The following is a 57,671-nucleotide window of genomic DNA, read 5'->3' on the forward strand; positions in this document are numbered from 1 at the left end:
AGGGCAGAGTATTTATGCCAGTATTTATGATGGGCGGAATCACAGTCGTCATTGGCAAGGTTATGACTTGGCAACAAAAGTATTTGGCAAAGCATTTAATATTCCCATGTTTGTGAGCTTTGAACAAAAACAGCGAGACGATAGTGATTTAGCTTTAGGTGGGTTTAGCTCTAACTTGATTAATCAGCAACAAAGTAGCGAGTTTGTACTTGCTGCTGAACTGCCTTATTACAGTGCAACTGCAGAGCGTTACCAAGGTTATGGTGGTGGCATCAGCTTTAAAGAAGGCATGCCTTGGCTTTATTACAAGCAACATCAATTAGACAGTAGCGTTTATGCACAAAGTTATGGCTTAAAATACCAAGGTGATTTTAGCTTTGGGATGGGGCCTGCAGGCGTAAACGACCTAACTTTTAATGCTGGGCTGTCGCGTGTTGAAGGCGACAGTTTTGAAGATGAAATGCGCGCGTGGTTAAGCTTTTATTATTCGCTTTAAAAGCTTATTTAGCTAAGTTACTTTCTTGTTTTCATAGATAGTAACTTAGCTTGATATACATTTAATTTTTGCGTGTCTTTTTCTAGCTCCATTGCTTTTTTAAGCAGTGCTTTAGTTTGTTGATAGTGCCCTTGCTGATGGCGAATCTTAGCTAGCTCTAGGTATAACTCAGCAATATAAGGTGCTTTTGTTATAGCTTGAACGATATGCCTTTTAGCTTTGTAAAGTCGACCTGTTTGTAAGTCGTTTTTAGCCAGTGTTAATAGCTCATATGGGTCTTTTTCTTTAAAAAAAAGCTTTGCATCTAATTGCTCTTCTAGCTTTTTATCTCCCATCTTTTTTGCTAAAAATTGATAATTAGTTAGTAAATTAATACTTATCAGCTGCTGATTTATCGCGGCCTTGTATATCTTTTTAGCACTTTGAGAGTCGCCAGTACGCCTATGTAATACTGCAGCTAAGTTAAAAAGCTCAGGATCTGTAGGTGTGTATTTATTGGCTTGTAATATATTTGAATATGCTAAATCATAATCTTTTACAGCTAATGCATCTGCAGCTAAGTTACTATAAAACTTAGAAATTAAATCATTGATGTCAGCACTGCCTGAATACATACTTCCTCGGGTTGGGAAATAGTCAATTAATGAACCTGGCTTGATAAATAAAATTTTATTTGGATCTTTTTTAGTGTCATTTTCTTCTGGGGCATACACTTTAGTTCTAAAGTGTTTTGCTACATAAACTAGGTTGTCTTCTTTTGCGAAAACAGGCTGACTAGTTACTTCTTGAAAGCTTGTTTCTAAATCTAAAAGTGCAGCATAACTTTGTGTTAATACGGCTAAGCTTATACAGTTGCCATGCCCATGATCTAGCGCCTGCATCGAAGTTAATGTATCGCCATGATAACTAAAATCAGAGAGTTTATTTTCTAGGTAGTTATAAACAATGATATCCATGCGCATTTTGGATGCTTGCTGCTTTGCAACGAAAGCTAAAAACTTTGATTTTTCAGCTTCAGGAAGCTTAAAAAGCTCATCCTTAGAGACAGTCTCTTGTGTTTTAAATAAGCTATGGTTTAGCAAAGAGGTAAGTTTTAGTTGAGGCTGCTCTTGAGGTGCTCTTGTGCTTGAGCATCCTGCTACTGATAAAAAACCTATGACTATCAAGATTGTTTTTATTTTCATAAACCACTCCATTGTTTGAATTAACATTATACTGAAGTGGTTTGTTTATCAAGCATTCGCGTTTCGTCGTTGAGTTAAGCGATTTTTTTGTGAGTGCTTTTTACGTTTGCGGCGGGTAAACCACAAATACAAGCCTGTACCAGCCAGCCATACAGGACTAAGGCCAACAATACACCATAGTATTTTACTGATAAGCCCAGCAAAATAACCAAAGTGTAGTTTTCTGAAGCTATCTATTACTTGCCAACCCGCACCAGCCTCTCGAATATCCCAATTAGCCATGTGTTCACCTGTTTGCTTATTGTAGGTTATGGTATTGGCGTATTCACTGGTAAGTAGGTTACTGGTATTTACTTCGCCGTAAAGAGTAATATTTTCATCAGGCTCTCGCGGGAAAACTAAAAAAGTTGTATTAAAACTGGGTATTTGCAGCTTGCTATCATTAAGAATGCGCTCAAAAGAGATGTCGTCACTATATAATTTATTTGTAATAGTGTAGTGCTCTTCTTCTGCGTGTTCTATTACTTCGTGATACCACACAGCGCCATTAAAATAGCCACCGGTAATCGCTAAAACGATAAGGATAGGTGAGCCTAATACCCCAGTCATTTTATGGATATCGCTAAGTACTATTTGTAAAGTTGCGCGCCAGCGTACGCTAAATAGTCGCTGCCAAAACTTACGGTAAATAATTAAGCCAGTAATACCTAAGGTTAATAAAAATAGAGCAAAAAAGAAGCCTAATACGGTACCTGTTTGCCCAGGTAAGCTTTTTAAGTCGTTAAGTAAAAAGGTGTAATGGAGTTCTAAAAACCAGTCGGTAAAATAATGAGTTGTGCTAACTGGTTCTGATAAAACCTCTCCGGTGTATTGGTCTAAATGCAACTTAAACCAATCGTCAGTTCCACGCTTAACCAAATAAAGTCGGTCAGCGGTGCTGTTATTAAAAAGCTCCCAGCTTCCTAATACATATTTAGGAAAGGCTGCTTCGGCTTTATCAATTAATGAATCCATAGGTAAACGTGCGGCTTGCTGCTGTACCACAAAGTGTTTATCGGGCATCAGTAAGCCATCAATTTCACTTTTAAACACTAAAACACTGCCGGTAATACTAATAACAATTAACGGAATAATGGCAATTAGCGCCAACCAACTATGAACTTTAAATAGTGTTTTTCTCATTACTTAAACTTGTACGTTAACTTACTGATATACGCATGATAACAGTTATCATTTGCATTGCAATTAAAGAATAATGAAGCTGTGAAGTTAAGGCAACGGTTTTTGTATACTCAAGTTGCCATCAAGGAAAACTAAAGTAAACGCGAGACTTGTTTAAAACCTAGCCAGCACTACAATGCGCGCTTAAAAATAAAACCTTTAAAAACAAATGTTTAAAAAATGTTTTATTTCTTCCTTTTATTAACAGTTATGTAACGAGCGAGGTCTACTTTGGCGTATTATTTGCCTATTTTGTCAGTGTTTATTTTGGTTTTTAGTTTTTTACCGTTACTTAATAAAATTATAAAAAACCGCAGTGTATCAGGTGTGTCACTGTTAATGATGACATTTGGTTTAGCGCAAAGTGTGTACTTTATAAGCTACAATCTTTACTTTTCTCGTTTTTACATTGCCTTGCCGTTTTTTGCGACAGGCTTTTTAAGCGGACTGATTTTATACTTTTTTGCTCGCTATAATGCAGTTAAGCGTCAAAAGCTGCAGCTACTTGGTATGCTTAGCTTTTCGTTATTACCCTTTTTGTTGCTGTTAAACTCCAACTTAGATACTGCCTCGGTGCTTAACGGATTAACCTATGTGGGTTTAATTATGAGTTCAGTACGGGTTATGCCACAAACTTTTAAAACACTGCGAACAGGGAATATTAGTAACCTTAGTGCGCGCTATTTTAGTTTGCAATTTATAGCAGGTATCTGTGGTTTGTTTGCTGAACTTGCTATGCCAGTGCAAAGTACTTCGCATATATTAATGTTTGTTATGATATTACTGACCAATGCCGTGCAGTTTGCATGTATGCAGTATTATCGAATGAGGCCTGTGTTGGCGTAAAATTAGAGTGACCGTTAGTTTCATTTGTGGCACTTTGAGTGACCAATAAATAAAAAGTGCCCACTATGAAATTAACTATCCATCAAATCGATGCGTTCAGCAGTGAACTGTTTAAAGGCAACTATGCCGCTGTGATCCCACTGGAGTCTTGGCTTAGTGATGATCTTATGCTGAATATCGCTGCGGAAAACAACGTGTCTGAAACAGCTTTTACCTGTCAGCTGGCAGATGGAAGCTTTGCAATACGTTGGTTTTCGCCATTAATGGAAATTGATTTTTGCGGCCACGCCACTTTAGCAGCGGCCTATGTGCTTTGTGAGCAACATAACATAGCGCAGGTTTGCTTTAGCGCAGAGGCGGTGGGCAAACTGATTGTTAATAAGAAAAACGATGGCAGCTTTGCTATGACCTTTCCAAAACAACCCCCTGAAGGGGCTGAGCACATCCCCGATGCTTTATTAGCAGGCCTGTCTATACAACCTGTTAAAGTGCTTAAAAACCGCCAAGCTTATTTTGCTATTTATGAATCTGCTAAGCAAGTAGAGAGCTTAATTACCGACTCTGCACAACTAAAAAAATTAGCCCCATTAGATGTGGTTGCAACAGCAGCAAGTGTTGAGTATGACTTTATTTCTCGTTATTTTTGGCCTGCCAGTGGTGGTGATGAAGACTTTGTGACCGGCTCAATTCATACCGGGCTTGCCCCTTATTGGGCAGAACAATTTGGCAAAAACTCTTTAAGTGCTTATCAGGCCTCACAACGAGGCGGGAAGCTTTACTGTGAAGTGGGTGATACAACAGTAACATTGACGGGTCATGCCGTAAGGTACCTAAAAGGTACTATTTACCTTTGAATTAGTGTAAAAAAGGCCACGTAAAACGTGGCCTTGGTTTACTCAGTGTTATTTACGCTTCTAGCGCTTTGCTAATTAAGCGATCGATATACTTTTTATGTGCTTTGGTTGCGGTGTCTGCACCCCATGCAACATCTTGATCGGCTATTTGAGTTAGCTGATATAGCGCAGCTGTTTTTGCTAAGTTATCGTATTTACTTGCTTTTTCTAGGCCTGCAATCGCAATTAACTGATTAACATATTCAATCTGTAAATTATGACTGATTGAATTAGCGGTTTTACCATCAACAAAGATACTTGCAGTTAAATCCTCCATAAATTGCGTAAGGCTGTATTCATTACCATATAAAGCAGTATCTGAAATACGTAGTAACACAGCAGGGTGTAGCAGTTGCGCTAGTACACTCTTTTGCATGCCTAAAATCATTTTATGCGGTTTAGGGTCTTCGTTTTTACCGTAATGATTAAACCCACGACGCTGTTGCTGCATAAAGTTATACAAAGGCTGCATACTTTGCAGTACATTTGGAGCAAACACATACTCAGCTAAAATAGCCATTGCTTGGGTTTGGCGCTCAAGTGGTACCGGTGTAAAAGGCTTTGCTGCATTTTCATCGCCCACTACGGCACGCTCTACATAAACCCCTCCAATTTGACGAGATACCACACCTGCCTGCGCACGGTATTGGCCAAATAGGCTGTTAGCAGAAGTAACAAGCTGTTGGTAAGACTCGCCTTTTACTGTAGCTTTGTCTTTAAGTTCAGAAAATAGTGTATTGATCAGTGCCATTCTATCTGCACCATAAGCTGCAGGGTTAGACGATAAATCGCCAATCATCACGCGAGGGTCTATATGGCGACCTGGTGCACGCATATCGTCGGCATCGTTACCAAAGGCCAGTGCATGTTCGCTTGAGCGAGCGAGTATTTTATCAAGACGAGCTTGTTCTGCTGCTTCATCTTTAAGAGCTGCGCTGTAGCCGTAGTTTATTGCCCAATCATCGTATGGACCGGGTTTAGTTTGGAAGATATCGCCTTGAGTTACACCCGTTGGCGCTATATTTGCTGGCGCATAGTCCATTACTGAGCCGGTCACTATACCTTGAGTTTTACTTTTGTCGTGAACTTCTTTCTCATCCCACAAAATAGAAGATTTCATGTTGTGATTAAGACCTAAAGTATGCCCTACTTCATGTAAAACCAACTGAGTTAAGCCTTGGCGTAACATTTCAGTATCTTCAATATCAGCACCATTTGCTAAGCCTTTTGCAAGTATTAGGTTTTGTTGTAACTCATGACCTAAAGAACAATTAAGCTCAGTGTTGCTTCCTGGTTGTGTATGGCTCATCGTGCCTTGAGTATAAAGCGTATCGTATATCCAGCGGTTTTTCATAAATACAAACTCAAGCATAATGTCTGAGCCTAAAATTTCACCGGTTAGTGGGTTAGCTAATGCTGGTCCATATCCACCAAAAGGTGGCTTAGGCGATGAAGTCCAACGCAGTACATTATAGTTAATGTCACCGGCATCCCAATCGGCATCATCAGGCTGTATTTTCACTTCAAGTGCGTTTTTAAAGCCTGCTTTTTCAAATGAGCTATTCCAAGCAAGTACAGCGTCACGTACAGTATCTCGCCACTCAATAGGCGTGGTATTTTCTATCCACCAGGTAATTGGCTTTACTGGTTCTGAAAGTGCTGCGCTTGGATCTTTCTTTTGTAGATCCCAACGCTTAATTACATCTTGGTATGGTGCCCAGTCAGTTGATGTCATTTTATCAAACTGATTGGTGAAATAACCAATGCGTGCATCATCAAAGCGAGGTTGGTAGCTATTATCAGGTAAAGCTACAAATGAGTGCTGTACTTTTACTGACACACTTCGTGGATCGCTTATCGCACCTGACCCTCGAACGGTTGGGCTGCTATTGGTAAAAACATAATCAACAACCACATCTAGGTTATTAGGGTAAGGACGCTGTTTGATGATGCGTGATTTTTTATCATCTAACTTACCTACTTTAAATCGCTTTTTAGCATTTTTATCATTCGGGTTAGGTGTTGGTGATACTTTATGCAGCGCTTCACTTAAAAATAGCTTGTTAACATTAAAGGCTATTTTATCCTCTTCTTGTTTTTCTATTTTTATACTTGCAAGTACCGCTTCGCTAATGTTTGCCTCACTGGCTTTAGCTAGCGCGCTATTTTCATTAAATAAATAGCGTGGGGTTTTGCTAATAATATCGATGCGATCAAAGTATTTTCTAAATTCAATTAACTTGGTTTCACGGTACGCGCCACGAAAATGACCCGCATCAGTCGCGCCGTCAATGGTATGTGCGAAGTAAACAAAAGGGGTATCGAGCTGCGACTCGTTAATGACCATTAGGTGGTCGCCGGTTTCTTCATCTTGGTAAAGATTAAAAATGCCGGCAAATTCGGTTTGACCTTTAATCATTTCACTTAATGTTTGTGGCTTTTTTTCTTCTTTTTTTCTGCAGCAACAGCATAGCTGCTGCCAAGCGCTATACTAAGCGCCAAAGTAAGTGTGGTTAATTTCATAGTTTGTCTTTTGTAGTTGTTAATGTAATTTTACTGTACGTAATATCATGCTGTTTCGCACAGTATCGTTACTAAATACTAACAAAAAGTGATTAGCTTTATGATTTATAATGGTAAAAATTTGTAACAAACCATTTTACTACACTTAACGAGCTTTAATTTAAGCATTTAATAGAAGCTGAAGAAGCATAAAAAATGCTTTTTTTGTAACAGTTGCTTACAAATGTCACGTTAATGTTTCAACAAGCTTTGGTATTATGATGCTAATAGAAATTTGGGAGTAATAAATAAATGCAAGGTAATGTACTTAGATGGGTTTTTCCATTCGTAGCTCTGGCATTAGGTGTAGTTGGTTTTTTTGCAATTAATGCGATTGCAAAAGAGTCAGACAAAAAAGAAGTCATAGACACTCGTCCAACTGTACAGGTTGAAGCTGTTGCTGCTAACGATCATCAAGTCATCATTAATAGCTATGGTGAAATGCAGCCGCTAGAAAACACTCAGCTCTCAGCACAAGTGTCAGGTGAAGTAATTAGCTGGCATCCAAATTTTGTAGCAGGTGGGGTCGTGGGTCGCGGCGAAATCCTTTTTACAATTGAAAAAGATAACTACGAAGCAGCAGTGCTGCAAGCCGAGGCCGAATTAGCCCGCGCTCAAGCTACGCTTATAGAAGAGCAGGCTCAGGCTCAAGTAGCTGAAGATGAAGCAAAACGTTTTCCTAATAAAGCACGCACTGACTTATTTTTACGCAAACCACAAGTATTGAGTGCACAGGCTTCGGTTAAGTCAGCACAAGCTGCATTAAAACGAGCGCAGCGTGACTTAGATAATTGTGAAGTGAGCGCGCCTTATGATGCATTAGTGGTGAGTCGCAACGTAGGTGTAGGTCAGTTTGTCAGCATGGGCGCTCAAGTGGCTGAGCTTAATAATATTGAAACAGGTGAAGTGATTATTCCTATTGCTGGTTTTGACAGTGTGTTTTTACCTGATCGCGTTAAAGGGGTAACCGCAACGGTTATTAAAACAGGGTTAAATGGGTTTACTCGCCAAGCCGTGATAGACCGCGATTTAGGGATTGTAGATAACGCCACTCGTATGAGCAGCCTAGTGGTTAGAATTGAAGACCCTTATGGACTTGTAAATCAGCAGCCTGCAATTAAGTTTGGTACTTATGTACAAGTAAATTTTGCCGGTACTATGCTCAATAATATCTATCGTTTACCGCAAGAGCTCGTAAATAACCAAACCGTGTGGATAGTTAATGATGAGCAGCAGTTAGAACCACGTAAGGTAAAAGTAATTCGCGAAGAAGGTGAGTACTTCTATATTAGTGATGGTTTAGAGGCAGACGATCAGCTTGTTGTTACTTTACCTGAATACCCACAAAAAGGGATGGCGGTAAAAATAGCAGGGCTTACTGAATCAGAAGATGCTGCAGAGCGCACATCAACAGAAAAACTATAAAGGTAGCATGAGTTATGAATAGCACAGAACTACCCAATACAACCAAACAAACAGGGTTAATTGCCTATTTTGCTAACAACTCTGTAGCTGCTAATTTGATGATGTTTTTTATCATTGTAATGGGGGTTATTAGCTACTTTACGATTCAGCGACAAATGTTCCCCAATATAGAAGTTAACTATATTACGGTGAATGCAAACTACCCAGGGGCATCGCCTCAAGAAATTGAAGAAAGTATCTTAATAAAAGTTGAAGAGTCGTTAAAAGATATTACCGAAATTAAAAAAGGGGTGTATCGCGCATTTCGTAATGGCGGTTCTGCCACCCTTGAAATTAATACCGACGCAGAACTTACCGATGTCCTCGATAAGGTTAAACTGCGTGTTGATGGTATTGCCACCTTTCCAGCGGGAATGGAACCGGTCACCATTAGCCAAATAGAGTTTCGTCAAGATGTAATTGGTATGACGCTCGTTGCCGATTTACCACTGACTGAACTTAAGCCAATAGCTAATCAAATTGAAGATGAGCTATTACAGTTATCGAATGTGTCCTTAGTGGTTAACGATGTGCCACTGGATGAAATTGCCATAGAAATAGAACCTGACACGCTGCGCCAATATAACTTAACACTCTCTGATGTAGCGAATGCAGTACGCCGCTATTCGGCTAACTTTTCAGCTGGGCAATTAAAAACTGATGCTGGCGTTATTTCAGTGCGAGTAGAAAATCAGTTTTATTCTGGTGAAGAGTTTAGGCAAATTCCGGTAAAAATTGGCGCCAATGGTGCCAAGGTGTTGCTACAAGATATTGCGATTATTAAAGATCAGTTTGTTGAAGGTGAGCGCTACTTTAAATTTAACGGCGAAAATGCGGTTTATTTATCGGTTAAAGCCACCGAAGAGCAAAATATTATTCCGGTGGCCGATTCTGTTAAAGCCTACATGGACCAAAAAAATAAAGAGCTACCATTGGGTGTGCGTTTAGAGCCATTAATGGACATGACATACTACCTTAATGCACGCTTAGATATGATGAAAGCTAACTTGTTTCAAGGGGCTATTTTAGTTGCCATTATGCTTTCATTATTTTTACGTTTTAAGCTGGCACTGTGGGTAATGATTGGTTTACCGGTATGTTTTTTAGGGGCGATGATGTTGATGCCATTATTTGGCATCACGATTAATATTGTGTCTTTGTTTGCCTTTATTATGGTACTGGGAATTGTGGTGGACGACGCCATAGTCATAGGTGAAAGTGCCTACACCGAAATAGAGAAAAAAGGCGGCGGTGTTGTTAATGTAGTGAATGGCGCAAAACGAGTTGCCACCCCGGCGACCTTCGGAGTACTCACAACCATTGCGGTATTTGCGCCATTTACACTTTCAAGTGGACCTGAAAGTGCCTTCTTTTATGGTATTTCAGTGGTAGTTATTTTATGTTTAATATTTAGCTTAATAGAATCTAAGCTAATACTACCAGCGCATATTGCGCATACTCACTTTTCACCTATAAACCCTAATGGCTGGCGAGCACGTTTTAATAAGCGCTTTTTTGGCTTTGTAAATGGGCCTTATAGGCAGTTTATTATTAATTGTATCAAATGGCGCTGGACGGTGTTATTTAGCTTTATTGCGCTGTTAATTTTTACTTTTGCGTTAATCTCGTCTAATCAGGTAAGAATGATCCCGTCACCTAAAGTGCCGCATGACTTCCCGCAAATTAATGTTGAAATGAATGATAATGTATCAGACATCCAAACCATTAACGCGATACGCCAAATAGAAGCTATGGTACTTGAGGTTGATAAACAAACAGCGCGTGAAGATGGCCATAAAATGGTGCGTGATGTATTGGTATTTAACCAAGGTCGAACCGAAGCGCAAATTTTAGCGCCATTGGTTGACGAAGATTTACGTCCATATAATGCCTTTGAGCTGTCGCGCCGCTGGCGTGAAGCGATGCCTAATATCGCGGGGGTTAAGTCGTTAACTATACAAGATGATGTTGGCGGTGGAGGTGGCGGCGGTAACGGCGAATTTGGTTACCTATTGTTTGGTTCTGATATAGATACCCTCAATGAAGCCGGGCGTCGCTTTATTCAACTATTGCAGCAGCAAGAAGGCTTATTTGATATCAGTTCAACGATTGATCCTGCTAGCAAAGAAGTACAAATGAGCTTAAAGCCAGTTGCCTATGACCTAGGATTAGACTTGGCATCAATTGCTAACCAGGTGGGGGCAAGCTTTTACGGTGGCGAAGCACAGCGCGTTATTCGCCGCGGTGAAGAAGTGCGAGTGATGGTGCGTTATCCTAAGCTTACGCGTGAAGCGTTCTCGTCACTTAAACATGCAGTTGTTACTACGCCACAAGGTCGAGAAGTGTTGTTGGGCGATGTGGTTGAACTAACAGAAACACCGGGTATCAGTTATATTCGTCGTGAAGGTGGTTATCGTACTGTGTATGTTTACGGCAATATAGATGAAGAAGTAATTGAGCCGGGTGAAGTGGTTAAGCAAGTAAAAGAAAACCTATTGCCACAACTACAAGATGAATACCCCAGTGTTAAGTCAGAACTAGGTGGTGCCATTGAGGAGCAGCAAGCGCAAGCTAATGAGCAATTGCTATTTTTTGCTGGCGGGATGATTTTGGTTTACATTTTGTTGGCAGTGCCACTAAAAAGTTACTCGCAGCCTTTAATTGTAATGTCGGTTATTCCATTTAGTTTAACGGGTGCAATATGGGGGCATTTTTGGTTTGGCTTAGATATTAGCTTAATGTCGGGCTTTGGTTTAATTGCTGCTGCAGGGGTTGTTATTAATGACTCATTAGTAATGACTGATTTTATTAATCAGGCGCGTCGCGCGGGTATTAGTATAAAAGATGCCGTTATTGAGGCTGGCTGCGCCCGCTTTAGACCCATACTACTTACCTCAATAACTACCTTTGCTGGCGTATTACCGATTATGTTTGAAACCAGTTTACAAGCTAAATTTGTAATACCGATGGCGGTAGCACTTGGTTTTGCGGTTATGTTTGCAACACTGATCACCCTTATTTTGGTGCCGTGCCTGTACATTATTTTAACTGACATAGGGGCGCTGTTTAAACGCCCATTTACAAGTAAAAAGGTGAGTGTGAGTTAGCATTATATATCACCCTGTCCCGTCCTAAATGTGTAAACACATGTCAGGACAAGGCATCCAGCTGAATAAAAAAGCCAACCGTTAAAGCGGTTGGCTTTTTTGTGTTATTTTTATGAATATAAACTTAAGTGCTGCTTTTAAATTCCGGTTACATTCTTTTGTTTGATTATTGCAACATTGCGAATTACAATCAGTCGGTATTGGTATTACACAATGGTTTTTAACCTAATACTTTAGTTAATGCATATTAGCCTTCGAGCTAGTTTGCCTGTTGTAAGCCATATGATATGGGCGACGTTTGACTCTTTAAGGTGTTGCAGTGTTTATACATTCATCATTAACGTGTGGAGAATGGTTAACTATTGGTTGTCTTGGGCTCGATCAGTATAGCCAGCTATTTGTTGGTGATACGGTTAGTGTGAGCTTTTACGATGAGCATGGTGAATTATCTCAGCTAGCGTTTGAATATGAAATACTCTCCCCAGAGCAGGGTGAACCCCATGCTTGGAGCTTGCTGGTGGTTGAGCATATTAATATGCATATTCCGCTGGTGTGCGCTGGCAGAATGACAGAGCAAGGATTAGTAGTCGCTTATAGGCATAATAAAATATTTGCGCTTGAAAGTAGTGGTATTTGTAGCGCGGTGGTTCATTTTAATCGCGCTGAAAAAAATAAAAAATTAATTGCTGTAAATAGCCTTGGATACGATGCAATTTATCCTCAAAATGGCGATATGTATAGTGCGGGCACCAAAGTACTACAGCCTAAAACGGGGCATATATACCAGTGTAAGGCATGGCCATTTAGCGAGTTTTGCCGTGTAGATGAGCATAACACTATGTTTGAGCCTGGAGTTGGCGAAAGCTGGACTATGGCTTGGCAGCAAATACAGTAAATCAACTTCCCTTAGGTATAACGACAACAATAAAATTCACGTAGTTTTTAGTTATCGAATTTATACCGCTTTAGCCCACTCAACTATGAGTGGGCTTTTTTATTTTTATGATAAACTGGCCGCCATTGTTATTTTTTAAGCGGTTTTTTTGTGTCTTCTTCTGATTATTCTTTAAGCTTATTGCCTAATTTTCCTATTGCTAAAAAGCAACCTCATGCGCTTACTACTCACGCAAAAACACGCAGTGATGATTATTATTGGATGCGTGATGATGAACGACAAAATGCCGAAATACTCGCGCATTTAGCACAAGAAAACGGCTATTGTGATGAGCAATTAGCCGCCATTAAGCCATTACAAAATACACTATTTGAGGAGCTTAAGGGTCGTATTGTAAAAGACGACAACACCGTACCGGTCAAAGATGGCCAGTATTGGTATCACTCAGAGGTTCGCGGAGATGATGAATATGCACGCCATTATCGCAGTAGCAGTATGGCAATGGCTAATAAAGCGTTACTACTTGATGTGAATGAACTTGCCAACGGCTATGAGTTTTATGAGCTAGGGGAAGTGGCGCTGAGTCCCAATGAGCAATTAATGGCATATTCTGAAGATACTGACGGCAGACGTATTTACACAGTTCGATTTAAAGATTTAAACAGTAATAAAATGCTCGACGATATACTTGAAAATACCGAGGGGCAAGTTGTTTGGGCGAACGACAATAAAACCGTATTTTATGTAAAAAAGGATTTAAAAACCTTATTAGGTTATCAAGTTTTTAGACATGAGCTAGGGAGTGAGCAACACCAAGATGTGTTGGTATACGAAGAGCAAGATAGTAGCTTTTTTATGGGGTTGGGTAAAAGTCGTGATGAAAGCCTTATTATTATTGATTTAGCTAGCACAGAAACTAACGACATGTGGATACTGGATGCCAATCAGCCTCAAGGCGAGTTTACTGCTTTAATGCCGCGTGAAGAGGGGCATGAATTTGATATCGATAAGCTTGGTGATACTTTTTATATAGTGACTAACTGGCAGGCTAAAAACTTCCGACTAATGATTGCGACAAGCGATACCATAGCGGATAAAAGCCAGTGGCAAACACATACCCCTCACCGTGAAAATGTATTATTAGAAGGCGTTGAACTATTTAACGACTTTTTAGTGCTTAGCGAGCGCGAACAAGGGCAAGCCCGCTTTGTTGTGGTTAATAAAAACGCTGAGCGAATGAACCTTGAGTTTGATGATCCTTGCTATTACGCTGCTATTGCCATGAACCCAGAACCAAATGTAGCTCATGCGCGCATTTACTATTCAAGCTTAACAACGCCAGGTTCGCTCTATAATGTTGATTTAACCACAGGCGAAAAAACCTTACTTAAACAACAAAAAGTACTCGGTGATTTTAACGCGGAAGACTACCAGTCAGAGCGACTTATGGTCAGCGCTCGAGATGGGGTAAAAGTGCCGGTGTCGTTGGTATATCGTAAAGATAGCTTTAAAAAAGATGGCTCAAATCCGTTGTTTCAATATGGTTATGGCGCGTATGGTATCACCATAGATCCAAGCTTTTCGAGTACGTCACTTAGCTTACTCGACCGTGGTTTTGTTTATGCAATTGCGCATGTGCGTGGTAGCGAAATGCTAGGGCGTTCATGGTACGAACACGGTAAAAAGCAGCATAAACAAAATAGCTTTAATGACTTTATAGATATAACCAAATCACTTACCGAACAAGGTTATGCAGATAAAAATAAAGTATTTGCATCGGGAGGCAGCGCGGGTGGTTTATTAATGGGAGCCGTAGCAAACCAAGCACCCGAACTCTACTGCGGTATGGGTTGCCATGTGCCATTTTTAGATGTGCTCACCACTATGTTGGATGAAAGCATACCGCTTACAACAAATGAGTATGACGAATGGGGTAATCCAAATGACCCTGATTTTTACGATATTATTAAAGCGTACTCACCGTATGACAATATTAGTGCACAACACTACCCCAATATATTGGTAACAACCGGCTTGCATGACTCGCAAGTACAATATTGGGAGCCAATGAAGTGGGTGGCTAAAATGCGTGAATATAAAACCGATGATAATATTTTAGTGTTTAAAACCGATATGGATGCAGGGCATGGTGGTGCATCTGGGCGCTTCAAAAGCTTAGAAGAAAAAGCACTAGAAATGGCCTTTTTTATCGCATTGTCATAGTAATCGTACAGTGACAAAAAAGCCTCAGTAATGACTGAGGCTTTCTATTTTTAAAATAACTTAATCTAGGTAGGCTTTTAGCATCCACACTAGCTTTTCTTGTTCTTTAATATAATCACTCATTAATGACGCGGTACCTTCATCATCCGCTTCAGCGGCTTGTGCAAGAATATCGCGCTGCATTTTGATTAAGCTGCTGTATCCGGCAAGTAAGTTTTCAACAGCGGTAACGCCATCGCTGATCCCTTTTGCTTCTTTAATTTTACTTACTTTTAAGTAATCTGAAAACGCATGCAGCGGTGCACCATCAAGCGTTAGAATACGTTCTGCGATTTCATCGACTTTTAACAGTAGTAAGTTATAAATTTCTTCAAACTTTAAATGTAATTCAAAAAAGTTTCGGCCTTTAATGTTCCAGTGAAAACCACGCGCGTTCATATATTGAATTTGATAGCTGCTTAAAAGCGTATTCAGTGACTTAATAATATCTTCACTTTTTGTACTGTTTAAACCAATTGCATTTACTTGCGACATACTTTGCTCCTTAAATAACCGTTTTATGAATCTTTCACACATTGTTCAATGAAATAAGTATTGCTCATTATCGTCTATGAATAAAATCGTTTATACATATTGATGCCATAGCTAAAAGCTATCAGCGTATCTGTGATTTTTTAATAAATTAACTAACTCCATTTCATAGATATGGGTTGTGTTTATAAAAATACTACCTTGAGCAGCGAAATTGTTTATTTTGTGAGTACAAAATATGATCTAAAACAAGCTTTTGACAGGCGTAGCAGAGAGTTATTTTATTTATTGATGTAGGTCAAAAAACGCGCATAAGTAAAGCGCATAATCAATATAACCCAACTTGATGGAGAGCACTTTATTAAGTTAAGGGGCTACTTGATTAGATGCGGAGAGAAATAATGGAAGCTAAAACACGTAAAGAGAATAAAGCTGAACTCATCGTTATTGGTATTGCTTTGGTAGGGTTTGTATTAGGGCTAGTGGCACACTTAGCGGGTGCGAGCTTTGCAAACTCTGACGCCTTTGGTTATATCGCTGCACCAATGCCTTTGGTGCTAGGTATTATATTTTTGATTAGCTACAAAGTGGCCGCTGCTGCCGAGGATTAAATGTCTTCGTTCAAGCGCTCAAGAATATAATTAACGACTTGGCGAGAGTAAATCATACTGGTATGGCTTAAATGAAACACCTTGTGTTCAGCCATACCTTTAAGTTTGGTTTCATCCAGTAGTACGGTGCCATCAGAGCGGCTACCTTTAACAATGAGTGGCATTAAACCAATCGGTAAGTCGCCGGCAATACTGTATAGCTTGGCTTTAAAAGGCCAATCACCATTTTTAGACAGTAAAAACTCAACGCTATTTTTTAATAATAGCTCGAACCCTTTTTGCTGCATTTTTTCAGCAATATGGCTACCAGTGTGTGGCGTACCTAAGGTGATCACCTTTTCAACATGATGACTTGGTGCTGAGTTTGCTTCTAAGTAGGCGCGAGCAACTAAGCCTCCCATAGAGTGGCAGACTAAAGCGGATGGTTCACCACCAATAAACTCATCTATTTGCGCAAAAATAGCATCTCGATTAGGGTCACGGGTGTTGTAGGTTAGATTTAAAACCTTAACCCCAGACTCTTCCAAGCGTGAGCACAGCGGGCGCATTACCAAGCCAGACATATACAAGCCATGTAAAACAATCACGTGTTTAACTTTCATACGCCCCCAAATACCAATTTTATTAAAAACATGATCATTCTAGCGAATTAAATAATCCGCTACCTGCGTTAAAAATTATTTATATAGAGCAACTATATGTCATCATTTTCGCCTTGTTATCGACTTATTTCTTTGTCGCTATAATGGATAACTAATTTAATGCAATTGGTATAACCTATTCTAATTACATTAATTGTTGAGGTTTTATTTCAATATTGGTGGTGTCGGTATTAACCCAAACTTCACCATCTTGAATGGTAATAGCCAATTTAATATTACGATCAACCAATGCAGCTAATAGCTGAGTAGCTGCATAATCAAGACTAAAAATACTTAAGTTTTTAAACTCGTACAATTTAGGCTGATGCTTTTGCCACCAAATAGCTTGGTTATTCTCGCCATAGGTATATAAGATTACTTTTTTCGCTTTGTTACAGGCTTTTTTAAGACGCTTTTCATCAGGCAGCCCCAGTTCAATCCACAGCTCTATTTCTTCGCTGTAATTAATATGCCAAAGCTCCGGCTCATCATCAGCACATAAACCTTTAGTAAACTCTAATCCATCACAGCTATTAAGTGCAAACGCCAGTAAGCGGATCATCAAACGCTGCTCAGTTTCTGATGGGTGTTGTGCCAAGGTTAAATTAAAATCTTGGTATACGTGACGGTCCATATCGCTAAGCGATAGTTGCGCTTTAATAATGGTAGATTTGAGAGCCATAATATCTAATCTGAAAAAATTTGCGCCAGTATAGCGCAATTAAATGAATTGCCAGTTAAAATAGCTACAAATTATATGTTAGGAGTTAAAAATGGCTATCCAGTGGTTCCCTGGGCACATGAATAAAGCCCGAAATGAAATTAAAGAAATAATGCCACAAATGGATGTGATCATTGAAGTGCTAGATGCGCGCATTCCTTACAGTAGCGAAAACCCGATGGTGGCTACCTTACGCGAAGGTAAGCCGGTCATCAAAATTCTAAATAAAGCCGATTTAGCTGATCCTAAAATGACGCAAACGTGGAAAGACTATTTTGAGCAAGAAAATGGTGTAAAAGCCATTGCATTTGGTAACGATAAAGCCGCAGAAGTGCATCGTATTAATGAGCTATGTAAAAAGTTAGTGCCGCATAAAGTTGGTGCCGATAAGCAAATTAAAGCCATGATCATGGGGATTCCTAACGTAGGTAAATCTACACTCATTAATGTGCTTGCTGGGCGTATAGTGGCTAAAACCGGTAACGAGCCAGCTGTGACTAAGGCGCAGCAACGAATTAAACTTGATGATGGCATTATGCTTTATGATACGCCTGGGATGCTGTGGCCAAAAGTAGAGAACGAAAATTCAGGTTATCGTTTAGGCGCAACCGGTGCGATACGTGATACCGCTATTGAGTACGAAGAAGTGGCAAGTTATACCGCAGAGTATTTATTGCATGCCTATCCTGAGCTTTTAAAAGCGCGCTATAAATTAGATGAATTGCCAGAAAGCGATTGGGAATTTGTTGAAATGGCGGGTAAAAAACGAGGCTGTATTCGCGGTGGCAACCAAATCGATACGTATAAAATGTCAGAAATTCTAATTAATGAATTACGAGATGGCATTATTGGTCGTATTACCATGGAAACACCTGCCATGCGTGAAGAAGAAGAAATAATGGTAGCTGGATTGCGCGCGGCAGCAGAGGCGAAAAAGCAAGCCAAAGAAGAAGAGAAAAAACAACGCCGAGCACGTGCACGAAAAAACCGCCGTTAATTTTTAAAAGCGCAGGTTAAAGCCTTAAGCACTAAATTACAGACATAAAAAAAGCCCGTAAGGGCTTTTTTAGTTTCATATCTACCGTCACCGATATGAGCAATGTAGCAAGTAAATGAGTAGGGCGGAAACAGGTCATAAACAGCAAGGGGCGTTGTGGTTTATAACAGGTTTCCATAGCTGTTAACGTGCGCCACACGTTTGTTTCAGGGTCGAGAAACAAATGAACTTTTCCGTCACAAGAAGTATGCTTCGTCTTGTTGATAGTGATTATCAGTTAGATTTAAAGAACTGTCAACACCTAAATGCAAATAGTTCTCATTTTATCTTTTTGTTCATTTATAGCACTAAAGTAAGGGCTGATTTTCGCTACAATTCCCCTTATGCTAAGTTAAGTATTATAAAAATAATAACAAGAACAAAAATATGTTTTCTATTTGGTTTATTAGCCTTATTGCTGTGGTGTATCTAGGGATATTATTTGCAGTTGCAGGGTGGGCCGATAGGCGTAAGGTGTTGCCATTTAAGGGCATGATTTATGGCCTATCATTGGGAGTATATTGCACCTCATGGGCTTTTTATGGCACTACCGCGCAAGCCGCAAGTAATGGTTGGTGGTTAGCGCCAACCTATGCGGGCACTATTATATTATTTATTTTTGGTTGGCAATTATATTGCCGTATCGCACATATTTGTCGACAACAAAAACTCACGTCATTGGCTGATTTTATTGCTACGCGATATGGGCAGTCGTCAAGTCTGTCAGGGCTGATCTCACTTATTTCAGTGATAGCAATTGTACCGTATATTTCTCTTCAGCTAAGTGCGACTGCGCAGAGTATTAATTTACTCACCGACAGAGCCCCCACTCAAAGTAACCAAGTGTGGGCTGATAGTACGTTTTACATCACTTTATTGCTGGCTTTATTTGCGATTTTATTTGGTGCCAGAAGGCTTAAACCCAGCGAGCATAATCCTGGGCTAATCGCCAGTATTGCCTTTGAATCAATAGTAAAGTTACTGGCTTTTATTGGGGTTGGTTTATATGTCTGTTTTGCTTTATTTGATAGCCCAGTAGCACTTTACGAGCAAGCAGTAGCGCTAAATATACCCAATCAAGTTGCGGCAACTCAAAGCCCTGCATATGTATATGTTGCCCATACTTTTTTAGGGGTACTGGCAACGCTATGCTTGCCGCGCCAGTTCCATATGAGCTTTATTGAAAATAACAATAATAATGAGCTGGTTACCGCTCGTTGGTTATTTCCGCTTTATTTATTAGCCATTAACATATTTATATTACCCATTGCTTATGCGGGGTTGGTTTACTTTAACGACAATAGTGTAGGTCAAGATACCTTTGTATTAGCGTTGCCAATGGCGGCAGATAATGGCGGGGTTACCTTGCTTGCCTTTTTAGGTGGCTTTTCGGCGGCTACCAGTATGGTGATTGTTTCGTCAATTGTATTGTCAGTGATGATCACTAATGATTTTATTAATCAGTTTATTTTGCGTCGCTCACAGTTAACGTCTAGTAGTCGAGGACTAGATAAAAACCACTTGCTGCATGCGCGTAAAATAGTGATTGTGCTGATATTATTACTAAGCTATTTCACTCATAGAGTGCTTGCAGAAACCACCACGCTAGCCAGTGTTGGGTTAATGTCGTTTACCTTGGTGGCACAATTTGCCCCTGCGATGATTATTGGTTTGTGGTGGCGACACGCATCATGTCGCGGTGCTCAGCTTGGGATTTTAAGCGGCTTTGTTATTTGGGGGTACACTTTGTTACTGCCGAACTTGGCCAGTGGCTTAGGTAGCCAAAGCAGTTGGTTAGTTGAAGGGCCGTGGCACATTACGTGGTTAGCTCCCACCGATTTGTTTTCATTGGGTTTAGAAAGTATTAGCCAATCATTACTATTGTCTTTAGGAGTCAATACGTTAGTGTATTTGCTTGTGCCACTATTTAGCCAAGCCACCTTGGCTGAGCGGCTACAAAGTAATAAGTTTATATCTCAATTAAACGACTCGCGATTAAACACCACATTGCAGCCACTCAATTATGAAGACCTAGGGGCATTATTACAGCGTTTTGCAGAAAAAGACGCGAGCCAGTCTTTAGTGCAGCAGTATTTCCCGCATGACAAAAGCCTATGGAAACGTGTCGCTAATGCTGATCTTGAGCTATTAGTTGAGCGTGAAATGTCGGCGGTTATTGGTGGTGCATCAGCACGGTTAATTTTAGATGTAGCGAAAAGTGAGCAGCGTCAGCCTCTAGAGCAAGTTGCCGAGTTTGTTGATGAAGCTAGCCAAGTGCTCAAATTTAACCGCGACTTACTACAATCTACAATCGAAAATATTCAGCAAGGTATTAGCGTTGTTGATAGTGAACTGCGTTTAGTGGCTTGGAATCAGGGCTACAAGCACATGTTTAATTACCCTGATAGTGCTTTATATATAGGTCGACCCGTTGCCGATATTATTCGCTTTAACGCTGAACGTGGCTTATTTCGTGGTGAAAATATTAATACTGAGGTTGATAAGCGTTTAGCTTATTTAAAGCAAGGCAGTGCTTATAAATATCAGCGTGCTCATAACGATGGGCGGGTTTTTGAAATGCAAGGTAACCCCTTGCCTGGTGGCGGGTTTGTAACAACTTACACAGATATTAGTGAGTTTGTTAAACAACAAAAAGCACTCACCGAAGCGAATGTTAGCCTTGAAGAAAAAGTGGCAACACGCACTGCTGCACTAACCCAAGCAAACCATGCGCTTTCTAAGGCAAAGCAGCAAGCTGAGCAAGCCACGGTAAGTAAAACACGTTTTTTTGCTGCGGCGAGTCATGATTTATTACAACCGTTTAATGCAGCAAGTTTGTTTTGCTCACTAATGAACGAAAAAGCCCAAGATACAGAGCTTAAAGAGCTAGCCATGAATATTAAAAATTCATTAGGCAGTGCAGAAGAGTTACTTTCAAGTATTTTGGAGCTAACCAAACTCGACTCAGGCTCGTTTAAAGTGCAGCTAACGGAGTTTAATGTGAGTAGTTTAATAGAGCCATTGCGTAATGATTACTTAGCGCTTGCTCAAGAAAAAGGTCTCAGCTTTGTTGTTGAATCGTGTGAAGCGCGAATTCACACTGACAAAGCCTTGCTTAAACGTGTACTACGAAATTTATTAAGTAATGCGATTCGCTACACCGAGTACGGTGAAGTGCGCTTAAAAGTGCTGCTTGAAGATCAACAACAGCTATCGTTTATTATTGAAGATACGGGCATTGGTATTGCCACCAAGGATCAACACAGTATTTATCAGGAATTTAAGCAATTAGGTGAGAAACCCAATGCTGAAGGGCTTGGTTTAGGGTTGTCGATCACCAAACGAATTTGTGACCTACTCGAGATCCCGTTAGTAATGGGGTCGCAACTAAATAAAGGCACGCAATTTACATTGACCATGCCATGTACTCCTAGTTTAAAAACTCAGCCCGAGCCAAACCGAACTGCTAATCTTGAAACAGAGCTGGGCCTGTTAACTATTTGGCTTGTAGATAACGATCGCAATGTACTTGAAGCACTTAAACAATTGCTTGAAAACTGGGGCTGTGAAATTGCTACCGCCACTAACTTGATAGAGCTTGAGCAACTAAAAGCAGCGCATGAGCTGCCACAATTACTGATTGTTGATTATCAGTTGGATGATGGTGTAACGGGACTGGAGGTTATTGAACAAGCAGGACTAATGACATTGCCCGCCATTGTTAATACTGCAAACCATGATGAGCAAATTCGTGAACGTGTACTTGATGCTGGCTATCCGTTACTTTATAAACCGCTTAAAGCGCCTGCGTTAAAGCGAATGATAAAGCGGCTTACTTAATTCAAAGCTGATTAAAAACTTTTTTAACTGGTTTCTAACTTGCCCACTTGTGATAACTGGTTAAATAAAATGCCTGCTTGGGTGCGGTTATACACATTGAGTTTACGCAAAATGGCTGATACATGTTGTTTTATGGTGGTTTCTTGAATCGACATTTCAAATGCAATTTGTTTATTCAAAAGCCCGTCGGCTATCATCGCGAGTACACGGTATTGCTGTGGTGTGAGTTTTTCAAGGTTGCGGGCAAAGCTACTTTGCTCGTCGTTAACGATTACATCAGTTAAATCAACATCTGGTGGCAACCAAGAGTCGCCATTAAGTACATGTTCAATGGCTTCACTGATCACATCAAGGGATGATGACTTTGGAATATACCCAGCAGCACCTAAGCTCATGGCTTGCTTTATAATCGTGGGGGTTTCATTAGCCGATACCATAATAATTAATATATCAGGGTATTGATTTCTTAGTTGCGAGAGCGCTTGTAAACCATTGGCGCCTGGGATGGTTAAATCTAAAAATATCAGCTCTATCTCAGGGTGCGATTTTAATAAGCTAAATAACCCGTCGATATCACTGGTTTCTTTTATATATTGTTCTGGTACAGAAGTCGCTGCCGCTTGACGTAGCGCACTTCTGAATAAAGGATGGTCATCAGCAATTATGGTATTCACAGCACAAGCCATTTCAAATAGTCTCCAATGCATTAAGTTATATGTGATTTTGTGATGTGAAACAAGGTTTGTCTGTGGGGATAAACAGACAAACCCTAGGGTCTGTTCACCTTTCAAGGTTGAATTTGCAGCAGTCTGTTTGATATTTAGGCAAGGTAGAGCCTATGTCATGTGGTTACTCCACATAAATAGGCGATAACGCAGCATCAATGCCAAACAGGCGCTGCCCTTCGGGTTCTTCCGAGGGGCGATTTACTCTTTGTTGCTCGGTTTTTACTTAGCCCACTAGGTTACAAACCTCGCGCCGCGATTAAAACAGCCCCTAGTTTGAACAAATTTCAATTCGCAAAGGTCAACAGGCCCTAGTGATATTAAATTTTAAAAACGATAGCCCACAGTGAGTGATATTGTGCGAGGGTCGCCGTAATAACCAATTAAGGTATTATCGCCACCAAGGCCTGGCGTGTATTTGCTGATGTTAGTTGGATCTGAAGGATCAGGAGCTACGAACTGGTAACCGCCAATCATGTATTCTTCATCGGTTAGGTTTTTACCATAAATACCTGCGGTCCAATGGCCATCAATGCTGTACCACGTTACGCCCATATTGAGAATACCGTAGGCATCTTGAGTCAGTAAGCTGTCTTCTTCGAACAGTGCGTAATCACCACGGTGATAGTAATTACCGTTCATAACGAAGTCGCCCATTTCTGTGTATAAACGATAAGTAGCGCCCAAGTTGAAAGTTAGATCTGGGGTGTTTGAAACACTAAAACGGTCTGATTTATCAAATATTTCACCGGTATCTGGATTGGTATCAATCACGTTTTCAAAACTACTGTCGATGTAACCAATTGACGCGTCAAAGGTTAGGGCATCGCTTGCAACATAGCTAAGTTCTAATTCAACGCCATCAGACTTAGATTCGCCAATATTGCCTAAACGCTGGTTTAAATCGGCAGCACTGTCACCGGGTAATACCGAAATATACTGGCGGTCTTTATGAGCAAGTGTGAATACGGTTAAGTTTGCGCGTAAATTATCATTCCATTCGCTTTTCATACCTAACTCGAATGAGTCAACAATTTCAGGATTTGCAGCTTTTTCTGGACCACTTGCGCGCGGGTTAAATGTGCCCGATTTAAAGCCTTGTGAGTAACTAGCAAAAAACATAATGTCGTTATTGTATTGGTATTCCACACCCGCACGAGGCGTAAAACGTGACCAGTCTTCACTGTCATCAAGTACAGTAGGCACTAATTGTCCCTCAGGGCGAACATAGCCCCGAACCCAGCCTGATTCAGGGTAAACAATGTCAAAAATAAGACCATTATTTACAATCGCTTCTTTGCTGTCTTTGGTATAGCGCGCGCCAAGGGTCATTGACCATTTATCATCAAAGTCATAGCTTCCTTGTATGTATGCTGCTTTACTAGTTGAGTTACTACAGCCACTCACTTCACGGGTAAGGCCTGGCGCCCCTAAGCTTTGACCAAGCACACCCAGTACAGCTTCAAACTGGCCACACGATTCACCATCATAGTAATATAAGCCCGATACTAATTTGTAGTCATCGCCACTGTGATTTAGCTGCAACTCATGCGTGGTTTGTTCATCGTCATAAATGGCTGGAACATCAAAAATAGGTAAAGAGGTATTATCAAAGTCGATATTGGTTGGTGAATAGCTTTCTCTTGTTGCTGCAACGTATTTAATACTGGTGTTTGCACTCATATCCCAGCGAGCAGTTAAGCTCATACCTTCAAGCTCTACTTTGTTCCATGTAGGTAAACTAGTATAAGAGTCATACACGCTATCTGGCACAGGTGCATTCGTTAATATGCTTGGAAGTAAGCGATACCCGCCTTTGGCGTTAGAGTCATCATCGGTTTTATCCCACGCGAAGCGAAAGAATAAGTCATCGGTTGGGGTGTACTCTAACGTAACCCGTGCAGCGGTAACATCTTTGTTGTAGTTTTCGCGGTCTTGATTATCAAGCGCTGACGTTAAAAATTCACCATAGCCATCTCTATTGAGTGTGGCAAAACCAAAACCCACATAGAGTTTTTCATCAATAAGCGGCAGTTGACCCGTGACTTTTAAATCTTTTTGACTGTAGCTGCCTACGGTGCCTTGAATATTTAGCGTTGCATCACCGCTCATTTCTTTGGTGACATATTTTACTGCACCACCAATGGTGTTTTTGCCATACAGCGTACCTTGCGGACCGCGTAACACTTCAATTTGTTGTACATCTAATAAGTCGAGTACGGCACCTTGCGGGCGGGCGATATATACGTCATCAATGTAAATACCTACACCGGGTTCATAACCCCAAAGCGGGTCTTGTTGACCTACACCGCGAATAAACGCAGTGATGGTAGAGTTAGTACCTCGGCTTGATTGTAGCGTGGTGTTGGGCGAAAACTGCTGTACCTCGGTCATCACGCTAATGCCGTTTTCTGCTAATTCTTGTGCACCGATTGAAGTCACGGCAACCGGAACTTCTTGTAAGTTTTCAACGGTTTTACGAGCGGTTACCTCAATGCGTTCTAATTCACCTTTTTTTGCGACTACGGCTTGTTCAGCACTGATGCTGTTGGCGCTAAATAAGGCGAGCGAAACGGCTAATGTGACCGGTGTAATACTTTGTTTGAGCTTTATCATGGTGTGTTCCTGTTGTTATTAGTTAATTATGTTTTTGCTCATGTCACCTGTATTCACTGTAGAAGATAGTGTTAAAAAATGAATTAGTACCATAGTGCTATATGTTTTTAACACCTTGACTTATATTGGTTTTAAGCCAAATTTAAAGCGTGTAGTACCTTAGTGTTATGTCTTTATTTAATATTAACCGTAACACTTAAAGGTACTTACTGCGATGTCACCTCATCTGGGTAATAACAATAATTATAGGAATGTCTATGCTGAGCATGATAGGGCTGTTAGGCGGTTTAATACTGCTGATAATTTTAACTTTGCGTGGGGTCAATTTATTTATTGCCGCGCCAATCTGTGCGCTGTTGGTCGCGTTAACTAGCGGGATGGCTATATTCCCAGTGACTGCCGACAGTAACTTTATTAACGCGTATATGGATGGCTTTGCTGGGTTTTTAAGTGCATGGTTTTTTATGTTTTTACTGGGCTCGTTGTTCGGTAAATTTATGGAAGATACAGGCGCAGCAGACAGCGTAGCCAGTTACATTGTTGGCAAACTAGGCATGAAACATGCGGTACTGGCTGTGGTGATTGCTTGTGCCGTGCTGACTTATGGCGGAGTCAGTGTATTTATTGTGGCGTTTTCGGTTTACCCGATGGCGCTCAGTTTATTTAAAGACGCCGATTTGCCGCGGCGCTTTATACCCGCAACATTAGCGTTTGGCTCAGTGACATTCACTATGACCTCTGCGGGTTCGCCTGAAATTCAAAATTGGATCCCGGTAAAGCATTTAGGTACCTCACCTTATGCTGCATGGGAGGTAAGCTTAGTGGTGGCCATTTTTATGGCGACAGTCGGCTACTTTTGGCTAAATAAAATGATTAAAAAGGCGGTTGCCAAAGGTGAACGCTTTGATGCCAGAGACGATGATCCGGTTATTTTAGAGCGTGAACGCCCCCACCCAATCACCGGCGTAATTCCTTTGCTGGTGGTGCTGCTCTTATCATTTATGTTGCATGATGTTTTACAGCAAACCGCGCTAATTGTGGCGTTGCTTGGCGGTGTTTTAAGTATTGTGGTCATTAATTATAAGTATTTTCATAACATGGCAAATGCTATCAATATGGGTACGACCGGTGCCTTAGTGGCAATAGGTAACACTGCTGCTGTAGTCGGGTTTGGCGCAGTAGCTAAAGTATCACCGGCGTTTATTGCTGCTGTTGACGCTATGACTCATATGCCAGGTAATGAGCTGGTGGGGGCTGCTGTTGCCGTGAGCGTCATTGCTGGATTAACGGGGTCTGCATCCGGCGGGCAAGCGATTGCATTACCCCTTGTGGCTCCTGGATATTTGGACATGGGGGTTAATCCAGAGCAATTACATCGAGTGGTTGCTATTAGTTCTGGTGCATTAGATAGCCTGCCACATAATGGCTATGTAGTTACAACCATACGTGCCATTTGTAAAGAAACACATCAACGCGCTTATTGGCCATTAGCTGCACTGACCGTGATTATTCCATTGGTTGGGGTCGCACTTGCACTAAGCTTATTTATCACTTTTTAAGGAATCGCAATGAAAACAATATTAATAATAGGATTGCTGGTTTTATTTAGTAGTACAGTATTTGGTGCTGATAAAGCAGAGCCGTTACTAGTAGAAAAGCAACATTTCACCACAGAAAACTTTACCACCGTCTCGGGTACAACGTTGCAGCAGGTTGATATTGGTTGGGAAAGCTATGGTGAGCTTAATAAGGCCAAAGATAATGTAATTCTGATCACTCATTACTTTTCAGGAACCTCTCATGCAGCAGGTAAATATGCAGCTGATGACGCGGTAGCAGGGTATTGGGATGCATTAATTGGCCCAGGAAAAGCCATAGATACTAACAAGTATTTTGTGATCAGTTCAGACACCTTAGTAAACGCAAATTGGCATGATCCAAACGTAATTACAACGGGTCCAGCATCAATTAACCCAGCAACAGGTAAGCCATACGGTTTGGATTTTCCAGTAGTCACGATTACCGATTTTGTTAACGTACAAAAGCGCCTAATAGAGAGCTTAGGTATTACTAAATTACATGCCGTGATGGGCGCATCTATGGGGTCTTTTCAGGCGCTAGAGTGGGCGACGCGCTATCCAGAGCAGGTTGAGCGCCTCATTCATGTTATTGGTGCCGCGACTATGGATGCATGGACTGTGGCTGCGCTAGAAAAATGGGCACTACCTATTCGTTTAGATAAAAATTGGCAGCAAGGTAATTACTACGGCAAGGAGCGCCCATTAGATGGACTCGCTGCTACCATGCTTAATATTACCCAAGATGCTATGCACCCTATTATTTACAACGCCAGTTTTGCTGATTTTAATGTGCATGATGATGGTGCACTTAAAGATATTCGCACTTTGCCTAAGCTTAGCCAAACACTTGCACAGCGTGCTATGGCGCGTGCTAAAACTCAAGATGCAAACCATGTGCTGTATTTGGTACGGGCATCGCAACTATTTACTGCCGGTATGGAGCAAGACCTAAGCACAGCATTAAAAAAAGTAACAGCGAAGACATTGTTACTTCCCGCAACTAACGACCTGCTGTTACGCCCTGAAAATATGCGTACTGTATATGAGTCAATGAAGACGCTAGGAAAAGACGTTCAGTTTTCTGAAATTGAGGGCGGTTGGGGACATTTGGATGGCATTTTTTCAATCTTGCCTAAAGCACAGTTGATCAGTGAGTTTTTAGAGGAATAGCAGTATGAGTCAAAACGTATTAATCACCGGTGCGGCAAGTGGAATAGGATTTTATATTGCCGAGCAGTTAGCGCGAGCAGGGCATACTATTATTGTTACCGACCTTAATGAGCAACAGGCTCAACAAGCAGCACAAAAAATAGTTAATCAGGGCGGTAATGCTCATGGTTACGCACTTAATGTGGCTGATAGCCAAGCGATTGAAGACTTTTTTAGCGCCTTTACGCAACCTGTTGATGTATTAATTAATAATGCAGGGATACAACATGTAGCTAAATTAGAAGACTTTCCTGCAGATAAGTGGCTGCTTTTACAGCAAGTGATGTTGGTAGGCCCGGCAATGATGAGTAAAGCGGTATTGCCGCGTATGCGTGAGCAAAACTTTGGTCGAATCATTAATATTGGTTCTATTCACGCTATGGTGGCTTCTAAATATAAGTCTGCTTATATTGCAGCAAAGCATGGCTTAATTGGCTTCACGAAAACCATGGCGCTTGAAACAGGGGATGCCAATATCACTATAAATACCGTTTGCCCCGCTTATGTGAAAACGCCTTTGGTTGAACAGCAAATTGCATCGCAGGCAAAAGAGCATGGCATTTCAGAGCAGCAAGTAATCGACACGATTATGTTAGCACCCATGCCAAAAAAGGCGTTTATAGGGCTTGATGAAATACACCATACCGTGACATTTTTAATGGCAGATGCCGCACGAAATATTACCGCTCAAGCGATCGCCATTGATGGCGGCTGGACAGCACAATAGGGGTTATTATGGCAGGTTTTGATAAAGTAGTAACAAGCTACAGTGAAGCAATGGCAGGGCTTGAAAATGGGATGACTATTATTGCTGGTGGTTTTGGTTTATGTGGTATTCCTGAGGGATTAATTGCACAGATTAAGCGCCAAGGCACCCGAGACTTAACCTTAGTGTCGAACAACTGTGGTGTTGATGGCTTTGGATTAGGGTTGTTACTTGAAGACAAGCAAATTAGCAAAATGATTGCCTCATATGTGGGCGAAAATGCGTTATTTGAGCAGCAGTTACTGAGTGGTGAGTTAGATGTTGAATTGACGCCACAAGGAACATTAGCTGAAAAAATGCGTGCCGGTGGTGCGGGCATTCCTGCCTTTTATACGGCAACAGGTGTAGGTACGCCGGTTGCCGAAGGCAAAGAAACACGCAATATTAATGGTCGTGATTATTTACTTGAGCCGAGTATTACCGGTGATTTTGCTATTGTGAAAGCGTGGAAAGCGGATCGTTATGGAAATTGTATTTATCGTCATACAGCGATGAACTTTAATCCAATGGCCGCAACCGCAGGTAAAATAACCGTGCTCGAAGTTGAAGAAATTGTTGAGCCAGGTGAGCTTGAACCAAGCCAAATTCATACGCCCGGTATTTATATTGACCGTGTTATTAAAGGTGTATTTGAAAAGCGGATTGAAAAAATCACAACGCAAGCGGCAAAGCTTTAAGGAGCACATAGTTATGGCATTAACACGTGAACAAATCGCTAAACGTGTCGCGATGGAACTCGAAGATGGGTATTACGTTAATTTAGGGATTGGTATTCCAACGCTGGTGGCAAACTATGTGCCTAAAGGCATTGAAGTCATGCTGCAATCGGAAAATGGCTTATTGGGCATGGGCCCATATCCACACGCTGACTCAGTGGATGCGGATATGATCAACGCGGGGAAAGAAACGGTAACTGCAGCTACGGGTGCCGCTATTTTTAATTCTGCAGAAAGCTTTGCCATGATCCGCGGTGGGCATGTTGATTTAACGGTTTTAGGTGCTTTTGAAGTGGATCAAAATGGCAACATTGCTAGTTGGATGATCCCTAATAAGCTGGTTAAAGGTATGGGCGGAGCGATGGATTTAGTGGCTGGGGCAAAAAATATTATTTGCACTATGACCCATGCAAACAAGCATGGTGAGTCAAAACTATTAAGTGAATGCAGCCTGCCACTAACCGGTGTTGCCTGTATCAATAAGGTAATTACGGATTTGGCTTTGTTAGAAATTAAAGACGGTGCTTTTCATTTGTTAGAATGCGCACCAGGGGTGAGTGTTGATGAAATCAAAGCCAAAACTGCGGGTAATTTAGTAATTAGCGATAAGGTCAAAACCATGAGTTTTGAGTAATATTACTAACAATTTACATGGAGCAAAATAATTGTGTTTGCTTCATGTCATCATCCGATTGCGCTTTTGATGTTCAACAATGACGCTGATAAAGACTTAAGTCGTTTAAATACAGTTTATAATATGCCTCTTTTAAGCCCATCTCATACCTCAAAATATCTTTAAAGCAAGTTTTTTATAAATTGATTGCATTTTAAGCGACTTCTATGGTGATGTTCGCTTTAAGTGATGTTATACTCCCGCCGAATAATTTATCGACTTTATTAAGAGTAAAATTAATGGCAGATTTATCGAAGTACAGAAACATTGGTATTTTCGCGCACGTTGATGCGGGTAAAACCACAACTACTGAGCGTATCCTAAAGCTTACAGGTACAATCCACAAAAGCGGTGAGACACATGATGGTGAGTCTACTACCGATTTCATGGAGCAAGAAGCTGAGCGCGGTATTACTATCCAGTCTGCGGCAGTAAGCTGTTTCTGGAAAGATCACCGTTTTAACGTTATCGATACTCCTGGACACGTTGACTTCACAGTTGAAGTTTACCGTTCACTTAAAGTACTAGATGGCGGTGTGGGTGTATTCTGTGGTTCTGGTGGTGTTGAGCCACAATCAGAAACTAACTGGCGCTATGCGAATGAGTCAGGCGTTGCACGTATTATTTTCGTAAACAAATTAGACCGTATGGGTGCTGATTTTTACCGTGTAACTGAGCAAGTACAAAAAGTACTTGGTGCTACTCCATTAGTTATGACTTTACCAATTGGTATTGAAGACGAATTCGTAGGTGTTGTAGACGTTTTAAACAAACAAGCATATGTTTGGGATGAGACAGGTCTTCCTGAAAACTACTCAATTGTTGACGTTCCAGCTGACATGGTAGAAAAAACTGATGAGTACCATGAGTTCCTAGTTGAAACTGCTGTAGAGCAAGACGATGACCTAATGGAAGCGTACATGGAAGGTGAAATGCCTTCAGTTGAAGATATCAAGCGTTGTATCCGTAAAGGTACTCGTGACCTTGCGTTCTTCCCTACATACTGTGGTTCTGCATTCAAAAACAAAGGCATGCAATTAATCCTTGATGCTGTTGTTGACTACTTACCTGCTCCTACAGAAGTTGATCCTCAACCTCTTATGGATGAAGAAGGTAACGAAAACGGCGAGCATGCAATTGTATCTGCAGACGAGCCTTTCAAAGCGTTAGCATTCAAAATCATGGATGACCGTTTTGGTGCATTAACATTCGTACGTATCTACTCTGGTAAGCTTAACAAGGGTGACACTATCCTTAATGCATTTACGGGTAAAACTGAGCGTGTTGGCCGTATGGTTGAGATGCAAGCAGATGATCGTAAAGAGCTTACTTCAGCACAAGCGGGCGATATCATCGCTATCGTTGGTATGAAGAACGTGCAAACTGGTCACACTCTTTGTGATCCTAAGAACCCAGTAACACTTGAGCCAATGGTATTCCCAACTCCAGTAATCTCGATTGCTGTACAGCCTAAAGATAAAGGCGGTAATGAGAAAATGGGTGTCGCTATCGGTAAAATGGTTGCAGAAGATCCATCTTTCCAAGTTGAGACTGATGAAGATTCAGGCGAAACTATCCTTAAAGGTATGGGTGAGCTTCACTTAGATATCAAAGTAGATATCCTTAAGCGTACTTACGGTGTAGACCTTATCGTTGGTCAACCACAGGTTGCTTACCGTGAAACTATCACTCGTGAAATCGAAGATAGCTACACGCATAAGAAACAATCAGGTGGTTCTGGTCAGTTCGGTAAAATTGATTACCGCATCAAGCCAGGCGAAGTGGGTTCAGGCTTCACGTTTAAATCATCAGTTGTTGGTGGTAACGTACCTAAAGAATTCTGGCCTGCAGTTGAGAAAGGCTTCAAATCAATGATGGGCACTGGTGTTTTAGCTGGCTTCCCAGTACTTGACGTTGAAGTTGAACTTTTCGACGGTGGCTTCCACGCCGTGGATTCATCTGCAATTGCTTTCGAAATCGCTGCTAAAGGCGCTTTCCGTCAATCGATCCCTAAAGCGGGTGCACAACTTCTTGAGCCAATCATGAAAGTTGATGTGTTCACTCCAGAAGATCACGTTGGTGACGTAATCGGCGACCTTAACCGTCGTCGTGGTATGCTTAGCAATCAAGAAGCTGGTTTAACTGGCGTTCGCATCAAAGCAGACGTACCGTTATCAGAAATGTTTGGTTACATCGGTTCACTACGTACAATGACATCTGGTCGTGGTCAGTTCTCTATGGAGTTCTCACACTACGCACCATGTCCACAAAACGTAGCTGACACTGTAATCGCTGCAGAAAAAGAGAAAAATGCAGCTAAGTAATTAGCACTTTAACTCTTTAAAAAAACCCGCACGTGTTGCGGGTTTTTTATTGTCTGAAGTTTGAAAACAGGTGAATACTATTAATACCAGCCCGCAATAAGACTTAATCATTTTGAGGGATTAAATCAGACGCTAGCTGCGTTAAAAACTTCTCATTTAAAACAAGTATTTTCATTGTTTATATTAAAAAAGCCGCTAGTGCGGCTTTTTTATGTTGATAGCAATGAATATTAATCTACGTACTTGATTGCTTTATAAGTGAGTTTTACATTACCAAAGGGTAAAAAGCCATTAACGCGGACTTTCCATTTACCTTCTTTTGGGTTGGTAAATGTACAATTTTCTGCGTTTCCTCTGCTTATAGATGCACAATCATTTTTAAACAAAGTAGGGCTTCTTTTATGACTAACAAATAAATTTGCATCGCCCCATCCACCGTCTAGGCTAATGGTGAGTTCGTCATAACCTTCAGGGATATCAATGCGGTAGTTTTTCCACCAAAACCAGCCGCGAATATTATCAATTTCACCGGTGAGCACTTCAGGCTCTGGTGGTGCAATTACGGTTGAGCGAATATCGACAATAACAGGGTCATGATCTGAGGCTCTGTAAGGGCCTTGAGCATACAAACTTGATTGCTGAACGTCAGATTTAAACTCAACATTATAATCAAGCGAGATAGGCTCATCGGCATTAATATGCCAATCACTGGCGCTCACTACTTTACTTAATAAACTCGGACTTGCTAGGGCATGATCTAAACTACCCGCTCGGCCAGAAAAGCTATAAGAATAACCCAAGGTGTTGCCATCTAGCTCAGCAACCACATTTTTTAGGCCTTTATCAGCAAATGCACGGATAGGATCTTCCATTGCATACGCGTTCATGTCGCCAACAAGAATAATATCTTCATCATCAACCCCTGTTGGTTTGCTATTTAGCCAATCAGCAAATGCATTTGCACCAGTTGTTCGAATTTCATTCCAACATGCTTGGCCGTCATTTTGATCAGCGTTGCCACCAGTTGCACTTCTACAACCACCTTTAGACTTTAGGTGAGCTACGGCAACAGTAAACACTTCCTCTGTTTCTATAGACTTAAAGCTTTGTGCAATTGGTGCACGGTTGCTGTAATCGAAAGGCGCGTCGGTTGTGATTGCTGCATTACCCACTTGCTGCACTTTATCAGCACGGTAAATAAGCGCGGTAGTGATAGCATCGGTGCCTACTTGATCAACACCAAAATCTACGAATGCATATTGATTTTGACTATCGGCGTCATTAAGTGCATTTACCAAGCTTGCAACAGCACTAAATTCGCCAAAGCCATCATTTTCAATTTCCATTAAGCCAATGACATCCGCTTGCATAGCACTGATAGCACTGACCAGTTTTGCCTGTTGACGAATTAACTCAGCTTCTGAATCAGCACCTCGGCTAGTTGGAAAACCGCCACCTTGACCATCACCATTAAAGTAATTAAGTACGTTAAAGCTTGCTACACGTAAATCAGCGTCAGGATTTAATTCTGGTGCATCAGTGCGTGGATTGGTTGCTACAAACTGGGGTGTTACCGTTGGGTGAATGCGATAAGTACTAAAGCTGTAAGCTAGCGCACCTGTTACAGAATTTACTGTATCGCCAGTACGCAGGGTATTCTCTGCTGATAACCCTGGAACAGGATAAGCGATAGGATCGCGATTTTGGCGAGTTGAACCATCATCGAGGAGTATTTTTTTAGTTAGATTTTGCGCTTCAACTGCATTCGCAGCTGCGCCAGGAAGTGCAATTTGAGTACCTTGATATAAACGTTCAGTGGCAAGTTCTAGTTCTCCATAGCGACCTAAACCATAATTGTTAGTAACAATAAGTGGCTGCTCTAAGGTAACCAGCATACCTTCAAACGCCTCTAATTCACTGGGCTCGGTAACGGGTAAAGTGATTTTAGTCGGGTAAGCTGAAAGACCAGTATCACAAATAGCAACTTGACTTACATTGCCAATTTGGGTGGCATCAAAGTATTCTTCAACAGTACCTTGCACGCGAACATGGTCGCCAACATTAACATCAGTATTGGTAAAATAAACAAATACCCCTTCAGAAGTAAGTGGGTTTGCATCCTCATCATAACGAAGTGAGCTAACAAAAAAGCCTTTGAGCTGGTCATCTGCTTGGAAATCAGCCGTCACAACGCCTTCAAATTCAACCACAGTGTTAACCAATGGGCTGCTTGCGCCTTCGCCTTGAATGCTGCTAATTAATGTTTTATCAGCGCCACATAATAAAGGATCTTCAGGTTCTGGCTCTGGTTCAGGATCTGGATTAGGTGAAGAATTTCCTGCAAATATGCCTAAATCACTAAAGTCATCTTGCTCAAATTGCAGCCATTGTTCGCTTGGATTAAAACTGCCATCTGCGTCACTACGTCCGTTTAACTCAGTTTCTTTGCGGCGCAATGTTTTATTTTGTGTTTGTACACCACCTTCAGACCAAAATGAACCAGGGTCTACGCCACGTTGGCCAAAGCTGTCAATAATTACTGAGCCTTGAGTCAATACTAGTGCATCATCGCCATTAAAGTTTGTTACTGCGCTGAGTTGGTCAGCTTTTTCTTTTAGCTCTGCTGAGGCATTACCATTAACAATAACGTAGGTGCTGTTTGCAGCAAGTTCGCCAGTTAAATCGAAGGTATTATTTGCCTCTGTATTGCCATTTGAATAGAGACTGAGGGTATAGCCATCTAATGACAAAGGAGTTGTCGAATTATTAAATAGTTCTACTGCTTTATTATAGCTACTGCCTTCTACGTACTCAGATATAACGAGGTTAGCGGTAGCGGGTGCACTGAGGCTTGCTAATACAAGCGCCAATGGCGTTATTTTTGTTTTTAACATTATTATTTTTCCCGTGTATTTGTTTCCCAAATGGGACGCTTAGTGTAAGGAAAAATGATTACAAATAGAATACAGAATGTTAATAATATAAATATAAAAAAGGGCAATAAAGCCCTTTTATATCAATATACTTTTATCACTTATTTAAATAGCGAGCAGCTTGCTTAGCAAAGTAAGTCAGAATGCCGTCTGCACCAGCACGCTTAAATGCTAATAAAGATTCCATTATGGTTGCTTCTTCGCTTAGCCAGCCATTATCAATAGCGGCTTTATGCATCGCGTATTCGCCACTTACTTGATAAGCAAATGTTGGTACACCAAACTCATCTTTAACGCGACGAACAATATCTAAATAAGGCATACCTGGCTTAACCATGACCATATCGGCGCCTTCTTGAAGGTCAAGTGCGACTTCACGAATTGCTTCATCAGAGTTGGCAGGATCCATTTGATACGTTTTTTTGTCAGCGCCTTTTAAGTTACCCGCAGACCCTACGGCATCTCTAAATGGACCATAGTAGCTTGACGCATATTTTGCTGAATAGGCCATAATGCGAGTATGAATAAAACCATCGGCTTCAAGAGCTTCACGAATTGCACCAATGCGCCCATCCATCATGTCTGATGGAGCAACAACATCAGCACCTGCATGTGCATGTGATAGCGCCTGCTTAACTAAAATTTCGGTAGTGACGTCGTTAATCACATAACCTGCATCATCAATAATGCCGTCTTGACCATGCACTGTGAATGGGTCAAGTGCAACATCGGTGATCACGCCAAGCTCTGGGAAGGTTTCTTTTAATGCGCGTACAGTTCTTTGTGCCAAGCCGTCATCGTTATAGGCTTCTTCAGCGAGTAGAGATTTTTTATCTGCTGGGGTAACAGGAAAAATAGCGAGCGCAGGCACACCTAAATCAACTAACTCTTTGGCTTCTTCAAGCAGCAGATCAATCGATAAACGTTCGATACCAGGCATAGATTCAATGCTTTCACGACGATTTTTACCTTCAAGAACAAAAACAGGATAAATAAGATCATTAACACTCAGCTGATTTTCAGCCATAAGGCGACGAGAGAAATCATTACGGCGCATTCTACGCATGCGAGTATATGGGAAAAGGTCTAGTCCAGATTGGGCCATAAGTATACGCTCCTACTGTGGGGTTGAAAAATTAACCACTTGATTGCGGCCATGTTGTTTTGCTAAATAAAGTGCCTTATCGGCATAATCAGTAAATAGTTCAGGGTTATGGGTATCATCGGCAATTTGAGTATAAACACCGGCACTAATAGTAAACTCAATAATAGTGCCTGCTACATTCACGGTCTTATTTTCTATTGCTAGGCGTGTTTGCTCTGCAATGTTCATTGCACCTTGGTTATCAGTATTAGGTAGCAAAATGACAAACTCTTCACCACCATAACGCGCTACTTCATCAAGCGGGCGCTTAAGCTGTTGTTTAATGGTATCAGACACCGCTCTGATGACTTGATCGCCGGTTAAGTGACCATATTTATCGTTAATTGATTTAAATTTGTCGATATCTAGCATAATAATACTTAATGGCGTTTGCTCACGGCGTGAACGACGAATTTCCATAATTAGTTTTTTATCGAAAAAGCGTCTATTTTTAATGCCAGTTAGGGCATCTTCCATATTAAGTTGTTCAAGCTCATGGTTTTTATCTTCAAGTTCTCTCAGTGTGACCTGTAACTCAAAGGTGCGTTCATCTACTTGGCTTTCAAGTTCTTGGCGGGTACGCTCTTGTAATTCAATGCGCTCATTTAACAACGCGTCTTGTGCGGCGCTTTGTGCAATTAATGCTTGCTGTGCTGTTACTTGCTCATCGCGTTGTAATATAAATAATTTTATGACGGTATAGCTTAGGCAAAATGAACACCCTAAAGAAGCTAAAAAGGTAAGCATTAAACTCGCTCTAGTGACGGTATAAAAGCCTGTTAACGCAATGGAAAAATGGATGACCACAATTAAAAAGAACCCAAGTGCCATGAGTAGAGATTTATTGGGACTCGTGGGATTTTTATGCAGATAAAATAATGTTGTGGCAACATGATAACTTAAAATGACAGGGATGCTTAAAATAGCAAATAAAGCTACGCTGGGAGTGGGGAGTAACCAAATAAGTATAATAATTAATGCGTATAGTGCGGTGATTATTGTTTGCCCTTTTACTAAGTTAGACTCAATAGCTGTGCAAACATGGCGTTGTAAAGGAAGAAACGATACCGTGATCAGCATCAGCAAAATAGGCAGCACTAACTGTTGGAGGTTTGCTATGCTGGAGGGCGCATAACGAAATCCAAACCCGCCTAAGTAAGCTAAAAATAAGCTGAGCATCAGCGTAATCACACCGGCATAAGCAAAGTAATGCTTTCGGGAAAATGCGAATAAGACCAGACTACTCACTGCTAAAAGAAAAAACAAAGCCAATTAATAATCCATAAAGTAAATTCACCATACTTTTATAGGCCAATAGTGAGTCTTGCTGCCACAGTGTTAAGGGGACGCGTAGCCCGATACCTGCATCATTATTAACGTTAAGGTACACCGTAGTTTCACTGTTAGCGGGAAGAGTTAGTTTGACTAGCAAAGACTCGCTCGCTATCACTCTTTGTGAAAGTGCATGCGTATCACCAATATGAGTTGATGTGAGTAGCTTATCCTCCATAAAATGAGCAAAGTAAACATCGTTTAAAAGAGGGTTGTCTAGTGATAGTAAGGGCATTAGCGGCTGCGCTAACTGATTTTTAATCTTAAATTGAATCCATACAGGGCGAGACTCAAGACCTAAATTAAGTGGCTTATCATTAAGTAGCAGCCATTCTTGTAAATTGCTTTGTCGTGCATCTTCTAATGAGGTAGGAGTAAACGAATAATGAATAGACTCTATTTTTTTTGAATTAAATTCGCTATTTATCTCGATTGCACTTGCAGGGAAACAGGATGCATAAAACACCAAAATGAATACCAGCAAAGCGCAAAAGGTTCGCATTACTTTTTCTCTAATCCAAATAAGTGATTAAAGTTTTCACTCGTATATTTTGCCACGTCAGATGCAGGGATGCCATAAAGCTGAGCAAGGGTATCACAAACATAATGAAGTAATGCTGGCTCATTACGTCTTGATTTTGGTTTAGGTTTAACAGTGCGGGGGATTAAAAAGGGTGCATCGGTTTCAATTAATAAGCGCTCAATTGGGATGCTGGGGATCAGCTGTTGTAATTCTTTGCCACGTCGCTCATCGCACACCCAGCCAGTAATACCAATATAAAGACCTAGTTTTAAGTAACCTGCAAGCGCTTGCGCATCACCGGTAAAACAGTGCAGTACACCGCGTACAGTAAACTCATTTAAAATAGAGAGCATGTCGTCACTGGCATCGCGTTCGTGTAAGTAAACCGGCAGGTTTAGCTTTTCGGCTAATGCGAGCTGACGACGAAACACAGCACGCTGCACATCTCTTGGAGAAAAGTCGCGATTGTAATCTAGGCCGCATTCACCAATGGCAATAACCGGCGCACTTTGTGCGAGCTTAGTGAGTTGTTGTTCAAGTTCAGAGGTTGCTGTTTTTGCATCATGGGGGTGGATACCTGCGCTAGCATATTGGCCATAGCGTGCAGCAAGTGCTAATGATTCTTCACTTGAACTTATATCGCAGCCAATAATTAGCATATGTTTAACGCCAGCCTCTTTTGCTCTAGCGAGCACCTCTTGATGCTGACCATCAAATTGATGATTAGTTAAATTTACGCCAGCATCAATCAACGTGTATTGCATTACTGAGTGCGCTTTACACGAATTGAGCGGTTTTGATCTGCTTTTTTAAGTAAAAAAGAATTAAATACACCGCGACTAATAATAACGGTATCGCCTTTGTCTAATCTTAAGCTATCTGAGCCAATTTGACGCCACTGCTGATTGTTCTCTAAAGTAATAATTAGCTCACCATAGGGTGCTTTTTCAACATTAGCGATTGTTGATGAAATTGCTTCTTCGTTATTTTCCGCAATGTTTTTATGCTCTAAACCAAACTCTTTTGCTTTGGTGGCCACAGGGGCTGTTGCAGCGGGAGTTTCAGCTTTTACATTTGTTTGCGCCGACTTGCTTAGCTGGCTTTGAGCTGGTTGTGTTAATGACTTTCCTGCAATGGTATTGTCATAACATAGTAAACGATTAAAGTCGTTTTCAATAAAACTACAGGCTTGTAATGCTTGCTCGTTAATAGGAGTAGCAGCTAAAGCCGGTACGCTGGCTAAAGCGAGTAAAGAAAGTAAATGCTTGTTCATATTATTCCTCAGATTCTTGTTGTGGTTTTGCGGTATAAAATTTAGCTAAAATTAAACCAAGCTCAAATAACAGCAGCATGGGCAATGCTAATAGAGTTTGTGATAGCACATCCGGTGGCGTTAAAAACATTGCCACTACAAATACGCCAACCACTATATAAGGGCGCTTTTCTTTTAAACTTTGTGTGGTAGTGGCGCCGCTCCAGCAGAGCAACATAATTGCCACAGGGATTTCAAATGCGATACCAAATGCAAAAAATAGCTTAAGTACAAAGCCTAAGTAACTACTTATATCCGGTGCAAGGGTCATCATTTGAGGACCTACACTGGTGAAAAACCCTAAGATAATGGGTAGCACCACAAAGTAACAAAAAGCTATGCCACTATAAAATAAGATGATGCTAGAAGCTAATATTGGCATCAGCATTTTCTTTTCGTGCTGATATAAACCGGGGGCTATAAATCCCCAAATTTGATGTAAAATCCAAGGAATAGCAGCAAATAAAGCAACAAACAAAGTAAGTTTAAAGGGAGCGAAAAATGGCGCGGTGACATCCGTTGCTATCATAGTAGCGGTGCTGGGTAAATGAGCGACTAAAGGAGCAGCTACAAACGTATAAATATCGTTTGCAAAGTAAACCAAGCCAATAAAAATCACTAAAATACTCAATAGCGATTTAATCAATCGGTCACGTAATTCAATTAAATGAGCAACGAACCCTGACTTTACTTCTTCAGTCATTGTTCTTTATACCCTGTATTAAATGTATGAAAAGAGAGTGCTATATTCACTTTGAGTCATCTGTTTGTTGATTATTAGTAGCTTGGCTTTGGCTTTTTTATAGCTGTGAGTAACTGATTGCGCTGCTTGTTGCAGCTCAGACACAGAGTTTTGTAGGTCAGGGCTTAAATCTTTTAAGCCTTGTTGCTCTGCTTTTTTAAGGTTCTCATGTAATTCGTGAACACGCAGCTCTTCACTCACCTCAGCTTTTACTGAGTTAGCCATTGCTTTGGCAGTTTTAACCCAACGGCTTACTGTTCTTATAGCAACAGGTAAGCGCTCTGGTCCAAGTACTACCAAGCCGACAATAAATACCACAACAAGCTCCCACATTCCCATGTTGGTTAAGCCTTGTCGTTGTCTTTGGTTTTGTCAGTTGTGTTTACATCGGCAGGTTTTGACTCTGCTGAATTTTGAATTTGTTCAGCTTTATTCTCGCTGGTTTGTTTTTCAGCGTTTTGTTCATCAGACATTGCTTTTTTAAAGCCTTTAACTGCGCCGCCTAAATCACCACCCATACCGCGTAGTTTTTTTGTACCAAATAAAAGTACGATGATTGCAAGTACAATTAATAATTGCCAAATACTAATACCACCAAACCCCATGGTTCTCTCCTGCTTTTAAGCCATAAAATAGTAAGATTAAGTGCTGATTATACGCCCAAAGCGGTAAATAGCACTTAGTTTATGCGCGGCGCCAAGCCGCTATAAAACCAATAACAGCACAGCTTAAGACAGCGCCTGCAGCCATTAAGTTGTGTTGTAAATAAAATAAAGCAGAGACAATCATCGCAGCACTGCTAAACAGTCCTAAAACCAAAGGCTTATGTGAAACCTTAGTAGCAGGGGCATAAGCGTGTGGTGCTCGCTTTAAATTTTGATAAATTAAATCGGGTAGCTCAGGCATTTTTTCTGCCCAAAACGGTAAGTTTGCATACATTTGCTTTAGCACAGACAGCGGGCCTACTTGTTGTTTAACCCAGTCTTCTAAAAATGGTTTTGCTGTTTTCCATAAATCTAGTTGAGGGTATAACTGGCGGCCAAGGCCTTCAACATACAGCAAGGTTTTTTGTAATAAGACGAGTTGCGGTTGAACCTGCATATTAAAACGACGTGCGGTATTAAATAAGTTAACTAGCACATGGCCAAATGATATTTCAGCCAGTGGCTTATTAAAAATAGGTTCGCACACGGTGCGTATAGCAAACTCAAATTCTTCAATGCTGGTATCGGGTGGCACCCAGCCTGAATCTACGTGAAGCTGTGCTACTTGGCGGTAGTCGCGGTTAAAAAAGGCAATAAAGTTTTCTGCTAGGTAGCGTTTATCTTCTTTGTTAAGTGTGCCGACTATACCGCAATCAATACCTATGTATTTAGGGTTGTGCGGGTGTTCGCGGGAGACAAAAATATTACCTGGATGCATGTCAGCATGAAAAAAACTGTCGCGAAATACTTGAGTAAAAAACACTTCTACTCCGCGCTCTGCTAATAACTTCATATTAGTGTTTTGTGCCATCAGTGCCTCAGTATCTGACACTGGGATACCGTAAATACGCTCCATAACCAGTACATTACTGCGGCTATAGTCGCTGTATACAGTAGGGATATAAAGTGATTCTGAGCCTTCAAAGTTACGCTTTAATTGAATGCCATTAGCACCCTCACGCATTAAGTCGAGTTCATCGAGCAATGTTTTTTTATACTCTTTAACCACTTCTACAGGGCGTAAGCGTCTTGCTTCGTTAATTAACTTACCAATCACCTTAGCTAATTTTTCCATTAAGGCTAAGTCGGCATTTATTTGCTGTTCAATATTAGGACGAATAACTTTAATAACGACATCTTGCGAATCGCCCTGCGCGTCAATAAGGGTGGCCGTATGCACTTGAGCAATTGATGCCGATGCCAGAGGTGTTTGTGAGAATTCGCTAAATAACTCGCTAATATTATCTATTTCTAATGCTTTTTCGATGATTTCCTGTGCCAGCTCACCTTCAAACGGCTCTACCTGATCTTGTAAAAAGGCTAATTCTAAGGCGATGTCATGAGGCAGTAAGTCGCGTCGAGTTGAGAGCATTTGGCCAAACTTTATCCACACAGGGCCAAGTTGTTGCAGTGCTAAGCGAAGTCTTAAGCCAGGGGGTTTATCTTTGTGTTGATTGCGTAACCAAAACAAGCTGCCACGAGCGATTTTAGCAAACCAAGGTACTTTATGTTTAGGTACAAGCTCATCAAGTCCGTAGCTAAGCAGAGTTTTAGTTATGTAATACAGTCGGGCAGTTGACACAAAAAATCCTTAGTGCGTTAAAGGGCTTTAATTAGGGCATTAATACGTTGCTCAATGGCGGCAACTTGGCCTTTTAGTGCTCTATTTTGTTGTTTAAATTGCTCAAGCTCTAATGGGTGAATGGTGATTGCCAGTTCGTCTTGGCACACACTAATAAAAGTGCTGTCGAGCTGCGATTTTGCTTTTTTACCTTGCTGCTTAAATGATTTCAAGTACAAATAAAGCTGTTGTGCAGGCGCGTCGCCTATATGCTTTGCTAGTTGCTCTGGCCAATCAATATCTACACTTGAAAAAGCTGAACTATAGCTTTGAGCTATGTTTAAATCACCTTGTAAATCAAGCTTGTCTTGGCGAATAAGCTGAGTAAGCATGGCTGGATTTTTAAGTGTAAGCAAGGTATTAATATTGGCACTGATCATACAGTCAGCGCTTGCAACGTCTACTGCTGTGTAAAGATGTAGCTGCTGATTGGCATAGGTAATGGCTATTTTTTGTTGCCAGTCTCTAACCTCAACTAATAAGCGCTGATGTTCTACCGTTTTTAGTTTATCGAGTATGCTCGGGTCGAGTTTAAGCGCTTGATTTAATACTTGCTCAATCAGCGAAAGTACAAAGCTTGGTAGCATAAAAAAACTGCCTGCCGCTGATTGTTCTTTATTGTGTTCTTCAAGCGCCATAAATTACTAACCTTAGTATTTAAATCCACGATGAAGGGCAACAATACCACCGGTTAGGTTTTGATAAGTCGCTTGCTCAAACCCTGCTTCGACCATCATTCCTTTAAGTGTTTCTTGATCTGGGTGCATACGAATTGACTCAGCTAAGTATTGGTACGATTCACTGTCGTTAGCTACCAGTTTGCCCATAGTAGGTAAGATGTTGAAAGAGTAAAAATCATACGCCTTGCTAAGAAGCTCTTGCTCTGGTTTTGAAAACTCAAGAATCAGTAAACGACCACCTGGCTTTAAAATACGGTACATAGAGCGCAGCGCTTTGTTTTGGTCGGTTACATTACGCAGACCAAAGGCAATCGTAATTAAATCAAAACTATTATCAGGAAATGGCAACGCTTCAGCATTCATTTGCACGTAATCAATGTTACCGACAAGGCCTAAGTTATGCAGTTTTTCACGGCCTACCTTTAGCATTGAAGAGTTTATATCACCTAGAACAACCTGACCTGTATCGCCAACAAGTTGGCTAAACTTTGCGGTTAAATCGCCAGTACCACCGGCTAAGTCTAATACATGATGACCTTTACGAATGCCTGAACTAGCAATTGTTTGGCGTTTCCATAAACGATGAATACCAAAAGACATGAGATCATTCATAACATCGTACTTTGTCGCAACAGAATGAAATACATCAGCAACCATAGAAGCTTTTTCGGTTTCGGCAACAGTTTTATAGCCAAAATGCGTGGTCTTTTCAGGGTTCTCGTTCATGATTAATCTCTATCGTGGTAATAAAGACTAGTGTACTTGATTGTGCACCAAGGGTGCAATTTGAATATGATTTATCAGCTAATTTATTGTGTAAACAGTGTACTGAGCTATTGAGATGCGCGTGATTTAAACGCCGCGTTTGAGGCACTTTTAACCAGCTGGTTAAAGTCGCCTTGTTGTTGCTCTGTAATCCCTAGAGAGAGAGAAATTGGAGGTAGTTTTAAATCGCTTTTTGAACTGATAAAACGTAGCTTTTCAACCCCAGCTATTACCTTTTGTGCAATCAGCTTAGCTGTTTCTGGCTCAATGTTAGCAAGTAGAACGATAAATTGGTCTTTTGCAGAGCGCCCAGCTAAGCCACTTTGCGAAACATACTTCTGCACTTGCTTAGCTACTTTATTTAAAATCACTTCGCCAATTGCATCGCCAAAATTATCAATAAAATGCTCTAAATTATCAATTTGAATGGCAATTGCTGAGATTGATTTGTCTTGTTTTAACCATAACTGTGTTTGTTTAGTTAAATAATGGCGTTTGTATAAGCCTGTTTGTGGGTCAATCACATGTTGTTTGCGCAAGGTATTGAGTTGTTTTTTAGTTGCTTCGTGTAACTTTTTTGCCTGACTTAGTTCTTGTTTAAATTGTGCTTGTTGCGAGAGCAGTAACTGCGTTTGCTCATTAAGCCTTTCTAAGGCGATGCGGCTGTTAGCAATATTATTTTCATCTAAAGAATGCAAGCAGTCATTAACATGACCTGCAAAATCGTTAAGTTTTTTTTCGGTTTGCTGTGCATTTTGAGACAGTGAATTGATCACACCATTGACGTTTTCAATCATTGCTACTTCGGTTTTATGACCTTGATTTAAATATTCAAAATAGAGTTGCTCAATAAATAGCTCATCAATATTTTGATGGGCATCTATAGCATCATCAATAGCATTATTAAGCGCAAAATGGATTTTACTAATGTATGTATACACAACTTGAAAATTTAAGGGGGTAGGAGGCAAAACATGATGTTCTAAAAACATACATACTTTTGTCATTTTTTCTTGTGCTATAGCCATGGAGTCATGGAACATCATTTGCAAATACCAACCAAATACGCATAAATGCTGATTTATAAAACTCGTCCAATGAGGCAATTTGCTTCCAAGCACAGATACAATAATCATTATATCCGTTATTTAAAAGTAAAATGAGTCGTAGTTGGCTAAAATGACGCTATAATTTCAATAACCGTTGTTTTTTTGAGCAATTACTCTAATTGTTAAGTATTAACTCAAGTTAATAAAATGACTGCTGGCGTATATTTTTCGCAGTTGGTCGTATATCTATTTGCTATTTATTCAGCCTAAGATAGGTTTACCACATCTGTAACGTCATTAAGCTCAATAACTATGAATTTATCTCTTTCAAAAAAAATGCGCCTTTCCTTATTAAGTGTCACCTTAATGTGCTCATTAAGCGCGTGTCAGCTCACTACAATTAATGCCGATCAGCAATTTACGCAAACCGCTGAAAATATTGTACAACACCGCCAAAATGTAAGCCCATATAGTAATCCTGAGGGAGTTGATGGCTATTTATTACCTAACTTATCGGCTGACTTTCTAGCGCAGCAGTATCAAAAAAACACCCAGTTATTGGCTGATTTAGATGCAATAGATATGAGCAAGCTGAGTGACGAGAATCAAATTAATTACAGTATTATTCGAGCGCAAGTGCAAAATAGTGTTGATGAATATGTATTTAACGCACACTACATGCCTTTAACGTCAGAGTATGGCTTTCATTCAAGCCTATCGTTTATTGTTAATAGCTCGGATTATAAAACTGCACAAGATTATCAAAACTACCTAAAGCGATTACAGCAAGTGCCGCGCTTTTTTGAACAAAATATAGGCTGGATGCGTAAAGGGTTAGAAGTTGGTTTAACTCAACCCAAAGCGGTATTAATTGGCTATCAAGATTCTATTACTGCCTACATTGTTGATGATGTAAAACAATCTGAATTTTATAAGCCATTTTTAAACAATACCGCTGGCTTAAGTGATAGTGAATTTGCAGCGTTACAACAACAAGCTAAAGCCATTATTAGTGGCCAAGTTATTAATGCCTATAAAGGTTACTTAACTTTTTTTAATACCGAATATTTACCAGGCGCACGCAGCGATATTGGCATTTCGTCTACTCCCAATGGCGAAGCCTTTTATGCAAATCGTGCTAAGTATTACACCACGACACAAATGACCCCAAAAGAAATCCATGAGCTGGGTTTAGCGGAGGTGGCACGTATTCGCAGTGAGATGGAAGCGGTCATTAAAGAGGTGGGCTTTAAAGGCACGTTTGCAGAATTTATCCACTTTTTACGTACCGATCCGCAATTTTACGCCACAACGCCTGAGCAATTGTTAAAAGAGGCCGCGTACATTGCCAAAAAAATGGATGCACAGTTACCTAAATTATTTCATACCTTACCACGTAAACCTTATGGCGTAGCGCCGGTGCCTGCCAATATTGCCCCTAAGTATACTACTGGGCGCTATTCAGGTTCGAGCCGTGACGATCAAGCCGGTTTTTATTGGGTGAATACTTACGCTTTAGATAAACGACCACTCTATGCTTTAGAGGCATTAACACTGCACGAAGCTGTCCCGGGCCATCATTTACAAATATCACTCAATGCAGAACTTGAAAGCCTACCTAGCTATCGCCGAGATGCCTATTTATCAGCGTTTGGTGAGGGCTGGGGGTTGTATTCAGAGTACTTAGGGGTTGAGGCGGGCTTTTATCAAGACCCGTACAGTAACTTTGGTCGTTTAACCTACGAAATGTGGCGTGCTGCACGTTTAGTGGTTGATACGGGAATGCACATGTATGGCTGGAGCCGAGAACGTGCGATGAACTTTATGGCCGATAATACAGCGCTTTCATTACACAATGTAAAAACAGAAACCGACCGTTATATTTCGTGGCCAGCTCAAGCGCTGTCTTACAAAATTGGTGAGTTAACAATTAAACGCTTGCGCGCAGAGGCTGAGCAAGCATTAGGTCAGCAGTTTGATATTCGTGAGTTCCATCATCAAATTTTGCGTCACGGTTCGGTACCTTTGTCGGTGCTTGAGCAGCAAATACGCTTGTATATACAAACGGAGTTAGCAAAAACAGATAGCTAAAAGCGCATTATTTTGAAACTATAAAAGTGTGGTGTTATTTGATGGCATCACGCTTTTTTTAGCATTTAAGGATAAGCTATGAGCCAATTTATAATGTTCAGTATCGATGTGTTTGCCAGCCTATTTATTGTTGCATTGGGATTGCTGGTTATATTAATTGCTATTTTTTATATTCGAGATGTTACGCAAACAAAGCATGCTATTAGGCGTAACTATCCCGTAATTGGACGTTTTCGTTATTTCTTTGAGCGTCAAGGTGAGTTTTTTAGGCAGTATTTTTTTGCCCTAGACCGTGAAGAAATGCCCTTTAATCGCGCCGAGCGTAGTTGGGTCTACCGCGCGGCGAAAGATGTTGATCATACGGCCGCTTTTGGCTCAACTCAAAGTTTAGAGGCCACAGGCACAGTTATGTTTATGAACTGTGCATTTCCCACCTTAGATGAAGAAGCCTTAGCGCCGAGCAACGTAACGCTTGGCCCTTATTGTAAATTTCCTTACACCACAAATTCGTTATTTAATATATCGGGCATGAGCTTTGGTGCGCTATCCAGCCCGGCTGTACGTGCACTATCCAAGGGGGCAAAATTAGCAGGATGTTGGATGAACACGGGTGAAGGCGGGCTTAGTCCGTATCACTTAGAAGGAGGCGCCGATATTGTATTTCAAATTGGCACCGCAAAATACGGTGTACGCGACGAGCAGGGAAATTTAAGTACAGAAAAGCTAAAAGCCGTTGCTGCACACCCAACGGTTAAAATGTTTGAACTGAAAATGAGCCAAGGTGCCAAGCCAGGCAAAGGCGGCATGTTACCTGGGCGAAAAGTGAATGCTGAAATTGCCAAAATAAGAGGTATACCCGAAGGGCAGGATTCAATTAGCCCGAATGGGCACCCAGAAATAAAAAATCCAAACGATATTCTAGACATGCTTACCACCATCAGAACTGCAACGGGTAAACCAACAGGCTTTAAAGCGGTTATTGGTGAACATACTTGGCTAGAAAGCTTATTTGCTGAGATAAATCATCGTGGCATTGAGTCTGCACCCGACTTTATAACTATTGATAGTGCTGATGGGGGCACAGGCGCAGCACCACAGTCTTTATTAGATTCTGTAGGGTTACCACTTAAAGAAAGCCTCCCTCTAGTTATACAGCTATTAAAGAAGCATGGTCTTAGAGAGCGAGTTAAAATTATTGTTTCGGGTAAATTAATTGTGCCTTCCAAAGTCGCATGGGCATTAGCACTAGGAGCCGACTTTGTGGTTTCTGCGCGAGGGCATATGTTTGCACTAGGCTGCATTCAGGCGATGCAATGTAATAAAGATACCTGCCCAACTGGAATTACTACGCATAATGAACGTTTGCAACGTGGTTTAAATGTTGAAGATAAAGCGCAGCGGGTCGCAAATTATAATAAATACATTCATTACGGTGCAGGGCTTATTGCACATTCTTGTGGCGTTACCAGTGCTCGCGAATTAAAACGCAAACATGTACGTATAGTGCAAGAGAGCGGCCTTTCTGAGCCGCTAGATAAAATGTACGAGCATTATCATTAAATACTTGCTTGTTAGTTATCGATGATGAAGTGTATTGCTCGCTTGAATGCCCGTGATTTTTAATCGCTCTAATTCGCAGCTAAACAAAAACTCTAGTGCTTCTAGGTGGCGACGCACTTCAGCAATATTTTTGCCAACTGCATATAAGCCATGACCGCGAATTAATACACCAAATTTAATCGGTGAGTGCAAATGGTGATCGCTGACTAATAAGCTTAAACGATCAATATCTTGGTCGTTATCAAAAATAGGAATGCTTAAGGTTTCTAAATGTGAGGTAAAGCCACTGAGCGCTTTTTGCATTTCGTAACCGCTTAAATCAAGCTGATGAGCTTGCGTTACTTGTGAAAGCACCGTTGCTGCAACAGATTGAGTATGCAATACACATTGCGCCTCAGGAATTAACTGATACAAACTTAAATGTAATTTCGCTTCGCTTGATAACGCCTGAGGAGGATTTAAGTTTTGGTGGTCTAACTGTAAAAAATGCTCATGGGTAAGTTGGGCCTTATCGCAGCCATTAGTCGTTATAACAAAGCCATTTTGGGTGCGAGCTGATAAATTTCCACCCGAGGCAGGAACCCAACCTTGTTGGCTAATCCATTTTGCGACTTCTATAAGGTTTGAAATAGCGGTATGGTTGTCTTGCATATTTTCCTCACAAATAACAATTAAAGTACAGTTTAGACGGCTAAACTTCCGTTTTAATCATAGCATTGCTCTGTACACAAAACCATCATCAGGAGACTTCGTGTTTGACAGTAAACTCCCCAATTTAGGTATTAGTATATTTAGCCAAATGAGTGGCTTGGCTAATAAGTTTTCGGCAATTAATCTTTCGCAAGGTTTTCCTGAATTTGATACCCCTGAGTATTTAAAAGCGCAGTTAAGCCAGTATGTAACGCAAGGAGCTAATCAATACTCGCCTTCCAGCGGTGTACCTAAACTGCAGCAGCAAATTGCAGCATTAGTTCAGCGAAAATACAAAGCGCAAATTGATGGCACAAGCCAAGTAACTGTAACCTCAGGGGCAACCGAAGCATTATTTGTGGCTATTCAAACTATTGTGCGCGAGGGTGATGACGTTATTGTATTTGATCCTGCTTACGACTCATATCAACCAGCCATTGAACTGGCTGGCGGCAAGTCAGTGCACGTTGCGCTAGCCGCGCCAGATTACGCTATAAACTGGCAAACAGTAAATCAAGCAATTACAGCAAATACTCGCGCAATTATTATTAACACGCCGCATAACCCCAGTGGCAAAGTGTTAAAACAGCAAGATATCAACGAACTAAAAAAACTAGTGAGTGCTCACAATTTATATGTAATCAGCGATGAGGTTTATGAGCATATAACGTTTGATCAACAACCACATTTAAGCGCACTCGGTGACGAGGCACTACTGGCAAAAAGCTTTGTTATTTCAAGTTTTGGTAAAACCTTTCATAGCACCGGTTGGAAGATGGGTTACTGTATCGCACCCACTGATTTAAGCGAAGAATTTCGAAAAATTCATCAGTATGTTACTTTTTCAAGTTTTACGCCTGCGCAGCATGCATTAGCAGATATGTTAGAGCAACACGCTGACCATATTGACCAGCTAAGTGATTTTTATCAACATAAGCGCGATGTGCTTAGTAATGCTCTACAAAATAGTCGCTTTAGTATTTTACCAAGTGAGGGTACCTACTTTTTACTGCTTGATTACAGTGATGTATCCGATTTAAATGACGTAGAATTTTGTCAGTGGTTGGTAGAGCAAGCTGGGGTGGCAGCCATTCCGCTAAGTGTATTTTATCAACAGCCAAATAACGATAAAGTTATTCGTTTATGTTTTGCTAAAAACGATCAAACCCTAATGGAGGCGGCGCAGATTTTATGTCAACTTTAACTTTAGCATTATTACAAAGCTCATTGCATTGGCTCGATAAAAAAGCCAATTTAGTTATGTTTGAACAACAACTTGCCAACATCACCAATAAACCAGATTTAATTGTATTGCCCGAAACCTTTGCCACTGGATTTGCGGTTAACCTTGATTGTGGTGAGGCTGAAAATGGCTCAGTACTGAGTTGGCTTAAAACACAAGCTAAACAACATAATGCGGTTTGTGCGGGCTCGGTATTGGTAACTCAAGGGGACAAAAAGGCTAATCGGTTTTATTGGGTAAAACCAAGTGGTGAGGTAGGTTATTACGATAAGCGCCACTTATTTTGTTTGGGTAACGAGGGCGAATTTGTAGTAGCAGGACAAACCCGTGAAGTGTTTGAGCTCAATGGGTTTAAAATTTTACCGCAAGTTTGCTACGATTTACGCTTTCCGGTGTTTCAGCGCAATAACAATGACTACGACGTGATGATAAATATTGCTAACTGGCCAGCTGCAAGGCGTAATGTGTGGGATACCTTATTAATGGCGCGAGCAATGGAAAACCTGTGCTACGTGGTTGGCGTAAATCGGGTTGGCGAAGATGGCAATGGTATTGACCATAGTGGTGGAACCGCAGTGTATGACTTTAAAGGTGAGCCACTGATTAAAGCGCATGATGACCAGCAAGCATTATTAACAATCACGTTAAATAAAGCGCCGCTTGATGAGTTTAGAGCTAAATTTCCGGCACATTTAGATGCCGATGCTTTTGCATTGGTATAAATTAGCGCCCAGCCGATAAAGTGCTAAAATAACCGCTGATATTTTTATTGGCGGCTTTATGAATACAACCCTTATTACACCTGTAATTTTAGCTGGCGGCATTGGTACACGGCTTTGGCCGCTATCGCGCCAAGCAATGCCAAAGCAGTTTTTATCTTTGCTTGATGATAATAACCAGCAGTCGTTATTACAAAGCACATTATCACGGGTTGCAACTGATGGCTTTAATCCCGCTATTTTGGTCTGTAATGAACAGCATCGATTTATTGCAGCAGAGCAGGCAGCATTTGCAAAACCCTATGCCATAGTACTTGAGCCAGAAGGCAAAAATACCGCACCAGCCATCGCCCTTGCCGCGCACCATGCTTTAAAAAATAATATTACGGGCCCTTTGTTGGTGATGCCTGCCGATCATCATATTGCAGATTTTACCGCGTTAACGGCTCAGTTATCTGATGCGATTAAACTTGCTGAGCAAGGTAAATTAGTTACATTTTCAATCACACCAACAGAGCCACACACAGGTTATGGTTATATAAAACAGGGCGCAGCCATTAAAGATACCTGTTGCTTTGAAGTTGACCAGTTTAAAGAAAAACCTGATTTAGCAACGGCATTAACTTATTTAGCTGAGGGCGGTTATAGTTGGAACAGTGGTATGTTTTTATTTACTCCCGCTGCTTATCTGCAAGAGCTTGAGCGCTTTGCCCCAAAAATTGCTAAAAGTGTTGCCAGTGCTACTGATTTTAAACAAGACTTAGCGTTTACCAGAGCGAATGCCCATGCACTTGAATCTTGCCCAAGTGACTCAATTGACTACGCTATTTTAGAGCGAAGCAATAATGTAGTGGTAATGCCAGTGGCGTTAAAGTGGAGCGATGTGGGCAGTTTTTCTGCACTGGCTGCGCTGAGTAAAAAGGATTCGCAGGGCAATAGTCAAAATCAGCAACATATTGCACAAAACAGTATTAATAACCTAGTTATTAGTGAAGATGGACACACAATTGCTACTTTAGGTGTGAGCGATTTAGCGATTGTTCATACTCATGATGCTACCTTGGTTGCAAAGCAAGATTCGCTTGAAGGCTTGCCTTTAATACTTAAGCAATTGGCAATTACGCAAAATGACAAACTGGCGCATCATCAGGTGGTTTACCGCCCTTGGGGAAATTATCGTACGCTAGTAGAAAGTATCGGCTTTAAGGTTAAAAAAATTACCGTAAAAAGTGGGGCTAGGCTCTCAACCCAGCGTCATCAGCACCGTGCCGAGCATTGGGTGGTTGTCTCAGGTACTGCAGATATATGTATTGACCAGCAAAGCTTGACGCTGACTCACGACCAATCTTGTTATATTGGTGCAAAACAACTGCACAGCTTAGCTAATAATCAGCCCGAGCCGTTAATTGTTATTGAAGTACAAACGGGTGCCATATTGGATGAAAGTGACATAGAGCGATTTGACGATATATACGGTAGAAAATAACAGTATAAATAGTGAATATGCTTGATCATTTGTTACGGTCGTAAAACTTGGTAGCCCGAAGCCCGTAACCGTATTACCCTAGCCCTTGGCGTACATACTTTAAATATGCTTCTAAACTGTGTTGCCACAGTGTGCTGGCTTCATTTAACGAGTTATTTAATGGTTTTTTATCTAGTAAGCGTCGCTCAATTTTTTTAAGAGCCAGTCCATAGCTATTAAAGCCAAGTTGCATTGCGGTGCTGGCTTGGCGATGTAAGAGCTTTATACATTGCTCTGGGTCTTGCTCTAATAAGGTTTGGCAGCGGCTCAGTTTGTTACGCGCAGAGAGGATAAACTCATTATAAATAGAAGATACTTCATCAATACTAAAAGAGCTTGTCAGGGTTTCTGTGGCTGTTTCATCGTATAACGTATCAACCAGCTCTACAGCAATGTTAGCTGTTTGTGTTGACTGTGAATCACTCAATGCTTGGCGTAGTTTTTCTTGCTTTAATGGCTTGCCAACAATGTCTTTAATACCCAGTGCTAAGTATTCTTTTATTTCATCAGGACTTAAACTGGCGGTAAAGGCCAGCACTGGAGTTCGCTGATTTTTATGCTCCACTCGTTTGAGTGTTTTTAGCACTTGCTGCCCTGTTAAGTCGGGTAAGTTCATATCAAGTAACACCACATCAAAGTGATATTTTTTCATCAACTCAATCGCACTTTTGCCATCTTTAGCGAGCTTAATTTTATGCTCGTCGTCAGCCATAAATTCAACAGCTATTTTTTGGTTTAAATCTAAATCTTCAACAAGTAACACATCAAGTCCGGTTAAATAATCCTTACTTTGATGGCGCTGCTCTACAAGGCTAAGTTCACCTATGGCTAGCGTCATGTTAAAGCTAAATACGCTACCCACTCCCAGCTCACTGGTAATTTCTAGCTGGCTATTAATTTTATCGAGTAAGCGACTGGTTATAGCTAGCCCAAGCCCTGTTCCGCCTTTTTCCTTACCGGCACTGCTTTGAATGTAGGGCTCAGTTAAATAGTCAATTTCATCTTTTTCAATACCTGGGCCTGAATCGAGTACACTTACTTTAAGAGTATGATCGAGCTGAGTTTCATTAATTAAATCTATTTGCACTTTTACTGTACCGGTGTCGGTAAATTTAATTGCATTACCCACAAGATTAATAATGATTTGTCTGAGCTTTTGTTGATCGCAGTAATAACAGGCTTTATCGGGGATGTTACAGGCAAGCTCAAATTTAAGCTGTTTTTGTTCGGCCAAAGGGCTTAACAGCAGGCATAAGTTTTGTAGCCAAGTTTTGAACTCTATATCCTCTTCGTACAAGGCTTCGTCATGCTGATCTAAGCTTGCGTATTCCAGCACTTTATCTACGAGTAAGTTGAGTGACTCTGCTGAGTTAATAATGGCTTCGCAATAAGCTTTATTGCGGCTGTCGCTAGTTTGGTTTAACACCAGTTGTGCGCTGCCTAAAATGCCGTTTAATGGGGTGCGTATTTCATGGCTTATAGTGGATAAAAAGAGCCCGCGAATCTCTAAGTCCTTGTGTGCTTTTTCGGTGAGTTTATTAAGTCGTAATTCCCTGCGCTCATTGCACAATAGCGCCATGCCAGCAGCATAAAACATAGGGGCAATCACACTGTTTAAAAATAATAGTGAGTTAAACCATGGGTTTAATATGGCATCTTGTTGTGCAACGCGATCCATAAAGATAGTTCGAGTGATAAAACTCGCTGCAACCAGGGTTAAAATAATAATGTAAACAATGCTGGCGTTAGGATAAGGTTTTCGCGCATATTTTATAAAAATAAATAATAAAAAAGCGGCTTCTACAATATGCTGCAGGTCAGAAATATAAACCCGTGAGCGCATGGATGGCTGAAAAAAAGTGAAATTAATAAGCAATAAAGCACTAAGTGCGGTAAATAGGCAAACAAATTTAAAGCCCCGACCACGATAGTTTAAAAATTGACTCAGCGATAAGCAGTGCACAATTGACGCTAAAAACATCATGCTATTAGCAAAGGTAATGGCAAGTTGATCAGGAATTTTACCTATGAGCGCAAAGCCCACAATGGCGGCTAATAGTAGTAAAGGGTAGGAGATATAAAGTAATGTGCCGGGAACATGCTTATTGGTACGCCAGGTTAAAAAATTTAGTAACGTCATCACTGTCATAACAGCGATACTGGCAAAATAAAGCGTAAATGAGTCGAGCATTAAGACCCCAACAGTGATTTTTAAAGAAGATATAAAAACAGGCACCTAAAGTGCCTGTATTGAATTTATTAAAATAAGCCTTAACGAATTTCGTCAGGAATATTTTGTTGTGCCCAAGAGAGTAGTTCAATACGGTTACGACATTTGGTTTTTCTAAATGCGCTGTATAAATGGGTTTTAACCGTGTGCGGGCTAATGCTTAACTCTTCAGCAATTTCTTTATTTTTTGAACCGTTACTCATTAACGAGATAATTGCTTTTTCACGTTTAGTGAGTTTTATTGGTTCAATATCACCATCAGTTAGCTTATGTAATGCGTCTTTATTAAATTGCAGCATGCGGTTAAGCGCATTACACATAATATCACGACGATACCAAAGCTGATCTTCAAGTAATAAACGAATCCCTTTCATGAGTACATCGGCATTATCGGTGGTGTAAAATACACCGCGAATACCACTGAGTAATGCACGATTAGCAAGCTCTGGATTTTCATCTAAATTAAACAACACAATATCGCATTTGATGCGTAAATTAACGAGTTGCTCTTTTAGCTTAGTCCATGCGTCTTTACTTGATGTTTCAATGAACAATAAGCGAGTACCTACCGGAACATCTAAAATATTTGTACCCGTAGTTACGTCAAGACCCTGTGTTTTTAACAAAGGCTCTAAAACGTTGATACCAATAGTGTTAATTGGTTCTTCGTCTAACAACAAAAAGGCTGAACTGCTCATGTTTTTTTACTCTTTTATAAAGCTGGCTAATTAATCTTACCACGATCCCTGCACACCTTTTGTATTAGGCAATAACAATTTCACTGGAGAAAAGGTGCGATTTCCGATTATTTAAACATAAAATGTTGCAAATAAGTAATTGTTTTTTTGGTATATAAGAAAAACGCCGTATTTTTAATGTATTTTTTAAGATACAGGATTTAATGAGTCACTATAGAGTAACTTTTTTAGTATTTTGATACGGAGGCCAGCCCATTTCTTTACCCGCCAGCATGTGTAAATGAATATGGTAAACGGTTTGTCCGCCGTGTTCATTGCAGTTCATCACCACGCGGTAGCCGTCATCGCTAAAATTAAATTGTTTGGCGAGTTTAGCCGCTACCACATATAAATGACCAACAAGGTGTGAGTTTTCCTCAGTGACATCGTTAATCGTGGCAATGGCTTGTTTAGGAATGATCAACGCATGAAAAGGTGCTTGAGGATTAATATCTTTAAATGCAAGCGAGTGGTCGTCTTCGTAAATAATGTCAGCAGGAATTTCACGATTAATAATTTTAGTAAAAATAGTCTCTTGACTCATAATGATGACTCTAATTTGTTCGATTAATATGTATGTCACTAATGACAAATTTTGCCAGCAGTGTCAAACTGAAATCAACTAAAGGAGTAATTATGCGTAAATCAATATTATTAAGCAGTGTAGCGGCGCTCTTGGTGAGTGCATCGAGTTTGGCAGAAAACATTCACTTTCCTGAGGAGTTTGTTCCTTTACAAGTGGGTGAACGAACCATTGAAAGTTCGATTTTTAGTCGTGTTGATGATGTTGAATTAGCACCGGGCACTTATCAGTTAAAGCTTAAATACACAGATTTATATGATTTAGGCTATGACGATCACGAAGTGATTGAGTCGGAGCCTTTTTGGGTGAATGTAACCGTTGAAGCAGGTAAAGATTACACCTTAGTATTTAATCGTGCTGAAAATGCGGTGGCAGCTAAGGTATTTGCTGAGGCACCACAAGTGAGCTTAAAAGCAAAAGGTAGTACCTTAGCTGAGCCATTAAATGTGATAGCTGAACGACAACTACAAAGCGCACAGTTTAATCAGCAAACCTCAGAAACACCTGCTGGCCCACAAAAACCAAGTCGTCCCATTAAGCCGATTGCGCCAATTAATGGCAAAGGCATGCCAAGCGCTGCACATATGCTCGACTTTTGGTGGCAACAA

At 40.8% G+C, this 57,671-nt stretch carries 43 protein-coding genes and 3 pseudogenes (1 of these 46 running past the window's edge); 22 read left to right on the top strand and 24 right to left on the bottom strand.

Going from position 1 to position 57,671, the window contains the following annotated elements; genetic code table 11:
* Positions 1-496, top strand: a pseudogene (locus tag P20439_RS04875) (hypothetical protein); the annotation flags it as partial.
* 17 nt (positions 497-513) lie between these two features.
* Here the strand turns inward: P20439_RS04875 and P20439_RS04880 are convergent.
* Positions 514-1,680, bottom strand: coding sequence for a lipopolysaccharide assembly protein LapB (locus P20439_RS04880; protein WP_008464976.1), 1,167 nt, complete (start codon positions 1,678-1,680; stop codon positions 514-516).
* A gap of 48 nt (positions 1,681-1,728) precedes the next feature.
* Positions 1,729-2,862, bottom strand: coding sequence for a PepSY domain-containing protein (locus P20439_RS04885; protein WP_083834473.1), 1,134 nt, complete (start codon positions 2,860-2,862; stop codon positions 1,729-1,731).
* 270 nt (positions 2,863-3,132) lie between these two features.
* Between P20439_RS04885 and P20439_RS04890 the strand changes: the two genes are divergently transcribed.
* Together P20439_RS04890 and P20439_RS04895 are read left to right on the top strand one after the other, a co-directional pair.
* Positions 3,133-3,747, top strand: a complete 615-nt coding sequence (locus P20439_RS04890) for a PQ-loop repeat-containing protein (RefSeq protein ID WP_008464980.1) — start codon at positions 3,133-3,135, stop codon at positions 3,745-3,747.
* 65 nt (positions 3,748-3,812) lie between these two features.
* On the top strand, positions 3,813-4,601 hold the full coding sequence (locus tag P20439_RS04895) for a PhzF family phenazine biosynthesis protein (RefSeq protein ID WP_008464982.1): 789 nt from the start codon (positions 3,813-3,815) through the stop codon (positions 4,599-4,601).
* A 52-nt stretch (positions 4,602-4,653) separates the two neighbouring features.
* On the opposite strand, the pseudogene P20439_RS04900 reads toward P20439_RS04895, so the two are convergent.
* Positions 4,654-7,163, bottom strand: a pseudogene (locus P20439_RS04900) (zinc-dependent metalloprotease).
* A gap of 291 nt (positions 7,164-7,454) precedes the next feature.
* On the opposite strand from P20439_RS04900, the gene P20439_RS04905 reads away from it, so the two are divergent.
* From P20439_RS04905 to P20439_RS04920, 4 genes are all read left to right on the top strand, one after another.
* Positions 7,455-8,627 (top strand): efflux RND transporter periplasmic adaptor subunit, encoded by a 1,173-nt coding sequence (locus P20439_RS04905; protein WP_008464987.1) that lies wholly within the window; start codon positions 7,455-7,457, stop codon positions 8,625-8,627.
* 14 nt (positions 8,628-8,641) lie between these two features.
* The gene (locus P20439_RS04910) at positions 8,642-11,773 is read left to right on the top strand and encodes an efflux RND transporter permease subunit (protein WP_008464989.1); all 3,132 of its coding nucleotides are present in this window, start codon (positions 8,642-8,644) and stop codon (positions 11,771-11,773) included.
* A gap of 319 nt (positions 11,774-12,092) precedes the next feature.
* The gene (locus tag P20439_RS04915) at positions 12,093-12,668 is read left to right on the top strand and encodes a hypothetical protein (RefSeq protein ID WP_008464991.1); all 576 of its coding nucleotides are present in this window, start codon (positions 12,093-12,095) and stop codon (positions 12,666-12,668) included.
* Positions 12,669-12,818: 150 nt separating this feature from the next.
* Positions 12,819-14,891, top strand: coding sequence for a S9 family peptidase (locus P20439_RS04920; RefSeq protein WP_008464993.1), 2,073 nt, complete (start codon positions 12,819-12,821; stop codon positions 14,889-14,891).
* Positions 14,892-14,951: 60 nt separating this feature from the next.
* Here the strand turns inward: P20439_RS04920 and P20439_RS04925 are convergent, their stop codons facing one another.
* The gene (locus P20439_RS04925; RefSeq protein WP_008464995.1) at positions 14,952-15,425 is read right to left on the bottom strand and encodes a Dps family protein; all 474 of its coding nucleotides are present in this window, start codon (positions 15,423-15,425) and stop codon (positions 14,952-14,954) included.
* 398 nt (positions 15,426-15,823) lie between these two features.
* Here P20439_RS04925 and P20439_RS04930 point away from each other — a divergent pair, with 398 nt between their 5' ends.
* Positions 15,824-16,033 carry a hypothetical protein gene (locus P20439_RS04930; RefSeq protein WP_008464997.1) on the top strand — a complete coding sequence of 70 codons (210 nt, stop codon included), beginning with the start codon at positions 15,824-15,826 and terminating at the stop codon, positions 16,031-16,033.
* On the opposite strand, the gene P20439_RS04935 is transcribed toward P20439_RS04930, so the two are convergent.
* A complete protein-coding gene (locus tag P20439_RS04935) occupies positions 16,030-16,635 on the bottom strand; it encodes an alpha/beta hydrolase (RefSeq protein WP_008112864.1) in 606 nt (201 codons plus the stop codon). The genes P20439_RS04930 and P20439_RS04935 overlap by 4 nt on opposite strands.
* A 184-nt stretch (positions 16,636-16,819) precedes the next feature.
* Positions 16,820-17,356 (bottom strand): YaeQ family protein, encoded by a 537-nt coding sequence (locus tag P20439_RS04940; protein WP_008464999.1) that lies wholly within the window; start codon positions 17,354-17,356, stop codon positions 16,820-16,822.
* A 91-nt stretch (positions 17,357-17,447) separates the two neighbouring features.
* Between P20439_RS04940 and ylqF the strand changes: the two genes are divergently transcribed.
* Positions 17,448-18,392 (top strand): ribosome biogenesis GTPase YlqF, encoded by a 945-nt coding sequence (ylqF, locus tag P20439_RS04945; protein WP_008465001.1) that lies wholly within the window; start codon positions 17,448-17,450, stop codon positions 18,390-18,392.
* A 426-nt stretch (positions 18,393-18,818) separates the two neighbouring features.
* Entirely contained in the window at positions 18,819-22,271 is a 3,453-nt protein-coding gene (locus P20439_RS04950; protein WP_008465004.1) for a PAS domain-containing hybrid sensor histidine kinase/response regulator, read from the top strand.
* Between the two features lie 23 nt (positions 22,272-22,294).
* On the opposite strand, the gene P20439_RS04955 is transcribed toward P20439_RS04950, so the two are convergent.
* Both P20439_RS04955 and P20439_RS04960 read right to left on the bottom strand, forming a co-directional pair.
* Positions 22,295-22,957 (bottom strand): response regulator transcription factor, encoded by a 663-nt coding sequence (locus tag P20439_RS04955; protein WP_008108576.1) that lies wholly within the window; start codon positions 22,955-22,957, stop codon positions 22,295-22,297.
* A 366-nt stretch (positions 22,958-23,323) separates the two neighbouring features.
* Complete coding sequence (locus P20439_RS04960) at positions 23,324-25,612, bottom strand: TonB-dependent receptor (protein ID WP_008465008.1); 2,289 nt, start codon at positions 25,610-25,612, stop codon at positions 23,324-23,326.
* Positions 25,613-25,869: 257 nt separating this feature from the next.
* Between P20439_RS04960 and P20439_RS04965 the strand changes: the two genes are divergently transcribed.
* From P20439_RS04965 to fusA, 6 genes are all read left to right on the top strand, one after another.
* Positions 25,870-27,171, top strand: coding sequence for a GntP family permease (locus P20439_RS04965; RefSeq protein ID WP_008465010.1), 1,302 nt, complete (start codon positions 25,870-25,872; stop codon positions 27,169-27,171).
* A 9-nt stretch (positions 27,172-27,180) separates the two neighbouring features.
* The gene (locus P20439_RS04970; protein WP_008465012.1) at positions 27,181-28,362 is read left to right on the top strand and encodes a homoserine O-acetyltransferase; all 1,182 of its coding nucleotides are present in this window, start codon (positions 27,181-27,183) and stop codon (positions 28,360-28,362) included.
* Between the two features lie 4 nt (positions 28,363-28,366).
* The gene (locus P20439_RS04975) at positions 28,367-29,128 is read left to right on the top strand and encodes a 3-hydroxybutyrate dehydrogenase (protein WP_008465014.1); all 762 of its coding nucleotides are present in this window, start codon (positions 28,367-28,369) and stop codon (positions 29,126-29,128) included.
* Between the two features lie 8 nt (positions 29,129-29,136).
* A complete protein-coding gene (locus P20439_RS04980; protein ID WP_008465016.1) occupies positions 29,137-29,844 on the top strand; it encodes a CoA transferase subunit A in 708 nt (235 codons plus the stop codon).
* Positions 29,845-29,857: 13 nt separating this feature from the next.
* Entirely contained in the window at positions 29,858-30,517 is a 660-nt protein-coding gene (locus P20439_RS04985; RefSeq protein WP_008108563.1) for a 3-oxoacid CoA-transferase subunit B, read from the top strand.
* Between the two features lie 278 nt (positions 30,518-30,795).
* Positions 30,796-32,880, top strand: coding sequence for an elongation factor G (gene fusA / locus P20439_RS04990; protein ID WP_008108561.1), 2,085 nt, complete (start codon positions 30,796-30,798; stop codon positions 32,878-32,880).
* Between the two features lie 230 nt (positions 32,881-33,110).
* Here the strand turns inward: fusA and P20439_RS04995 are convergent, their stop codons facing one another.
* From P20439_RS04995 to P20439_RS05050, 12 genes and pseudogenes are all read right to left on the bottom strand, one after another.
* Positions 33,111-35,774, bottom strand: coding sequence for an ExeM/NucH family extracellular endonuclease (locus P20439_RS04995; RefSeq protein ID WP_008465017.1), 2,664 nt, complete (start codon positions 35,772-35,774; stop codon positions 33,111-33,113).
* A 136-nt stretch (positions 35,775-35,910) separates the two neighbouring features.
* Positions 35,911-36,918 (bottom strand): porphobilinogen synthase, encoded by a 1,008-nt coding sequence (gene hemB / locus P20439_RS05000; protein WP_008108557.1) that lies wholly within the window; start codon positions 36,916-36,918, stop codon positions 35,911-35,913.
* 12 nt (positions 36,919-36,930) lie between these two features.
* Positions 36,931-38,791, bottom strand: a pseudogene (locus P20439_RS05005) (diguanylate cyclase).
* On the bottom strand, positions 38,791-39,576 hold the full coding sequence (locus P20439_RS05010; RefSeq protein WP_008465023.1) for a TatD family hydrolase: 786 nt from the start codon (positions 39,574-39,576) through the stop codon (positions 38,791-38,793). Before P20439_RS05010 ends, P20439_RS05005 begins: the two are co-directional and overlap by 1 nt.
* The gene (locus tag P20439_RS05015) at positions 39,576-40,085 is read right to left on the bottom strand and encodes a hypothetical protein (protein ID WP_008465024.1); all 510 of its coding nucleotides are present in this window, start codon (positions 40,083-40,085) and stop codon (positions 39,576-39,578) included. The genes P20439_RS05010 and P20439_RS05015 overlap by 1 nt, the downstream gene beginning before the upstream one ends.
* Position 40,086: 1 nt before the next feature.
* Complete coding sequence (tatC, locus tag P20439_RS05020; protein ID WP_008465026.1) at positions 40,087-40,827, bottom strand: twin-arginine translocase subunit TatC; 741 nt, start codon at positions 40,825-40,827, stop codon at positions 40,087-40,089.
* A gap of 18 nt (positions 40,828-40,845) precedes the next feature.
* The gene (tatB, locus tag P20439_RS05025; RefSeq protein WP_008465028.1) at positions 40,846-41,205 is read right to left on the bottom strand and encodes a Sec-independent protein translocase protein TatB; all 360 of its coding nucleotides are present in this window, start codon (positions 41,203-41,205) and stop codon (positions 40,846-40,848) included.
* 5 nt (positions 41,206-41,210) lie between these two features.
* Positions 41,211-41,471, bottom strand: a complete 261-nt coding sequence (tatA, locus tag P20439_RS05030) for a Sec-independent protein translocase subunit TatA (RefSeq protein ID WP_008465030.1) — start codon at positions 41,469-41,471, stop codon at positions 41,211-41,213.
* A 79-nt stretch (positions 41,472-41,550) separates the two neighbouring features.
* Entirely contained in the window at positions 41,551-43,152 is a 1,602-nt protein-coding gene (ubiB, locus tag P20439_RS05035) for a ubiquinone biosynthesis regulatory protein kinase UbiB (RefSeq protein WP_008465032.1), read from the bottom strand.
* A 17-nt stretch (positions 43,153-43,169) separates the two neighbouring features.
* Entirely contained in the window at positions 43,170-43,829 is a 660-nt protein-coding gene (locus P20439_RS05040) for an SCP2 domain-containing protein (protein ID WP_008465033.1), read from the bottom strand.
* Positions 43,830-43,841: 12 nt separating this feature from the next.
* The gene (gene ubiE / locus P20439_RS05045; RefSeq protein ID WP_008465035.1) at positions 43,842-44,597 is read right to left on the bottom strand and encodes a bifunctional demethylmenaquinone methyltransferase/2-methoxy-6-polyprenyl-1,4-benzoquinol methylase UbiE; all 756 of its coding nucleotides are present in this window, start codon (positions 44,595-44,597) and stop codon (positions 43,842-43,844) included.
* A 107-nt stretch (positions 44,598-44,704) separates the two neighbouring features.
* Positions 44,705-45,664, bottom strand: coding sequence for a diguanylate cyclase domain-containing protein (locus P20439_RS05050; RefSeq protein ID WP_036932949.1), 960 nt, complete (start codon positions 45,662-45,664; stop codon positions 44,705-44,707).
* A gap of 333 nt (positions 45,665-45,997) precedes the next feature.
* On the opposite strand from P20439_RS05050, the gene P20439_RS05055 reads away from it, so the two are divergent.
* A complete protein-coding gene (locus tag P20439_RS05055; RefSeq protein ID WP_008465038.1) occupies positions 45,998-47,776 on the top strand; it encodes a DUF885 family protein in 1,779 nt (592 codons plus the stop codon).
* 78 nt (positions 47,777-47,854) lie between these two features.
* Positions 47,855-49,336: an FMN-binding glutamate synthase family protein gene (locus P20439_RS05060; protein ID WP_008465040.1), complete on the top strand. Its 1,482-nt coding sequence runs from the start codon at positions 47,855-47,857 to the stop codon at positions 49,334-49,336.
* A 15-nt stretch (positions 49,337-49,351) separates the two neighbouring features.
* On the opposite strand, the gene P20439_RS05065 is transcribed toward P20439_RS05060, so the two are convergent.
* Entirely contained in the window at positions 49,352-49,987 is a 636-nt protein-coding gene (locus P20439_RS05065) for a methylthioribulose 1-phosphate dehydratase (protein WP_008465041.1), read from the bottom strand.
* Between the two features lie 100 nt (positions 49,988-50,087).
* Here P20439_RS05065 and P20439_RS05070 point away from each other — a divergent pair, with 100 nt between their 5' ends.
* Genes P20439_RS05070 through P20439_RS05080 form a run of 3 tightly spaced genes read left to right on the top strand, consistent with a single transcriptional unit; the run spans position 50,088 to position 53,474 of the window.
* Positions 50,088-51,230 carry a methionine aminotransferase gene (locus tag P20439_RS05070; RefSeq protein ID WP_008465043.1) on the top strand — a complete coding sequence of 381 codons (1,143 nt, stop codon included), beginning with the start codon at positions 50,088-50,090 and terminating at the stop codon, positions 51,228-51,230.
* Positions 51,218-51,991, top strand: a complete 774-nt coding sequence (locus P20439_RS05075; protein WP_008465045.1) for an amidohydrolase — start codon at positions 51,218-51,220, stop codon at positions 51,989-51,991. Before P20439_RS05070 ends, P20439_RS05075 begins: the two co-directional genes overlap by 13 nt.
* Positions 51,992-52,049: 58 nt before the next feature.
* Positions 52,050-53,474 (top strand): mannose-1-phosphate guanylyltransferase/mannose-6-phosphate isomerase, encoded by a 1,425-nt coding sequence (locus P20439_RS05080; protein ID WP_008465047.1) that lies wholly within the window; start codon positions 52,050-52,052, stop codon positions 53,472-53,474.
* Positions 53,475-53,547: 73 nt separating this feature from the next.
* Here P20439_RS05080 and P20439_RS05085 read toward each other — a convergent pair whose 3' ends face one another.
* The 3 genes from P20439_RS05085 to P20439_RS05095 all read right to left on the bottom strand — a co-directional run bounded on the left by P20439_RS05085 (position 53,548) and on the right by P20439_RS05095 (position 57,024).
* Positions 53,548-55,704 carry a response regulator gene (locus P20439_RS05085; protein ID WP_008465049.1) on the bottom strand — a complete coding sequence of 719 codons (2,157 nt, stop codon included), beginning with the start codon at positions 55,702-55,704 and terminating at the stop codon, positions 53,548-53,550.
* Positions 55,705-55,784: 80 nt separating this feature from the next.
* Positions 55,785-56,441: a response regulator transcription factor gene (locus tag P20439_RS05090; protein WP_008108518.1), complete on the bottom strand. Its 657-nt coding sequence runs from the start codon at positions 56,439-56,441 to the stop codon at positions 55,785-55,787.
* A 211-nt stretch (positions 56,442-56,652) separates the two neighbouring features.
* Positions 56,653-57,024, bottom strand: coding sequence for a histidine triad nucleotide-binding protein (locus P20439_RS05095; protein WP_008465050.1), 372 nt, complete (start codon positions 57,022-57,024; stop codon positions 56,653-56,655).
* Between the two features lie 92 nt (positions 57,025-57,116).
* On the opposite strand from P20439_RS05095, the gene P20439_RS05100 reads away from it, so the two are divergent.
* Positions 57,117-57,671, top strand: the 5' portion of a protein-coding gene (locus P20439_RS05100) for a DUF2057 domain-containing protein (protein WP_008465052.1). It continues 48 nt past the right edge of the window; only the first 555 of its 603 coding nucleotides appear in the window; it begins with the start codon at positions 57,117-57,119; its stop codon lies off the right edge, out of view.

The sequence above is a fragment of the Pseudoalteromonas sp. BSi20439 genome (assembly GCF_000241165.1).
In the GTDB taxonomy this organism is placed as follows: domain Bacteria; phylum Pseudomonadota; class Gammaproteobacteria; order Enterobacterales; family Alteromonadaceae; genus Pseudoalteromonas.

Excerpts from the sequence above, each read along its gene's own strand:
- P20439_RS05095 (WP_008465050.1), bottom strand. The coding sequence starts at position 57,024 with ATGAGTCAAGAGACTATTTTTACTAAAATTATTAATCGTGAAATTCCT.
- P20439_RS05050 (WP_036932949.1), bottom strand. The coding sequence starts at position 45,664 with ATGGCTATAGCACAAGAAAAAATGACAAAAGTATGTATGTTTTTAGAA.
- hemB (WP_008108557.1), bottom strand. The coding sequence starts at position 36,918 with ATGGCCCAATCTGGACTAGACCTTTTCCCATATACTCGCATGCGTAGA.
- P20439_RS05040 (WP_008465033.1), bottom strand. The coding sequence starts at position 43,829 with ATGGCGCTTGAAGAACACAATAAAGAACAATCAGCGGCAGGCAGTTTT.
- P20439_RS04905 (WP_008464987.1), top strand. The coding sequence starts at position 7,455 with ATGCAAGGTAATGTACTTAGATGGGTTTTTCCATTCGTAGCTCTGGCA.
- P20439_RS04910 (WP_008464989.1), top strand. The coding sequence starts at position 8,642 with ATGAATAGCACAGAACTACCCAATACAACCAAACAAACAGGGTTAATT.
- P20439_RS04970 (WP_008465012.1), top strand. The coding sequence starts at position 27,181 with ATGAAAACAATATTAATAATAGGATTGCTGGTTTTATTTAGTAGTACA.
- P20439_RS05055 (WP_008465038.1), top strand. The coding sequence starts at position 45,998 with ATGAATTTATCTCTTTCAAAAAAAATGCGCCTTTCCTTATTAAGTGTC.
- P20439_RS04930 (WP_008464997.1), top strand. The coding sequence starts at position 15,824 with ATGGAAGCTAAAACACGTAAAGAGAATAAAGCTGAACTCATCGTTATT.
- P20439_RS04965 (WP_008465010.1), top strand. The coding sequence starts at position 25,870 with ATGCTGAGCATGATAGGGCTGTTAGGCGGTTTAATACTGCTGATAATT.
- ubiE (WP_008465035.1), bottom strand. The coding sequence starts at position 44,597 with ATGAACGAGAACCCTGAAAAGACCACGCATTTTGGCTATAAAACTGTT.
- P20439_RS04950 (WP_008465004.1), top strand. The coding sequence starts at position 18,819 with ATGTTTTCTATTTGGTTTATTAGCCTTATTGCTGTGGTGTATCTAGGG.
- P20439_RS05075 (WP_008465045.1), top strand. The coding sequence starts at position 51,218 with ATGTCAACTTTAACTTTAGCATTATTACAAAGCTCATTGCATTGGCTC.
- P20439_RS04995 (WP_008465017.1), bottom strand. The coding sequence starts at position 35,774 with ATGTTAAAAACAAAAATAACGCCATTGGCGCTTGTATTAGCAAGCCTC.
- tatA (WP_008465030.1), bottom strand. The coding sequence starts at position 41,471 with ATGGGGTTTGGTGGTATTAGTATTTGGCAATTATTAATTGTACTTGCA.
- P20439_RS04925 (WP_008464995.1), bottom strand. The coding sequence starts at position 15,425 with ATGTCGCAAGTAAATGCAATTGGTTTAAACAGTACAAAAAGTGAAGAT.
- P20439_RS05060 (WP_008465040.1), top strand. The coding sequence starts at position 47,855 with ATGAGCCAATTTATAATGTTCAGTATCGATGTGTTTGCCAGCCTATTT.
- P20439_RS04940 (WP_008464999.1), bottom strand. The coding sequence starts at position 17,356 with ATGGCTCTCAAATCTACCATTATTAAAGCGCAACTATCGCTTAGCGAT.
- ylqF (WP_008465001.1), top strand. The coding sequence starts at position 17,448 with ATGGCTATCCAGTGGTTCCCTGGGCACATGAATAAAGCCCGAAATGAA.
- P20439_RS04880 (WP_008464976.1), bottom strand. The coding sequence starts at position 1,680 with ATGAAAATAAAAACAATCTTGATAGTCATAGGTTTTTTATCAGTAGCA.
- P20439_RS04960 (WP_008465008.1), bottom strand. The coding sequence starts at position 25,612 with ATGATAAAGCTCAAACAAAGTATTACACCGGTCACATTAGCCGTTTCG.
- P20439_RS04980 (WP_008465016.1), top strand. The coding sequence starts at position 29,137 with ATGGCAGGTTTTGATAAAGTAGTAACAAGCTACAGTGAAGCAATGGCA.
- tatB (WP_008465028.1), bottom strand. The coding sequence starts at position 41,205 with ATGGGAATGTGGGAGCTTGTTGTGGTATTTATTGTCGGCTTGGTAGTA.
- P20439_RS04975 (WP_008465014.1), top strand. The coding sequence starts at position 28,367 with ATGAGTCAAAACGTATTAATCACCGGTGCGGCAAGTGGAATAGGATTT.
- P20439_RS05015 (WP_008465024.1), bottom strand. The coding sequence starts at position 40,085 with ATGAACAAGCATTTACTTTCTTTACTCGCTTTAGCCAGCGTACCGGCT.
- P20439_RS04935 (WP_008112864.1), bottom strand. The coding sequence starts at position 16,635 with ATGAAAGTTAAACACGTGATTGTTTTACATGGCTTGTATATGTCTGGC.
- P20439_RS05010 (WP_008465023.1), bottom strand. The coding sequence starts at position 39,576 with ATGCAATACACGTTGATTGATGCTGGCGTAAATTTAACTAATCATCAA.
- P20439_RS04955 (WP_008108576.1), bottom strand. The coding sequence starts at position 22,957 with ATGGCTTGTGCTGTGAATACCATAATTGCTGATGACCATCCTTTATTC.
- P20439_RS05085 (WP_008465049.1), bottom strand. The coding sequence starts at position 55,704 with ATGCTCGACTCATTTACGCTTTATTTTGCCAGTATCGCTGTTATGACA.
- P20439_RS05080 (WP_008465047.1), top strand. The coding sequence starts at position 52,050 with ATGAATACAACCCTTATTACACCTGTAATTTTAGCTGGCGGCATTGGT.
- P20439_RS04895 (WP_008464982.1), top strand. The coding sequence starts at position 3,813 with ATGAAATTAACTATCCATCAAATCGATGCGTTCAGCAGTGAACTGTTT.
- tatC (WP_008465026.1), bottom strand. The coding sequence starts at position 40,827 with ATGACTGAAGAAGTAAAGTCAGGGTTCGTTGCTCATTTAATTGAATTA.
- fusA (WP_008108561.1), top strand. The coding sequence starts at position 30,796 with ATGGCAGATTTATCGAAGTACAGAAACATTGGTATTTTCGCGCACGTT.
- P20439_RS05090 (WP_008108518.1), bottom strand. The coding sequence starts at position 56,441 with ATGAGCAGTTCAGCCTTTTTGTTGTTAGACGAAGAACCAATTAACACT.
- P20439_RS04985 (WP_008108563.1), top strand. The coding sequence starts at position 29,858 with ATGGCATTAACACGTGAACAAATCGCTAAACGTGTCGCGATGGAACTC.
- P20439_RS04885 (WP_083834473.1), bottom strand. The coding sequence starts at position 2,862 with ATGAGAAAAACACTATTTAAAGTTCATAGTTGGTTGGCGCTAATTGCC.
- P20439_RS05065 (WP_008465041.1), bottom strand. The coding sequence starts at position 49,987 with ATGCAAGACAACCATACCGCTATTTCAAACCTTATAGAAGTCGCAAAA.